The 57671-nt window shown below is 63.8% G+C and carries 46 protein-coding genes (1 of these 46 running past the window's edge); 21 read left to right on the forward strand and 25 right to left on the reverse strand.

What is annotated here, in order from left to right:
* Nucleotides 1–230 precede the first annotated feature (230 nt).
* From O7B34_RS08550 to O7B34_RS08605, 12 genes are all read right to left on the reverse strand, one after another.
* Nucleotides 231–1118 (reverse strand): amidohydrolase family protein, encoded by an 888-nt coding sequence (locus O7B34_RS08550; RefSeq protein ID WP_337146118.1) that lies wholly within the window; start codon nucleotides 1116–1118, stop codon nucleotides 231–233.
* On the reverse strand, nucleotides 1118–2254 hold the full coding sequence (locus O7B34_RS08555; protein ID WP_337145649.1) for a vWA domain-containing protein: 1137 nt from the start codon (nucleotides 2252–2254) through the stop codon (nucleotides 1118–1120). The genes O7B34_RS08550 and O7B34_RS08555 overlap by 1 nt, the downstream gene beginning before the upstream one ends.
* A gap of 202 nt (nucleotides 2255–2456) precedes the next feature.
* On the reverse strand, nucleotides 2457–3338 hold the full coding sequence (locus tag O7B34_RS08560; RefSeq protein ID WP_337145650.1) for an AAA family ATPase: 882 nt from the start codon (nucleotides 3336–3338) through the stop codon (nucleotides 2457–2459).
* A gap of 9 nt (nucleotides 3339–3347) precedes the next feature.
* On the reverse strand, nucleotides 3348–4352 hold the full coding sequence (locus O7B34_RS08565; protein ID WP_337145651.1) for a xanthine dehydrogenase family protein molybdopterin-binding subunit: 1005 nt from the start codon (nucleotides 4350–4352) through the stop codon (nucleotides 3348–3350).
* Between the two features lies 1 nt (nucleotide 4353).
* On the reverse strand, nucleotides 4354–5721 hold the full coding sequence (locus O7B34_RS08570; RefSeq protein ID WP_337145652.1) for a xanthine dehydrogenase family protein molybdopterin-binding subunit: 1368 nt from the start codon (nucleotides 5719–5721) through the stop codon (nucleotides 4354–4356).
* 11 nt (nucleotides 5722–5732) lie between these two features.
* Complete coding sequence (locus O7B34_RS08575) at nucleotides 5733–6215, reverse strand: (2Fe-2S)-binding protein (RefSeq protein WP_337145653.1); 483 nt, start codon at nucleotides 6213–6215, stop codon at nucleotides 5733–5735.
* Nucleotides 6216–6273: 58 nt separating this feature from the next.
* Nucleotides 6274–7062, reverse strand: coding sequence for an FAD binding domain-containing protein (locus tag O7B34_RS08580; protein ID WP_337145654.1), 789 nt, complete (start codon nucleotides 7060–7062; stop codon nucleotides 6274–6276).
* Between the two features lie 11 nt (nucleotides 7063–7073).
* Complete coding sequence (locus tag O7B34_RS08585; protein WP_337145655.1) at nucleotides 7074–7517, reverse strand: SRPBCC family protein; 444 nt, start codon at nucleotides 7515–7517, stop codon at nucleotides 7074–7076.
* Nucleotides 7518–7632: 115 nt separating this feature from the next.
* A complete protein-coding gene (locus O7B34_RS08590; RefSeq protein WP_337145656.1) occupies nucleotides 7633–8460 on the reverse strand; it encodes an AraC family transcriptional regulator in 828 nt (275 codons plus the stop codon).
* Nucleotides 8461–8732: 272 nt separating this feature from the next.
* On the reverse strand, nucleotides 8733–9731 hold the full coding sequence (locus O7B34_RS08595; RefSeq protein WP_140502312.1) for an ABC transporter permease: 999 nt from the start codon (nucleotides 9729–9731) through the stop codon (nucleotides 8733–8735).
* A 52-nt stretch (nucleotides 9732–9783) separates the two neighbouring features.
* On the reverse strand, nucleotides 9784–10527 hold the full coding sequence (locus O7B34_RS08600) for an ATP-binding cassette domain-containing protein (RefSeq protein ID WP_027141547.1): 744 nt from the start codon (nucleotides 10525–10527) through the stop codon (nucleotides 9784–9786).
* A 120-nt stretch (nucleotides 10528–10647) separates the two neighbouring features.
* Nucleotides 10648–10908 (reverse strand): hypothetical protein, encoded by a 261-nt coding sequence (locus O7B34_RS08605; protein WP_337145657.1) that lies wholly within the window; start codon nucleotides 10906–10908, stop codon nucleotides 10648–10650.
* A gap of 65 nt (nucleotides 10909–10973) precedes the next feature.
* Between O7B34_RS08605 and O7B34_RS08610 the strand changes: the two genes are divergently transcribed.
* Nucleotides 10974–11963 carry a sugar-binding protein gene (locus O7B34_RS08610; protein ID WP_337129282.1) on the forward strand — a complete coding sequence of 330 codons (990 nt, stop codon included), beginning with the start codon at nucleotides 10974–10976 and terminating at the stop codon, nucleotides 11961–11963.
* Nucleotides 11964–12147: 184 nt separating this feature from the next.
* Nucleotides 12148–12930 (forward strand): FadR/GntR family transcriptional regulator, encoded by a 783-nt coding sequence (locus O7B34_RS08615; protein WP_337145658.1) that lies wholly within the window; start codon nucleotides 12148–12150, stop codon nucleotides 12928–12930.
* A gap of 21 nt (nucleotides 12931–12951) precedes the next feature.
* Here the strand turns inward: O7B34_RS08615 and O7B34_RS08620 are convergent, their stop codons facing one another.
* The gene (locus O7B34_RS08620) at nucleotides 12952–13941 is read right to left on the reverse strand and encodes an NAD(P)-dependent oxidoreductase (protein WP_337145659.1); all 990 of its coding nucleotides are present in this window, start codon (nucleotides 13939–13941) and stop codon (nucleotides 12952–12954) included.
* A 68-nt stretch (nucleotides 13942–14009) separates the two neighbouring features.
* On the opposite strand from O7B34_RS08620, the gene O7B34_RS08625 reads away from it, so the two are divergent.
* The 3 genes from O7B34_RS08625 (at nucleotide 14010) to O7B34_RS08635 (ending at nucleotide 16390) form a co-directional block, all read left to right on the forward strand.
* The gene (locus O7B34_RS08625) at nucleotides 14010–14906 is read left to right on the forward strand and encodes an NAD-dependent epimerase/dehydratase family protein (protein ID WP_337145660.1); all 897 of its coding nucleotides are present in this window, start codon (nucleotides 14010–14012) and stop codon (nucleotides 14904–14906) included.
* A gap of 101 nt (nucleotides 14907–15007) precedes the next feature.
* Nucleotides 15008–15784 carry a FadR/GntR family transcriptional regulator gene (locus tag O7B34_RS08630; protein ID WP_337145661.1) on the forward strand — a complete coding sequence of 259 codons (777 nt, stop codon included), beginning with the start codon at nucleotides 15008–15010 and terminating at the stop codon, nucleotides 15782–15784.
* Nucleotides 15785–15946: 162 nt separating this feature from the next.
* Complete coding sequence (locus O7B34_RS08635) at nucleotides 15947–16390, forward strand: SRPBCC family protein (protein ID WP_337145662.1); 444 nt, start codon at nucleotides 15947–15949, stop codon at nucleotides 16388–16390.
* A gap of 41 nt (nucleotides 16391–16431) precedes the next feature.
* Here the strand turns inward: O7B34_RS08635 and O7B34_RS08640 are convergent, their stop codons facing one another.
* A complete protein-coding gene (locus O7B34_RS08640; RefSeq protein WP_337145663.1) occupies nucleotides 16432–16722 on the reverse strand; it encodes a DUF3175 domain-containing protein in 291 nt (96 codons plus the stop codon).
* A 173-nt stretch (nucleotides 16723–16895) separates the two neighbouring features.
* Between O7B34_RS08640 and O7B34_RS08645 the strand changes: the two genes are divergently transcribed.
* The 7 genes from O7B34_RS08645 to O7B34_RS08675 all read left to right on the forward strand — a co-directional run bounded on the left by O7B34_RS08645 (nucleotide 16896) and on the right by O7B34_RS08675 (nucleotide 24862).
* The gene (locus O7B34_RS08645) at nucleotides 16896–18125 is read left to right on the forward strand and encodes an MFS transporter (protein ID WP_337142735.1); all 1230 of its coding nucleotides are present in this window, start codon (nucleotides 16896–16898) and stop codon (nucleotides 18123–18125) included.
* A 154-nt stretch (nucleotides 18126–18279) separates the two neighbouring features.
* On the forward strand, nucleotides 18280–19308 hold the full coding sequence (locus tag O7B34_RS08650; protein ID WP_337146120.1) for a LacI family DNA-binding transcriptional regulator: 1029 nt from the start codon (nucleotides 18280–18282) through the stop codon (nucleotides 19306–19308).
* Nucleotides 19309–19598: 290 nt separating this feature from the next.
* Nucleotides 19599–20726 carry a sugar ABC transporter substrate-binding protein gene (locus tag O7B34_RS08655; RefSeq protein ID WP_337105046.1) on the forward strand — a complete coding sequence of 376 codons (1128 nt, stop codon included), beginning with the start codon at nucleotides 19599–19601 and terminating at the stop codon, nucleotides 20724–20726.
* 77 nt (nucleotides 20727–20803) lie between these two features.
* A complete protein-coding gene (locus tag O7B34_RS08660) occupies nucleotides 20804–22351 on the forward strand; it encodes a sugar ABC transporter ATP-binding protein (protein WP_337145664.1) in 1548 nt (515 codons plus the stop codon).
* Nucleotides 22348–23328, forward strand: a complete 981-nt coding sequence (locus O7B34_RS08665; protein ID WP_337145665.1) for an ABC transporter permease — start codon at nucleotides 22348–22350, stop codon at nucleotides 23326–23328. The genes O7B34_RS08660 and O7B34_RS08665 overlap by 4 nt, the downstream gene beginning before the upstream one ends.
* Entirely contained in the window at nucleotides 23325–24311 is a 987-nt protein-coding gene (locus tag O7B34_RS08670; protein WP_337145666.1) for an ABC transporter permease, read from the forward strand. The genes O7B34_RS08665 and O7B34_RS08670 overlap by 4 nt, the downstream gene beginning before the upstream one ends.
* A gap of 2 nt (nucleotides 24312–24313) precedes the next feature.
* Nucleotides 24314–24862: a gluconokinase gene (locus tag O7B34_RS08675; protein ID WP_337145667.1), complete on the forward strand. Its 549-nt coding sequence runs from the start codon at nucleotides 24314–24316 to the stop codon at nucleotides 24860–24862.
* On the opposite strand, the gene O7B34_RS08680 is transcribed toward O7B34_RS08675, so the two are convergent.
* The 3 genes from O7B34_RS08680 to O7B34_RS08690 all read right to left on the reverse strand — a co-directional run bounded on the left by O7B34_RS08680 (nucleotide 24857) and on the right by O7B34_RS08690 (nucleotide 27706).
* Nucleotides 24857–26008, reverse strand: a complete 1152-nt coding sequence (locus O7B34_RS08680; RefSeq protein ID WP_337145668.1) for a hypothetical protein — start codon at nucleotides 26006–26008, stop codon at nucleotides 24857–24859. The genes O7B34_RS08675 and O7B34_RS08680 overlap by 6 nt on opposite strands.
* A 9-nt stretch (nucleotides 26009–26017) precedes the next feature.
* Nucleotides 26018–26467, reverse strand: coding sequence for an RrF2 family transcriptional regulator (locus tag O7B34_RS08685; protein ID WP_023769580.1), 450 nt, complete (start codon nucleotides 26465–26467; stop codon nucleotides 26018–26020).
* A 252-nt stretch (nucleotides 26468–26719) separates the two neighbouring features.
* A complete protein-coding gene (locus tag O7B34_RS08690) occupies nucleotides 26720–27706 on the reverse strand; it encodes a sulfate ABC transporter substrate-binding protein (protein ID WP_337145669.1) in 987 nt (328 codons plus the stop codon).
* Nucleotides 27707–27952: 246 nt separating this feature from the next.
* Here O7B34_RS08690 and O7B34_RS08695 point away from each other — a divergent pair, with 246 nt between their 5' ends.
* Together O7B34_RS08695 and O7B34_RS08700 are read left to right on the forward strand one after the other, a co-directional pair.
* Nucleotides 27953–28234, forward strand: a complete 282-nt coding sequence (locus O7B34_RS08695; protein ID WP_337145670.1) for a type II toxin-antitoxin system TacA family antitoxin — start codon at nucleotides 27953–27955, stop codon at nucleotides 28232–28234.
* Nucleotides 28234–28710: a GNAT family N-acetyltransferase gene (locus tag O7B34_RS08700; RefSeq protein ID WP_337145671.1), complete on the forward strand. Its 477-nt coding sequence runs from the start codon at nucleotides 28234–28236 to the stop codon at nucleotides 28708–28710. Before O7B34_RS08695 ends, O7B34_RS08700 begins: the two co-directional genes overlap by 1 nt.
* Before the next feature lie 63 nt (nucleotides 28711–28773).
* On the opposite strand, the gene O7B34_RS08705 is transcribed toward O7B34_RS08700, so the two are convergent.
* The 7 genes from O7B34_RS08705 to O7B34_RS08735 form a co-directional block, all read right to left on the reverse strand.
* Entirely contained in the window at nucleotides 28774–29814 is a 1041-nt protein-coding gene (locus tag O7B34_RS08705; protein ID WP_337145672.1) for a sulfate/molybdate ABC transporter ATP-binding protein, read from the reverse strand.
* Between the two features lie 12 nt (nucleotides 29815–29826).
* Nucleotides 29827–30711, reverse strand: a complete 885-nt coding sequence (gene cysW / locus O7B34_RS08710) for a sulfate ABC transporter permease subunit CysW (protein ID WP_337129272.1) — start codon at nucleotides 30709–30711, stop codon at nucleotides 29827–29829.
* Nucleotides 30704–31555: a sulfate ABC transporter permease subunit CysT gene (gene cysT, locus O7B34_RS08715; protein ID WP_027141568.1), complete on the reverse strand. Its 852-nt coding sequence runs from the start codon at nucleotides 31553–31555 to the stop codon at nucleotides 30704–30706. The genes cysW and cysT overlap by 8 nt, the downstream gene beginning before the upstream one ends.
* Before the next feature lie 22 nt (nucleotides 31556–31577).
* On the reverse strand, nucleotides 31578–32606 hold the full coding sequence (locus O7B34_RS08720) for a sulfate ABC transporter substrate-binding protein (protein WP_337145673.1): 1029 nt from the start codon (nucleotides 32604–32606) through the stop codon (nucleotides 31578–31580).
* 214 nt (nucleotides 32607–32820) lie between these two features.
* Nucleotides 32821–33498 (reverse strand): M15 family metallopeptidase, encoded by a 678-nt coding sequence (locus O7B34_RS08725; RefSeq protein ID WP_337145674.1) that lies wholly within the window; start codon nucleotides 33496–33498, stop codon nucleotides 32821–32823.
* Nucleotides 33499–33785: 287 nt separating this feature from the next.
* Nucleotides 33786–35876: a penicillin-binding protein 1C gene (gene pbpC / locus O7B34_RS08730; RefSeq protein WP_337145675.1), complete on the reverse strand. Its 2091-nt coding sequence runs from the start codon at nucleotides 35874–35876 to the stop codon at nucleotides 33786–33788.
* 108 nt (nucleotides 35877–35984) lie between these two features.
* Nucleotides 35985–41465, reverse strand: a complete 5481-nt coding sequence (locus O7B34_RS08735; protein WP_337145676.1) for an alpha-2-macroglobulin family protein — start codon at nucleotides 41463–41465, stop codon at nucleotides 35985–35987.
* A gap of 280 nt (nucleotides 41466–41745) precedes the next feature.
* Between O7B34_RS08735 and O7B34_RS08740 the strand changes: the two genes are divergently transcribed.
* The 6 genes from O7B34_RS08740 (at nucleotide 41746) to O7B34_RS08765 (ending at nucleotide 56826) form a co-directional block, all read left to right on the forward strand.
* Nucleotides 41746–43674, forward strand: a complete 1929-nt coding sequence (locus O7B34_RS08740; protein ID WP_337145677.1) for an autotransporter assembly complex protein TamA — start codon at nucleotides 41746–41748, stop codon at nucleotides 43672–43674.
* Nucleotides 43675–43676: 2 nt separating this feature from the next.
* A complete protein-coding gene (locus O7B34_RS08745; protein WP_337145678.1) occupies nucleotides 43677–49733 on the forward strand; it encodes a translocation/assembly module TamB domain-containing protein in 6057 nt (2018 codons plus the stop codon).
* A gap of 252 nt (nucleotides 49734–49985) precedes the next feature.
* Nucleotides 49986–51644 carry an ABC transporter substrate-binding protein gene (locus O7B34_RS08750; protein ID WP_140502334.1) on the forward strand — a complete coding sequence of 553 codons (1659 nt, stop codon included), beginning with the start codon at nucleotides 49986–49988 and terminating at the stop codon, nucleotides 51642–51644.
* Nucleotides 51645–51793: 149 nt separating this feature from the next.
* The gene (locus tag O7B34_RS08755; RefSeq protein WP_027141576.1) at nucleotides 51794–52828 is read left to right on the forward strand and encodes an ABC transporter permease; all 1035 of its coding nucleotides are present in this window, start codon (nucleotides 51794–51796) and stop codon (nucleotides 52826–52828) included.
* A gap of 11 nt (nucleotides 52829–52839) precedes the next feature.
* Complete coding sequence (locus O7B34_RS08760) at nucleotides 52840–53997, forward strand: ABC transporter permease (RefSeq protein WP_337145679.1); 1158 nt, start codon at nucleotides 52840–52842, stop codon at nucleotides 53995–53997.
* A 48-nt stretch (nucleotides 53998–54045) separates the two neighbouring features.
* Complete coding sequence (locus O7B34_RS08765) at nucleotides 54046–56826, forward strand: dipeptide ABC transporter ATP-binding protein (protein WP_442920956.1); 2781 nt, start codon at nucleotides 54046–54048, stop codon at nucleotides 56824–56826.
* A 25-nt stretch (nucleotides 56827–56851) separates the two neighbouring features.
* On the opposite strand, the gene O7B34_RS08770 is transcribed toward O7B34_RS08765, so the two are convergent.
* Nucleotides 56852–57442 carry a transglycosylase SLT domain-containing protein gene (locus O7B34_RS08770; protein ID WP_337145680.1) on the reverse strand — a complete coding sequence of 197 codons (591 nt, stop codon included), beginning with the start codon at nucleotides 57440–57442 and terminating at the stop codon, nucleotides 56852–56854.
* A gap of 216 nt (nucleotides 57443–57658) precedes the next feature.
* Here O7B34_RS08770 and O7B34_RS08775 point away from each other — a divergent pair, with 216 nt between their 5' ends.
* Nucleotides 57659–57671 carry the 5' end (the start) of a trimethylamine methyltransferase family protein gene (locus O7B34_RS08775; protein WP_337145681.1) on the forward strand. It continues 1526 nt past the right edge of the window, so only the first 13 of its 1539 coding nucleotides appear in the window; its start codon is at nucleotides 57659–57661; its stop codon lies off the right edge, out of view.

Here is a 57671-nt window from a genome sequence, read left to right on the forward strand (position 1 = left end):
CTGGCGGTCTTACTCTCAATCTTGGTCATGGTGGCGTTCCTTCGCGGGAATCAGGTGACGTTGAACATCACCAGCCTGCCATGACCGCCCTCTCTCAGCGAATTTGCAGAACTCTCAGCACACTACCCAGGGAACACCAAAGTCTCACTCCACTGGAACACCCCTCAACCGTCTCGGCGCTGCGCGCCGATCCACCTTCTCCCACAAGGGGGGAAGGGAAGTGCGCGCACCTAGGCCGGCCGATAGATCCGCTCCGCCGTATTCCAGAAAATGTCCGCCTCGGCGGCCGCACCATGCTTTGCTACAGCCTTCCGGTGCGCCTTGATTAGTTCGGCGTGGCTGGTCCACAATTTCTCGATGGGGAAGTTCGAGCCGAACATCAGGCGATCCGCGCCTAATATCTCGATCGCGTTGTCGATGATATAGGCGATCAGCGCCGGGTCGTTGCGGTGGACGAAGGTGCCCAGGCCGGACAGCTTGGCGTAGAAGTTCGGCGCCGCCGACAACGTGCGCAGACCTGCCTTCCAGGCCACGGTGGCTTCCGCGTCCATGCCGGTCAGCATGCCGGCATGGGTGAGAATGAAATTGGTTTGCGGGTTCTCGCCGACCAGCGTCAGTCCATCCTTCATCTGGCCAGGAAAGAGCTGCAAGTCGAAGGACAGGCCGTAGTCTTTCAGCCGGGCGACATTGGCGCGTACTTTTGGATCGATGACCTGATCGGGGCCAGTGGCAAAGCGGAAGGCCGGCGTTTCGTGCCAGTGCAGTTGCATGCGCACGCCGCGCAGCAGCGGATATTTTTTCAGCCGGTCGATCTGGGGCCTGACATCGTCGACCGTCATGTCGGTGTAGCCGACGATGGCGTGCGGCCAGCCGGTCTCGTCAGCCGTTTTCTGCAGGAAGGCGACTTCCTTCTCGAAATCCTCCTTGGCCCAGTTGGTCTGGACATAGACCGCCTTCTCGACGCCGGCGCCTTTCTGGTCTTCGAGAAATTCCGTGATCGGGTAGTCGCGGCGGATTGGCTCGTAGGGGCCGAAGATGCGCGGCACCATCGGCCCGACCAGCCAGGGCTGGTCCTGCTGGCGCCAGATGTGGAAATGCGCGTCGATGGCTTTCTGCATCACGATACCCTTTTCCAGAGTGTCGCCGCCCGTGGGGCGGGGCGGGCAAGCGACAGGATGAAATCGGTGAGACTGTTCACGGACGAGCCGTCCACCAGATCGTCGAGCACTGGCAGGATGGCGCGGAGCGCCGCCGTTGCCGGCTGGAAGCGCGGGTCGCCGGCCAGAGGTGTCGCCAGCGACAGCCGGAAGGCGCGGGCGCTCAGCCGGCGGATAGCCGTCTCCAGTTCGGCATGGTCGCCGCGCTCCAGCGCGTCGGACAGAATGACGATGGCCGCGCCACGCGCAAAAGACGAGAAGCGCGGCACCGATAGAAAAGCCAGCAGCGTCGGTCCCATGCGGGTTCCGCCGTCCCAGTCGTCGACCTGGGCGGCCGCGCGCGCCAGCGCCTGCTCGCGATCGCGGATGCGCAACGCCGTGGTGATGCGGGTCAGACGGGTGCCGAAAGTGAAGATTTCCGCCCGGTCAGCACCCTGCACGGCGGCATGCGCGAGCTTGAGGTAGTCAGCCGTGTGGAGCTTCATCGAGCCAGAGACGTCGATGAGGAGCAGCAGCTTGCGCGGCACTGTCTGGCGGCGGCGCAACAAGGGCGAGGGGACATCGCCATCGGCGCTGACGATTTCCCTGAGCGAGCGGCGCAGGTCGAGCTTGCCGCGCGAATGGGTGCGCACCGTGCGGAAGGAGCGGCGGGCGGGCAAGGCGCTCGACAGTCGGCGGCGAAAGACGGTCAGGCTGTCGCCGTCGCGCTGGAAGTCGCGGCTGCTCAACTGCTCCAGCGCCGAGGAAAGCTCACCGCCTTCCTGTCGCTGCTCGGCCTCGATCCGCTCGTCGTCGGCGCCGCCATCATCCTTGATGCGGGTTTCCTCGTCGGCGTCGCCTGCCACCACGGCTGATGTGCCGCCGTAAAAATGGCTCCGGAAATGCGCCTCGAATTCGTCGCGGCGGTCAGGTGGCGGCGCCAGGGTGGCCAGCGCTGCTTCGCGGATATCCGCCATCGAGCGTGGCCCAAGCAATGTCACCGCCTGCATGAAGCCGGAGACTTGTTCGGGGGCGATGGCGAAACCGTAGCGACGCAGCAGCCGGGCGAAGCCGAGGAAGGGTGCGGCGGCGCGGGGCAAGCTTGTTTCCCGCATCATTGCGTGGCGCCCCCCTCTGTCCTGCCGGACATCTCCCCCTCTAGGGGGGAGATTGGCAGCTTCGATGCTTCGCCTGGTTCTGCGATCTCGGGGATTAGCGAAAGCCGGGATGACAGCCGATCTCCCCCCTTGAGGGGGAGATGTCCGGCAGGACAGAGGGGGGCACTGTCCCGCCAGCGTTGCGGATTGCGCCGGTGGGATCTCACGCCAGCGCCTCCTCGACGATGCTGCCAAGCTCGGGCGCGATGTAGGAGAGGTCTTCCTCGTCCTTGATCAGCACGCCGATGGCGCGGCGGAAGGCTTCCGGCCACGGGCTGCCGCCTTTTTCAAGAATGGTCGCCGCGTTCGCCCATTCGACCGCCTCGGCGATGCCGGGCGGCTTGGCCAGCGGGCGCGCTCGGATGGTCTGCACCGCTGTCGCCACGGCGCGTGCGGTGGCCTGGGCGACATTGCCGGCGCGCAGCATGATGATGGCGGCCTCCCGTTCGGCGTCGGGATAGCCGATCCAGTGATAGACGCAGCGGCGACGCAGCGCCTCGGCAAGTTCGCGGGTGCGGTTCGAGGTCAGGATGACGATTGGCTGTGCCTCGGCGCGGATGGTGCCGCGCTCGGGAATGCTGATCTGGAAGTCGGACAGGAATTCCAGCAGCAGCGCCTCGAATTCATGGTCCGAGCGGTCGATCTCATCGACCAAAAGCACGCGCTGCCGCGGCGCCTTCAACACCTGCAGCAGCGGCCGGGCAATGAGGAAACGGTCGTCATAGATGTCGATCTCGTGCTCGCCGGCATGACGGATGGCGAGCAGTTGGCGCTGATAATTCCACTCGTAGAGCGCGTGCGCGGCGTCGATCCCTTCGTAACATTGCAGACGCACCAGATCGCGGCCGAGCAGCTCGGCGATCGCCTTGGCCGCTTCCGTCTTGCCGACGCCCGGCGCGCCTTCGAGCAGCAGCGGCTTGCCGAGCCGGATGGCAAGAAAGATGGCGGTTGAAAGGCTGTCGTCGGCCAGATAGCGCGAGGCGGCGAGATGCTGTGCCACCGCCTCCGGCGAGGTCGCGACAGTCTCGGTGTTCACATCGGGCATTCTCAGCACTCAGTTGGAAGCCTGCGCCTTCAGCGCGCGTAGAATGCGCTCGGGCGTGATCGGCAGCGTGTCGATGCGCACGCCGACGGCGTCGAAAACGGCATTGGCAACCGCCGGTATTTGCGGGTTGGCGCACATTTCGCCTGGGCCCTTGGCGCCATATGGTCCGTCGGCCGAAGGCCGCTCCAGCACGATGATCTCGGTCTCGGCGAGGTCGCCGGGGCCAGGCATCAGATACTGGTTGAAGTCGGTGCCGCCATGGTCGCGGTTGGGATAATAGGGCTCGGTCGTTTCGTAGAGCGCGTGGCTGATGCCCATCCAGGAGCCGCCGACCAGCTGCTGTTCGACCATTTTCGGGTTCAGCGCGCGGCCGATCTCGAAGACGTTCTTCACTGTCAGCACCGTGACTTCGCCGGTCTCGTCGTCGACCTCGACTTCCGCCACCGTGCAGGCGTGCGCATAACAGGTCGACGGCTTCATCGCGCCGGTTTCCTTCTCCGGATAGGAGCGCGGGATCAAAAACATGCCGCGGCCGGAGATCGAGCGGCCGCGCTTGAAATGCGCCGACAGCGCGACATCGAAGATCGAGATGGATTTCTGCGGCGCGCCCTTGACCAGTATGTTGCCCTGGCCGTCGGTTTCGAGGTCCGAGGCGTTCACCTCCAGCTCTTCGGCCGCCACTTCAAGCATCACCTGGCGCGCTTCCCTGGCGGCCTGGATCACGGCGTTGCCGGCGCGGTGGGTGCCGCGCGAAGCGAAGGTGCCCATGCAATGCGGGCCGGTATCGGTGTCGGCGGTGTCGACAACGACGCGGTCGGTCGGCACGCCGATCGTCTCTGCGCAGATCTGCGCCATGATCTGCTTCATGCCTTGGCCGAGATCGACCGACGACAGCGTCACCATGAAATTGCCGGTCGGGGTCGAATGCACCAGCGCCTGGGTCGGGTCGCCGCCGAGGTTCATGCCCGTGGGATAGTTGATCGCGGCGACGCCGCGTCCGCGCCTGATCGCCATCTCAAGCTCCGTTCTTGTAGGAGGACATCGCCATGAATTTCTCCGCCACTGGCCAATTGGCGGCGCGCGAGGCTTCCTGCATGCACTCGATCAGTGCTGAGCCCTCCGTCGGCTGGCGATGCGCCTTCATGTCGCCGTCGCGATAGGCGTTGATGAAACGGAATTCGAGCGGGTCCATGCCGATCAGCCGGGCCAGCTTGTCCATCTGCACCTCCAGCGCGAAGTCGCCGATGGTGACGCCGAAGCCGCGCATGGCGGAGGAGGGAGTGCGGTTGGTATAGACGCAGTAGGTGTCGATCCAGACATTCGGGATGGTGTAGGGACCGGGATAATGGCCCGCCCCCTTCTGCGCGCCATAGGGCGAGTGGCGGGAGTAGGCGCCGGCATCGGTGTAGCCTGTGACTTTTCTGGCGACGATGCGGCCGTCCTTCATGACGCCGTCCTTGATGACGACTTTTTCGGCCGCGCGGGGCGACGAGATCTGCATCTCCTCCTCGCGGCTGTAGATAAAACAGACCGGTCGCCCGGTTAATTTTGCGCCGAGGATGGCGATCGGCTCGACGATGACATCGACCTTGCCGCCGAAGCCGCCGCCGACCGTGCCGCCGACGAAATGCAGCTTGCTGCCAGGCATCTGCAGGATGATCGACGTGTTGTCGAGAGTGAAGAACATCGCCTGCGTGTTGGTGTAGCAGGTGAAGCGGTCATTGCCTTCGGGCACCACCACGCAGCCGGTGGTCTCGGTCGGCGCGTGCTCGATGGGCGAGGACTGGTAGCTCTGTTCCAGCACGTGATCGGCTTGAGCAAAGCCCGTCTCGACATCGCCGAAGCGCACCTTGCGGCACGCGCCGCTGTCATAGAGGTAATAGTTCTGGCCGTGATATTCGTTGACGATGGGCGCGCCGGGCTTCAGCGCTTCCTCCATGTCGAAGACGGCCGGCAGCACCTCATAGTCGACCTTGACCTTGGCGGCCGCTTCCTGGGCCGCACGCTCGTTTTCGGCCAGCACCGCCACCACGGCCTCGCCCTTCCAGCGCACCTTGCCGTCGGCCAGCACCGTCTCGTCCTCAGGGCCGACCTGGATGAGGATCAGGATGGTGTAGACATTGTGCGGTACGTCCTTGGCCGTCAGCACCCTGATAACGCCCGGGTGTTTTTCGGCCTCGGAGGTGTCGATCGAGCGGATGCGGGCATGGTGGTGCGGGCTGCGCACCATCTTGAGGTGCAGCATGCCGGGGAAATTACGGTCGGCGAAATAGGCGGTTCTGCCGGTGACGTGGCCGGGCGAATCCGAGCGTGGCCGGGGCTGGCCGATCTCGTGCAGATCGTCCTTGCGGACATCGGCGAAGTAGCTCTTGCGCAGTTCCATTCCTTGGTCCCTCAGGCCGCGTTCTGCGAATTGGCGCGGGCGGCGGCGAGCACCGCCTGGATGATCGGCTCGTAACCGGTGCAACGGCAGATGTTCCCAGACAGCGCCTCGACGACGTCCTCGCGGCTGGGATTGGGAGTGTGGTCGAGCAGCACCTTGGCCGCCATGATCATGCCCGGCGTGCAGAAGCCGCATTGGGTGGCGAATGTGTCGAGAAAAGCCCGTTGCAGCGGGTGCAGCACGCCGCCTACGGCAATGCCCGACGTGGTGGTGATCGTTGCGCCGTTGCAGGTCTCGGCCAGCGTCAGGCAGGAGAGCCTCAACTCGCCGTCGATGATGACGGAGCAGGCGCCGCACGTGCCCTGATGGCAGCCGCCCTTCGGCGAGGTGTCGCCGATCTTGTCGCGCAAGGCATTGAGCAACGTCGTGCCGCTGTCGATGAATTCGGCCTTTTCAGACCCATTGAGCGTGAATTGAACCGGGACTTTTGCCATTCTTCCTCCTTGCGCGCTTGCCCCGCAGGGCAAGGGCGCGCCCCCGACGTGTTTCAGGCTAACTCAACAGCAGCCGGCCGAGGTGGACCGGCAGGACTTCAGCGCGATACCAGGCGCTGGCGATGGGATCGGTGATGGGCACGGTGCCTTTGGTGGCGGCGGCCAGCGCTGCCGCGATGCCGTCCCGATCGAGCGTCCTGCCGAGCAGCGCCTTTTCCGCTGCCCTGGCACGCATCGGCCGATCGGCCATGCAGCCGAGCGCGATCCGCGCCGAGGACACGGTCCCGTCTCCAGCCTGTTCCAGAACGACCGCGATGCTCAGTACCGAGACCCCCTTGGGCTTGACCCGCGACACTTTGAGGAAGCGGAAGCTGTCGGCCTTGGTGAAACTGACCGACGTGACGATGGCGCGACTATCGTCCCGTCCGGCCAGGAAGGTCTCGATGGGTGTTTCGCTCTCATCGGTGCCGACCGTTGCATCGAGCGCCAGCAGGGCGACGGCGAAATCACCATAGGGCGCCGGCGCGAAGAGATTGCCGCCGACGGTCGCCATGTTACGGATCGCCGGGCCGCCGACAGCGCGGGCGGCCTTGGCAAGCGTACCGAGTTCCGGACGGCGGGCGATCTCCGCCATGGTTACCGAGGCGCCGATGCGGACCTTACCGCCGCTGACCGCGATGGCCGACAGCGCCGGGTCGGTCGACCTGACAAGGCCGGAGACCGAGACGTCGCCTTCATTGGCCGCGCGGACCACGAGTGTACCCCCGCCGAGATAGCGCGTTCCGGCGGACTTCAGGGCGGCATCCGCGTCCTTCACCGTCGAGAATGTCTGCAGCGCCAGCGCCATGGCCCGCTCCTTCAGCTCTGGCCGGCGAAATGGCTCTTCAATGCATTGAAGCCGCCTTGAAAAACATTGGTTCCCATGCCCTCGGCCAGCTTGTCGGCTTCCTCCGGGGCGGCGTCGAAGCTGGCGGTCCATTCGGCATAGGTGCGGTTGCCGTCGGTGACGCGCCTGAGCTGCAGCGTCGCCTTGTGGTTGGTGAGCGGCTGCGGCGTTTCCAGGATGGAATAGCTGACCAGGAAATCGTCATCGGAAAAATCGACCAGTTTTTCGCGCAGGCGGGCGCCGCTGGCGAGCTGGAAATTGCGCACGCAACCGATCGTGCTGGCATCCTTGCCGTCTTCGATATGGCTTTCGACCATGCGCGGATGCCAGCCCGGCAGGCCGTTGAAGTCGCGTATGCGCGCCCAGACCTTTTCGACCGGCGCGTCGATGACGCTGGAGATGGTGACTTTCGCCATAAAATGTTCCCTTCCGAATGATCGTTGCGGCAAGGGTAGGACGCCAGAGCGGTTAGCGCTTATCAATGCGTCTTGAGCGTGTATCAACCAGTCTGAAAAACAGATGGCTGCCGGTTCAGGCCGTCGCCCGCGCAGCCTCGCGGTAGAGCGTCGGCGGCACGCCGACATGATCGCGGAAGAAGCGCGAGAAATTGCCTTGCGTGGTGAAGCCGAGATTGCAGGCGACAGAGATCAGCGGCTCCCGCGACCATTGCAACTGCCGCACCGCTTCCTCCATGCGCAGCGTGTTCCAGTAGACGTTGGGCGTCAGATTGGTCTGTTCCTTGAACAAGGCGAAGAAATGCGGCCTGGACAGGCCAACGGCGCGGGCGACGTCATCGAAGGAGATGCGCTCGCAGACATTGGCCTTCATCAGCTGGATCGCCTTGCGGACGCGGAAATCCTGCATCGTGTTTATGCGGCCGCGCGCCTCCTGCGGTGCCGAAGCGTCGGCGGCATCGAGCACCGAGTCGATGAAGCGCTCGATCTCGTAATTGGCGACATCGTCGACGCTTTCATTGTCGGTGAGATGATCGAGCAGGCTGGCGGCGGCCTGGTGCAGCCATGGTTCGAGCGCGATCGCCGCCCGCGAGAACAGCGGCGCGCTGGACGGCAGGTCGCGGCGCCGGCGCGCCCAGTCCGGGTCGATGTAGAAGGCCAGGAACAGGCCCGGCCTGCCATCCTGGGACAGGACGTGGCTATGCGGCTGGAGCGAGTTGATGCCGGCGGCGGTGCCCGGGCCGAGGCGGACCGTCTCGCGGCCGATTGTCATCTCGCCGGCGGTGCCTTCGAGCCAGATGATCAGATGTGCCTCGACATGGGCATGGGTGACGAAGTCGCTCGCGACATTCAGGACAGAAACATGTCCGAACCGGCCCCAGTAGAGCCTGATCGCTTCCGTCATGGGTATATCCTCCCGCAAGCGACTGGCCTCCCTTCGCCTGCAGGGGGATTGTGCGGCTGAGTGCTGGCTCGCGTCAAGCTACGGGGCCGGGGCGTGCGCTCGCAAGGGTTCTTGTCGACGGATTTTCAGACTGAGCGATAGGAGGCGAAAGGAATAGCGCTCCAGCGCGGTGTTCCAGCGGAGTGAGGCGTTGGTATCCCCTGGAACATCCCTCATCCGACCTCGCTTCGCGAGGCCACCTTCCCCCACAAAGGGGGAAGGAGGATGCAGCGCTAGTCGCTGCGCCTGAAATTGCGGATGCGGTCGAACAGAACCGCCAGCAGGATGGCGCCGCCGATGAAGGTGCCTTGCCAGAAGGCATTGATGCCAAGCAGGCCAAGGCTGTTTCGGATCACCTCGATGAGGGCAGCACCGACGATGGCGCCAAAGGCGGTGCCGACGCCGCCGGCCAGATTGGCGCCGCCGATGACGGTGGCGGCGATCACTTGCAGTTCCATGCCGTTGCCGAGATTGGTGGTGACGGCGCCGAGCCAGCCGGTCTCGATGATGCCGGCAATACCGGCCGACAGCGCCGAGATCATGTAGACGGCGACCTTGATCTGGCGCACCGGCACGCCGGTCAGCGTCGCGGCGTGCTCGTTGCCGCCAATGGCGAAGATATGGCGGCCGAACTTCGTCCAGCGCAGGATGAAACCGGTGATCAGCGCCAGCAGGATCATGTAGAGCACCGGATTGGCGATGCCGAACACCCAGGCGCCGCCGCCGAGTGCCAGAAGCTTGTCGTGGTCCGGCCCGAACTGGAAGACGACGGTGTTGTTGGAGGCGACCATGGCAAGGCTGCGGGCGATCGACAGCATGCCGAGCGTCACCACGAAGGGCGGAAAGCCCAGGTAGGCGATAAAAATGCCGTTGAAGGCACCGATGACGAGCGCGGTGGCGATCGAGGCCAGAATGCCGATCTCGATCGAATAGCCGGCATGCATGGTGACGGCCAGCACCATCGAGCACAGGCACAGCACCGAGCCGACCGACAGGTCGATGCCGCCGGTGATGATGACGAACGTCATGCCGAGCGCGACGATGGCGACGAAGGTGATGTTGCGGGTGATGTTGTAGAGGTTCTTCGAGGTGGCGAAGGCGTCGGTGGCGAAGGACAGGAAAATACAGGCCAGGATGACGGCGATCACCACCCAGAAAGTCTGGCTGGAGAACAGGCGCGACAGGAAGCTGTGCTGCTTCTGCGCGATCGTCTGATCAAGGGTGACTGCCATTATAGACCTTTCCTGCGCTGCCGATGCGCGGTGAAATCCGGGTTCGCCATTGTCATGCCACCTGCTCGATGGCGCCGGTGATCAGCCCGGTAACTTCCTCGGGCGAACTCAATGCGATCGCCTTGTCGGCGACCTTCCTGCCGCGCCGCATGACGATGACGCGGTCGGCGACGTCGAAGACGTCGGGCATGCGGTGGCTGATCAGCACCACCGCGATGCCCTGGTCGCGCAGATGACGGATGAGGTTCAGCACTTCGGCGACCTGCCGCACCGAGATTGCCGCCGTCGGCTCGTCCATCAGAACAATCTTGGCCTGCGACAGCATGGTGCGGGCGATCGCCACCGCCTGGCGCTGGCCGCCCGACATCTGCTTGACCAGGTCGCGCGGGCGGGTCTCGGATTTCAACTCGGCGAAAATCTGACCGGCGCGCTTGTACATCGCGGCATAGTCGAGGATGCGGAACGGGCCGACGCCACGGCGCAATTCGCGCCCGAGATAGACATTGGCCGCCGCTGTCAGGTTATTGCAGAGCGCCAGGTCCTGGTGGACGATCTCGATGCCGTGCTGGCGCGCCTCGACCGGCTTGTGCAGGATCAGTTCCTTGTCGTCCATCCGCATCGTGCCGTGGCTCGGCCGGAAGTTGCCGGCTATCATCTTGACCAGCGTCGACTTGCCGGCGCCATTGTCGCCCATCAGGCCGACAACCTGGCCCGGTTCGATCGACAGCGACACGTCGTTGACAGCCTGGATGGCGCCAAAATGCTTCGAGATGTTGGTGAGTTCGAGAACTGCCACCAGTCTTTGCCTCCCATGTCTGGCCCATCCGCCCACGGACAGGCGACGGCTTCCAATGGCTTTCCCCAGCTCCTCCCGGGGACAGCGATGCGGTCATTTACGCGAATGGCGTCGCGGGCGTCAATTGTCGAACAGGCAATTGTCAGACGAATAGTGCCGTGCTGTTTTTGAAAAATCTGTTTTGTAGGACAAATAGCATTGACGTTGGCGGCAAGCCGTTATTAGTTGAGCGTCGGAGGAAGACATGCCGGCTTGACGACGCCATCGGCGCGCTACCGGCAGAAGGGTTTTGGTGATCTGCCGGCGTAATCGCTGAGCTGGTCGCATCTGAAAATGCATATCGGCCCAGCCGGATTGAATGAGCGCACGCGTCTCAGTCATCTCGCATCCGGGCTGGTTTGTGTGGCGGGCACGCCGTGTCCGTCTGTTTCCAAGGGAGGACTGACATGAGGAAAACAGTATTGCTCGCCGCCGTCGCCGCCATGGCGTTGGGCGCCGGGCCGGCTTTGGCCAAGAAGCAGCTCGTCATCGTGGTGAAAGGTCTCGACAATCCATTCTTCGAAGCCATCCACCAGGGTTGCGAGAAGTGGAACAAGGAAAACGCCAGCTCGGAATATGCATGCTTCTACACCGGCCCGGCATCGACTTCCGACGAGGCCGGCGAGGCGCAGATCGTGCAGGATATGCTGAGCAAGGCCGACACGGTGGCGATGGCGATCTCGCCGTCCAACGCGCCGCTGATCGCGCAAACGATCAAGAGCGCCAATCCGTCGATCCCGATCATGACCGTCGACGCCGACCTCGCCAAGGAAGACGCGGCACTGCGCAAGACCTATCTCGGCACCGACAACTATCTGATGGGCAAGAAGATCGGCGAGTACATCAAGAAGGCCAAGCCGAATGGTGGCACGATCTGCACCATCGAGGGCAATCCCGCGGCGGACAACATCCTGCGCCGCGCGCAAGGCATGCGCGACGCGCTGACAGGCAAGGAAGGCCTCACGGCACTTGCCGGCGAAGGCGGCTGGACGGAAGTCGCCGGCTGCCCGGTGTTCACCAATGACGACGGCGCCAAGGGCGTTCAGGCGATGACCGACATCCTCGCCGCCAACCCCAAGCTCGATGCGTTTGGCATTATGGGTGGCTGGCCGCTGTTCGGCGCGCCGCAGCCCTATCGCGACCTGGTCGGACCGCTGAAGGACCGGCTGGCCAAGAACGACTTCGTCATCGGCGCCGCCGACACGATCGGCGACGAGGTGGCGATCGCCAGGGACGGCCTTGTCACCGCGCTGGTCGGCCAGCGGCCCTTCGAAATGGGCTACAAGGCGCCATCGGTGATGATCGACCTGGTCGAAGGCAAGAAGGTCGACGATCCGGTGTTCACCGGTCTCGACGAATGCACCAAGGACACGGTCGACACCTGCATCCAGAAATAGGCCGAGATTCGGGGCGCTCGCCAACGAGCGCCCCGTTTCCTCCAATTCTTCAACAGGACGCCTTGGTTGGGGCAACAGGCTCCGGCTTTGACGCGTCCGTGGTTTGGATTTTCGGCAACGGATCGGTGCGCCGCGCGGGTTCAGATCAATCCGGGTGACGGGCGGCCGACCTATTGGAACGTGGATGCCGGACGAGAAGGCAAAGAGAAAAGCCGGCCGGGCCAGGGCGCAAGCCAGTCGCGACCCGGCAGCCTTGCGCAGGGCGGATGCGGCGCACTTTCCCGGGTCCAGCGTCCATGCCTCGCTCGCCAGCGAGATTGGCCTCAGGATCGTGCGCGGCGACTACCCGCCTGGCAGCATTCTGCCCAATGAGGCCAAATGGGCCGAAACCTTCAATGTCAGCCGTTCGGCGGTGCGCGAGGCGATCAAAATGCTGATGGCCAAGAGCCTTTTGGCGTCGCGTCCCAAGATCGGCAGCTGGGTCGAGCCGAAGGAGCGCTGGAACCTGCTCGACCGCGACGTGTTGGCCTGGTATGCGACCGCGCCGGATCGCGAGGCGTTCCTGCGCACCGTTCAGGAGTTCCGCCATATCATCGAACCGGAGGCGTCCGCCTTTGCCGCCATGCGGCGCAGCGACGAGCAGATGGCCGAGATCAGCCTGGCTTGCCGCGAGATGGGCGAGGCGGCCAACCTGCCCGAGCGCATTCGTGCCGACACGCGCTTTCATCTCGCCATCCTGCGGGCCTCGGGCAACGACCTTCTGGTGCCGCTCGGCGTGCTGATCGAATCGGCGCTCGACCATCTCTTCGTCTTCACCACGCGCCAGGTCGGCGATCAGCGGCGGGCGCAGAAACTGCACGAGGCTATCGAGAAGAGCATCCGCCTGCAGCGGCCCGCGGCGGCGCGCAACGCCGTGCACAAGCTGCTTGCCGACACCGATGAGGGGATCGGAAGGGGCCGGCGGTAAGGCCCGCCGGCGGTCCGGGTCTCAGATCGTCTGCTTCTTTCCATCCTTCATCGGCATCAGGTCGACGCCATTCACTCTGGCGATGTGCGTGGCCAGCATCGGCACGAACTGCTCGGCCGGACCGGTTGCGTGGGCGCCGGCGAAGGAGTTCTTGGTGGCGTTGCCGAGCGGGTTGGCGATGCCGGCCGCACCCGCCATCGATTCCAGATAGGTCAGGTCCTTGAAAGCGTTGGCGATGGTGAATTTGTGGGCGTCGCGGTCGCCTTCCAGCGTCCAGCGCATGAACGTCTGGTAGAAGCCGCAATCCATGCGGCCGTTGCGGATGACGCTGTCGAAACGCGGCGGCGAGATGCCGACCTTCTCCGCCAGGGCCAAAGCCTCGGAATAGATCGCGGCATAGCCCAGCGAGATGAAATTGTTGAGCAGCTTCATGCGGTGGCCGTCGCCGGTGTCGCCGATATGGACGATGCGGCCGGCCCAGGTGTCGATCACCGGCTTGACCCTGGCGAAGACGGCGTCGGGCGCGCCGACCATGGCGTCGAGCGTGCCTTCCCAGGCTTCCTTCGGGGTGCGGCTGAGCGGCGCGTCGACATAGTCGACGCCAAGCGCGTTGAGTTCTGCGGCAAGTGCAACCGTCGAGACCGGATCGGAGGTGGAGCAGTCGACGACGACCGCCCCCTTCTTCAACCCCTCCTTGAGGCCGCCGGGACCGCGAATAATGGCCTCCACCTCGCGCGAGCCGGTGACGCAGATGAAGACGATATCGGATGCCGCCGCCACGTCGCGGGAGGTCGATGCCTCGTGGGCGCCTCGGCCGAGGAGATCCTCCGCCGGCTTGCGGTTTTTCCGGCCGAGGAAGGTCAGGGAATACCCCTTGTCGACGATGTTCTTGGCGATGCCGTGACCCATCAGGCCAAGGCCGACAAAGCCGATCTTCTCGCTGGTGGCGGTGGTGTTCATGCTGTCTGTCCTGTTTGCGATTATCGATAATGTTGCCGCAGTTTTAGCCATGGATGGTTGCAGAATGCAATATTGTCTGACAATACACGTCAATCCCAGGACTTTCGTGGAGACCAGAAATGACGAAGCGGATCATGTTCACCGGCGGCAGCGGCAAGGCTGGGCGCCATGTCGTGCAATATCTGGTGGAGCAGGGCTGCCGGGTGCTCAACATCGACACCAGGCCGCTCGACAATCCCAAGGTGCGCACGCTGATCACCGACATCACCGACAGCGGCCAGGTGTTCAACGCGCTGTCGAGCTATATGGGGCTGCACGAATTCGATCCGTCGCTACGTCCGCAGCCGGTCGACGCCGTGGTGCATTTCGCCGCTATCCCACGCATCATGATCACGCCCGACAACGAGGTGTTCCGCATCAACGCGATGGGCACCTACAATGTCATCGAGGCCGCGGTGAAGCTCGGCATCCGCAAGGTGATCATCGCTTCCAGCGAGACGACCTACGGCCTGGTGTTCGCCAACGAGCCGCGCGACCCCACGCATTTCCCGCTCGACGAGGAGTATGACGTCGATCCGATGGACAGCTATGCGCTGTCCAAGATCGTCAACGAGAAGACGGCGCGCGCCTTCGCGCAGCGCAATGGCACGGACATCTATGCCTTGCGCATCGGCAACGTCATCGAGCCGCATGAGTATTCGCTGTTTCCGAAATGGTTCGCCGATCCGGGCTTTCGCAAACGTATTGCCTGGAGCTACATCGACGCGCGCGACCTGGGCCAGATCACGCTGCGCGCCATCGAGAAGGACGGGCTGGGCTACCAGGTGTTCAATGCCGCCAATGACGACACCTCGTCCGATCTGCCGACCGCCGAACTCCTGAAGCGGTTCTATCCCGGCGTGCCGGTCAAGAGTGAACTCGGTGAATATGAGACGCTGCTGTCGAACCGCAAGGCGCGTGACATGCTCGGCTTCCGGCCCGAGCATAGCTGGCGCAAATACGTCAAGACAGCCTGAGCGAGGTCGAATCGCGGCTGGGTTGTGCATAGAAGCCGGCTTTGCCGCCCCACGGCCGCACCGCGCTTGACAGCTTCCCTAAACCGGCCTTTCTGGAACCCATGCGGGACGCGAGGCCGAACAAGGAAAAATCGCCCAAAAAGGCTGTAGCCGCCGAGCGCCCGACCGGTGCTCGCCGGCCTGACGCGGCGCGTATCCCGGGCTCCAGCGTGCATGCGTCGCTGGCGAGCGAGATTGGGCTGCGGATCGTGCGCGGCGACTATCCGCCCGGCACCATCCTGCCCAATGAAGCCAAATGGTCGGAGACCTTCAGCGTCAGCCGGTCGGCGGTGCGCGAGGCGATCAAGATGCTGATGGCCAAGAGCCTGTTGGCATCGCGCCCCAAGATCGGCAGTTGGGTCGAACCGAAGGAACGCTGGAACCTGCTCGACCGCGATGTACTTGCCTGGTACGCGACGTCGCCGGACCGCGAGGTGTTCTTGAGGACGGTGCAGGAATTCCGCCACATCATCGAGCCGGAAGCGACCGCCTTTGCCGCCATGCGGCGGACCGACGAGCAGATGGCCGAGATCAGCCAGGCCTGCCAGGAGATGGGCGAGGCGAAAAGTTTGCAGGAACGGACCCGCGCCGACACCCGCTTCCACCTCGCCATCCTGCGCGCCTCGGGCAATGATCTGCTGGTGCCGCTCGGCGTGCTCATCGAATCCGCCTTCGATCACCTGTTCACCTACACGACCCGGGAACTTGACGATTTGCAGCTCGCCCAGAAGATGCACGAGGCAATCGAAAAGAATATCCGCCTGCAGCGGCCCGATGCGGCGCGCAATGCCGTGCGCAAGCTGCTGGCCAATACCGACAACGTCATCCGTTCGCGGTAGAATTCACCGGCACAGCCATTCGGCACCCAGGCGTTTCGGCCTTGCAGGCCGTCGAAGCAATTCGGGCCGGCACCGCCAAAAAATTCGAGAGCCTGTGTCGGATGGGCTGTGTGGTCCCCGTCCTTGGGGTATCGAACAGGAAACCAGGAAGGAGAATTTGACATGCCCAGCACCGTTCGTCTGCATCGCGTTCTGACCACCAGCCCGGAGAAGGTCTACCGCGCGTTCCTCGAGGCGGATGCGCTTGCCAAATGGCTTCCGCCGAACGGCTTCACCTGCACGGTCCATCACTTCGAGGGCAAGATCGGAGGCACGTTCAAGATGTCGTTCCGCAACTTCACCACTGGCGACAGCCACTCGTTTGGCGGTGAGTATGTCGAACTCGTCGCGGGCGAACTCCTGCGCTACACCGACAGGTTCGACGATCCCAATCTGGCCGGCGAGATGGAAGTGACCGTGACGTTGAAGAATGTGTCCGTGGGCACCGAACTGAACATCACCCAGGCCGGCATCCCTGATGTCATTCCCGCGGAAGCCTGCTATCTCGGTTGGCAGGAGTCGCTACGGAACCTGGCCAAGCTCGTCGAACCCGAGATCAAACAGTAGAGCGCCCCTTTCAGTCAGGTGCCGTTGGCGGGCGAGGGCGGCTAATCCTCCTTTGGACGCCCGAATGCGGCGCGCAGTTCGTCCTTGGCGTCCTCAAGGATCTTCTTGCGCGCCGCGGGCAGGTTTTTGCCGGCCCTGTTGATGTAGAAATTCAGCATCGACATGGCGGACTGGAAGGGCTCGGCCTTGAGGCGGTGGCTGTGTTCGGCCGACCGCTTGAGCGAGGCGGCGATCTTCTTGGCGTCGTCGGATTCGAAGACATGCTCCTCGAGATCCATCGCATTGCTGTGCTCGGTCACCTCGGCCGACCATTTCTGCTTGGTGGCGGTCATGGCTGGGACTCCTTTGCAAGGTTGCTGATCGGAAACTCCAGATGTTGGCGTCGGTTCCCGCATTCGTGTCGGCCTGGAGCCACGGATTTGCCCGCTGTGGCGCTGCTGTGCGCCGAGAATGCGTCGATAGTGGCCAAAACAGCAACGGTTGAGACCGCCGACAGGAAACGCCTTTGACGCGAACCGACGTGAGCCGGCCCAGCCCCGGCATCGACAGTTCCTACGCCTGGATGCGGCTGGCCATCTCGATGCTGCTGGCCACGATCGGTGCGGTCGGCATGTGGGCCGTTGTCGTCGTGCTGCCAGCGGTACAGGCCGAGTTCGGCGTCGACCGCGCCGCGGCATCCATGCCCTACACCGCGACCATGGTGGGCTTCGCCGCCGGCAATGTGCTGGTCGGCCGCGCCATTGACCGCATGGGCTACTGGATCCCGGCGCTGTTTTCCTCGATCGCGCTCTCCGCCGGTCTCCTGCTCGCGGCGCTGTCGACCTCGATCCTGCAATTCACCCTTGCTCAAGGGGTGCTGATCGGTGTCGGCACATCGGTGATCTTCGGGCCGCTGATTGCCGATATCTCGCACTGGTTCAACCGCCGGCGCGGCGTGGCTGTCACGGCGGCGGCGGCGGGCAATTACCTCGCTGGAGCGATATGGCCCACCGTCATGCCGACGTTGATCAAGGCGGAAGGCTGGCGCTTCACCTATGCCGCCATCGGCATCTTCTGCCTGGTCACCATGGTGCCTCTTGTGTTGTTGCTGCGGCGCGGCGCTCCGGAAGCGACGGCCGCCGGCTCGCCCGGAAGCCGGCCTGTGCAGCCGATTTCATTGTCGCCGGCGATGCTGCAGATATTGCTGGTCGTCGCGGGACTGGGCTGCTGCGTGGCGATGTCGATGCCGCAAGTGCATATCGTCGCCTATTGCATGGACCTTGGCTACGGCATGGCGCATGGCGCCGACATGCTGTCGATCATGATGGCCGCGGGCGTCGTCAGCCGGCTTGCCTCGGGCTTTGTCGCCGACCGCATAGGCGGTGTCAAAACGTTGCTTATCGGGTCTGTGCTGCAATGCCTGTCATTGCTGTTCTATATCCCATTCGACGGGCTCGCCTCGCTCTATGTCGTGTCGCTGGTCTTCGGCCTGTCGCAGGGCGGCATCGTGCCTTGCTACGCGATCATCGTGCGCGAATACCTGCCGGCCAAGGAGGCCGGCCAGCGCATCGGCATCGTCATGATGGCGACGATTTTCGGCATGGCGATCGGCGGTTGGATGTCGGGCTGGATCTACGACCTGACGGGCTCCTACGCCGCCGCGTTCCTGAACGGCATCGCCTGGAACCTGCTGAACATACTGGCGATCGGCCTGTTCATGTGGAAGGCAAGGCACAGGGCGGCCGTAGCCGCCTGAGGAAGGCACAGCCACTCGGTAGCTCAGCTTGACAACAGGCAGTCACTGCGCGACGCCAGGGCCGAGTGGTGCTGAAACAGGCCGGTGAGATGGCGATAGCTGGAAAGACCGCATTGCGGGCGTGCTTGAATGGCCAGGCGCATGGGCCAAGGCCTTGATCAAGCCGCGCTCGCGCCGGGGCGGTGGCCGCCCGACCCTATCTGACGTGGCACGCAAGGCCGGCGTCGGCGCCATCACCGTTTCACGCGCGCTGCGCGAGCCGGAGCGCGTTTCCGAGGACCTGCGCCGCCAGATCCTGGCCGCCATCGAAGAGCTTGGCTATGTGCCGGATCCCAACGCGCGGGCATTGGCCTCGGCGCGGGCCGAGGTGTTCGGCGTGCTGGTGCCTTCGCTGACCAACAACGTCTTTGCGGAGGTGGTGCGCGGCATCTATGACAGTTTGTCGGATAGCCCGTTCCGCATCCAGCTCGGCAACACGCACTATTCCGGACTGGAGGAAGAGCGGCTGCTGCAGGTGTTCGGCTCCCAGCGGCCGGCAGCGCTGATCGTTGCCGGCATCGACCAGACACCTACCTCGCGAAAGCTGTTGGAAAATGCCGGTTGCCCGGTGGTTCAGGTGATGGAGACCGGACCCGATCCCGTGGACATGATGGTCGGTTTCTCGCATCTCGAAGGCGGCAGGACGGCGACCCAGCACCTGATCGAGGCGGGGTATCGCCGGATCGGTTTCATCGGTGCGCGCATGGACCCGCGCTCGCAGCGGCGCCTGGCTGGTTACCGGCTGGCGATGGAGAAGGCCGGCCTGCTGGACCCGCGCCTGATCACCACCACGCCGGTGCCTTCCAGCGTGCCGCTTGGCCGCGAGCTGTTCCGCGATGCGCTTGCCAAAATGCCGACACTCGACGGCGTGTTTTGCAACAATGACGACATCGCGCTCGGCATACTGTTCGAATGCCATCGCGCCTCGATCGACGTGCCGAAGACCATCGGCATCGTCGGCTTCAACGATCTCGACATGATGCAGGTGGCCTTTCCGTCGATCACCAGCATCCGCACCCATCGCTACGAAATCGGCAGGCGGGCGGTCGCCATGGCGCTGGCGGCGATATCGGGTGACAGGCCGGAGCAGCGGGTCGTCGACCTTGGTTTCGAGCTCAAGCGCCGCGAGAGCACGGCACGTTGAAGCAGTTTAGAACCTGCTGAAATCAGCCTTTACAGGCATTCTTGGTAGCGCTACCATTCCAGCCAGTGTGAAGTCCGGCTGTTGTTTATTATACATAAGCGACAGAATGTTCCTTGTTTATTATTGATAATATGATACTTTCGTTGCAGCTTAAGGAAGCAACGAGGAGGAACAGGTTGGCCGGGGCCACCTGACGTGCGTGGCGGGCCAAGGCGGGAGGTGCTGGGGCGAACACGTCATTGTACTGCAGCTAAACAAACAAGTCAGAACTGCAACTGGGAGGAATATCGATGATCAAGTCACTCGTTGGTGGCATCGTTGCCGCCACTGCATTCGTCATGTTGAGCTCAGCGGCGATGGCCGCAGGCCCAGAAGTCGTCAAGGGACCAGCAGCCGAGCCGGACTGCTTTGCCCCCTGGGCAGCCGATACGCAATTCTTCAAGTTCCCCAAGAAGGCCGGCCCATATCGCATTGCGCTCGCCAACGGCTATATCGCCAACACCTGGCGTATCCAGATGGTGCAGACCGCCAAGGCGTATGCGGCACAGCCGGATGTCGCCAAAAAGCTGAAGGAATTCAAGGTCGTGTCGACCGGCGAGGACGTCCCGGCGCAAATCTCCGCGATCAACAATTTCATCGATTCCGGCTTTGACGCCATCGTCGTCAACGCGCAGAACCCGACCGCCTTCGGGCCAGTCATCAAGCGCGCCAGGGAGGCGGGGGTCGTGCTGGTCGCCTTCGACAACATTCTCGACACCAAGGATGCCATCAACGTCAATGTCGACCAGAAGGGCCTTGGCGCATTGTGGGGCAAGTGGTTGGTCTCACATGTCCCGAACGGCGGAAAGGTGCTCGAAGTGCGCGGCGTCGCCGGCACTTCCGTTGACACGGACCGTCATGCCGGCATCCACGAGGTGCTCGACGGCTCGGGCAAGAAATGGGAAGTCACCGAAGTGGTCGGCAAGTGGGACGACGGCGTTGCCCAGAAAGCTACGGCGGACGCGATTGCCACCAACGGACCCTTCGACGGCATCACCGGGCAAGGCGGCGACACCGGCATCGTCCAGGCGATGATGGATGCCAAGCATCCATTCGTTCCGTTCGGCGGCGAGACGGAGAACGGTTTTCGCAAGTTCTGCGCCGCGCATGCCGCCGACGGCTTGAAGTGCTCTTCCGCCGGCACCGGCCCCGCCCAGGTGGCCGTGGCAATCAAGACGGCAATCGCGGCCCTCGAAGGCAATGTCGTGCCGCAATCGGTGAAGCTGCCGCTGGCAATTGTCGAGGATCCGAACTTCAAGGCAGGCCAGGATTTCTTCCCCGACCAGTCCGACAATTTCTTCGTCGGCAACTCCTTCCCGACCTGCGGCATCAATTTCAGTGCCCAGGAAATCATGGGGCAGAGCAAGGAAAACCAGTAGTCACTGGCTATTATCTGGCGCCGCGGATGATCCCGCGGCGCCAGCCTGCAATCCCACAATCGCCCCGGGGAGGGTTGATGGACGGTGCGGCTCCACTCTTTCGCATGGAAGGCATTTCCAAGCGCTATGGCGGCGTGCGGGCGCTGGAAAAGGCCGAGCTGACGGTTTCCACCGGCAGCATCCACGCCATCCTCGGTGAAAACGGCGCCGGCAAGTCGACATTGATCAAGGTCATGGCCGGTGTCGTGGCGCCCGACGAAGGCCGCATGATGCTGGATGGCCGCGAAGTGACCTTCGCCTCGCCCGGTGCGGCGAACAAGGCCGGCATCGTCTGCATCTTCCAGGAATTGTCGCTGATCCCCGAACTCAGCGTCGCCGACAACATCGTCATTTCGGATCCGCCCAAACGCTTCGGCATGATCGACCGCAAGGCGCAACGCCGCGTCGCCGAGGACGCGCTGGCGCGCGCGGGCGCCGCCGACATCCATCCGCTGGCGCTGGTCAAGGACCTGCCGCTGTCGCGCCGGCAGATGGTGGAGATCGCCAAGGCGCTGGCGCGCAAACCACGCATCCTCATCCTCGACGAGGCGACGTCGGCGCTGACGGCAGCGGATGTCGCGAAGATCTTCGGCGTGCTGAAGCGGCTGCGCTTGGAAGGGCTGGCGCTGCTCTACATCTCGCACCGCATGAACGAGATCGCCGAACTGGCCGACCACTGCACGGTGTTCCGCAACGGCCGCAATGTCGCCAGCTACAAGGCCGGCTCGAAGAGCGACAACGAGGTGGTCGAGCTGATGATCGGCCGCGAATACAGCCATATTTTTCCGCCCAAGCCGGCGGCGGCACCGGCCGGCGCCGCCCCCCGGCTCGAGGCGCGCAAATTGTCCTGGGCCGACCGGCTGGATAACATCTCGCTCACCGTCAGGGCAGGCGAGGTGGTCGGCCTCGGCGGGCTCGACGGCCAGGGCCAGCGCGAATTGCTGCTTGCTTTCTTCGGTGTGCTGCGCGGCCTCTCGGGCGAGGTGCTGATCGACGGCAAGCCGGTGACGATCACCAGCCCGGCGGTGGCCCGCGAGGATGGCATCGGCATGGCGCTCATCCCGGAAGACCGCAAGACCGAAGGACTGATGCTGCCGATGACAGTTCGGGAAAACCTGTCCTTCGCCGCGCTCGACCGGCTGTCGAAAGGCGGCATCATCGACCGCGCCGCCGAGCAGCGGCTGATCGACGACATGGTCGGCCTTCTGGCGATCAAGACGGCGGGGCTCGATATTCCGGTCGGCGCGCTGTCGGGCGGTAACCAGCAGAAGGTGGTCATCGCCAAATGGCTGATGCGCCAGCCGCGCATCATCCTGCTCAACGATCCGACGCGCGGCATCGATGTCGGCACCAAGCAGGAAATCTATCAACTGATGCGCAAGCTGGCGGACGCGGGCGCGGCGATCCTGTTCTATTCGACCGACTATGACGAGCTGATCGGCTGCTGCGACCGGGTGCTGGTGCTCTATGACGGGGCGATCAAGCGCGAACTGGTCGGCGCCGAGATCACCGAACGGGCGCTGATATCGAGCGCGCTCAACATCCATGGCGAGGAGAGCCCCGTGGGCCTGGGAGCAAGCGTGTGAAAGATTGGCGCTATTGGCTGGCCGAGCAGCGCGGAACGCTGCTGGCGCTCGGCATCTTCATCGTCATGTTCGTCATCTACACCTCGAACCATCCGGCGGGCTTCACCGCCAATGTCGTGCAGACGGCGGCGAACAAGGGCGTGCTGCTTGCCTTCGTCGCCATGGCGCAGACACTGGTCGTCATCACCTCCGGCATCGACCTGTCCGTCGGCATGATCTTCCTGCTCACCAACTGCCTGGCCTCCTGGCTGGTGGTCGGCACGCCGATGCAGACCACACTCGGCGTCATCGCCGTGCTGGTGGCGGGACTTCTGTGCGGCGCCATCAACGGCGCCATCGTGATCTATGGCAGGCTGCAGCCGATCGTCGCGACCATCGCCACCGGGGCGGTCTATTACGGTATCGGCCTTTTGCTGCGGCCCTTTCCGGGCGGCTCGGTCAACGAGAACCTGGCCGATGCTATGACAGGACGTCTGTTCGATCTGGTGCCGGCAAGCCTGGTCGTGCTGCTGGCGGTCGTGCTGTTGATCTGGGTGCCATTCAGCCGCTCGGTACTCGGCCGTGCCGCCTACGCGGCCGGCTCTTCGGAAACGGCTGCCTATATGTCGGGCGTGCCGATAAGGCGCGGCAAGTTCGCCGCTTACACGCTTGCGGGGCTGCTGGCCGCGATCGGCGGGCTGTTCCTGACCTTTTTCACCTATACGGGCGAGGCCGCCTATGCCAGCGGCAACGCCTATACGCTGTTCTCGATCGCGGCCGTGGTGCTGGGCGGCGTGTCGCTGTTCGGCGGCAAGGGCAGCGCCATCGGCGCCATCTTCGGCGCTCTGGCCTTCCGCACCATCGGCGACCTGTTGTTCGTGTTCGATTTCGATCCGCTCTGGCAGCCGCTGTTCCAGGGCGTTATCCTGCTGGTCGCCGTCAGCCTCGGCGCCTTCGCCCTGTTTCGGGTCCGCAACCGGCTGGAGTGGTTCCTGTGAGCGATACGACCTTGGGCGGCATTGCCGGCCGCATGCCGAAATTCATCCGCCGCGCCGATCCGGCGGTGCTGACCGCCTTTGCCTGCATCGTGGTGCTGCTGTTGGTCGGCAGCCTCTATTCGCGCAGCTTCCTGTCGCCTGAATATCTCTTGCAGCAGCTCAAGGTCGCCTCGTTCCTCGGCGTCATCGCCACCGGCATGATGCTGGTCATCCTGCTCGGCCAGATCGACCTGTCGGTGCCGTGGTCGGTGGCGGCAGGCGCGATGATGGCCTGCGCGGCGGCCGCCTACGGTACGGCCGGGGTGGCATTGGCGATCCCGTTCGGCATCTTCTGCGGCGTGCTGATCGGCATCGTCAACGGCATCGGCGTCGCCTATCTGCGCATCCCCTCGATGATCATCACGCTCGCCACCAACGCCGTCGCGCAAGGGCTGATGGTGGTCTACACCGGCGGTTTCTCGCCGCAGGATTCGGCGACCGGCGCCATGCGCTACCTGGCCACCGGCTTCACCATTCCGGGCGTCCCCAACGCGGTCATCATCTGGGCGCTGATCGGGGCCGCAATGGTGTTCGTGCTGAGCCGTAGCGGCTTTGGCCGCGCGGTCTATGGCATCGGCAACCGCGAGCGCGCCGCCTATCTCTCCGGCATCGACACGAGACGCGTGGTGATGATCGCCTTCGCCGTCTCCGGCGGACTCTCCGCCTTTGGCGGCGTGCTGCTGGCCGGCTACGCCTCCAAGGCGGCGCAATCGATGGGTGACGCCTATCTGCTGCCGTCGATCGCGGCCGTGGTGCTCGGCGGCACCTCGATCCTCGGCGGGCGCGGCTCCTATCTCGGCACGGTCGCCGGCGTGATCCTGATCACGCTGCTGCAATCCATCCTGTCGGTCATGCAGATGCCGGAGGCGGGACGGCAGATCATCTATGGCGTCGTCATCGTCGCCATGCTCCTGCTCTATGGCCGCGCGCCGGCGAGCCGCTGACGGTGGACGAAAACGCAGCGCAGGCGCCGACGGGCGCTTCCGGTTTGGCGCCTCCGGCCGTCGTGGTGATGGGCGTCGCCGGCTGCGGCAAGTCAGCCGTCGGCATCGCGCTGGCCGACGCGCTGGGTGCCGTCTTCATCGAGGGCGACAGGCTGCATCCGCCCGAAAACGTTGCCCGCATGGCGCGGGGCGAACCGCTCACCGACCAGCTGCGCGAAGGCTGGCTCGACGCGATCGGCGAGCGCATCGCGGCGTCGATCGCCAAGGGACAGGGCGTGGTTGCAGCCTGCTCGGCGCTGAAGCGCGGCTATCGCGAGCGTCTGCGCGGCTTCTGCCCTGACATCGTCTTCCTCTATCTGGAGATCGATCCCGCCACCGCGCGGCAGCGGGTCGCCGGCCGCAAGGGCCATTTCATGCCGGCAAGCCTTGTTGACAGCCAGTTCGCCATCCTCGAGCCGCCAGGTGCCGATGAGCGGGCATTGACGCTCGACGCGACGCGGCCGGTCGACGAACTCGTCGCCCAGGCAATGCGCTCGATGCGCCGGTCATGAGCCTTCTTCTTCGCTGAAGCCGATCCTGTCCTGAGCCTCTGTCAACCGTTCATGGCGCGACCAGGACATCATCTGCTCGGGGCACTGCTTCAGCGCCTGCAGCAGGCGGTCGCGTTTCAGCAGGATATAGTGTGCCTGCAGGGCCATGTTCTTGGCTCCGTCCCTGGTTGTGTCCACTGCCGGGAGCGCCGGTGCCGCCGGCATCAGTTCCGGGCTCAAGACGGCCCGGTATTCCCGGAAGGGCACCACCTCGAAAGTCGACATGGCAAACAGGGCCGTCTTGCCTCGCGCGGCGAAATTCGCCGGTGCCGAGGCAAGGTGTGTCCAGCCGCTTTCGCCCAGGGCGGTTTCGGTGAAGGTCGAGCCGGCATGGATGGTGTTGGTCATCAGCACGACGCCGTTCCGCTTCAGCATCTTTTGAATGCGGATGGTGACCTGATAGGCATCGTCGCGGTCGAAGACGATCCGGCTTTTCAGGAACCGGTTCTCGACATGAACCATTGGCGGGTTGAGGAAGCGCTGGCCGAATGCCGTCTCGGAAACGCCATGCGTGTTGACGCTGACCTGATGCGCTTCGATGCCGGCCTCATGTATGGCGCGCTTGCCGATTATCGTTTGGGCGGTGAATTGATCGCACCAGAGGATCGCGCCGTGGCCGCGTTGCAAGGCTGCCTGCAAGCCCTCGATCCCTTCCAGCCGGATCGTCGGCGTCCAGCGACCGGCGACCAGATGCGCGGCGAGTTGCATGCGGCGGCGATGGCGCGCCGCGAGCAATGCCTCGAACAGCTTGCGTGCATCGATGCCGTCGCCGAGCACCGCGCGCGTTGCGGCGGCATAGAAGCGGAAATCCTTGCGCATATGGCGCTTCAGGCGAAATCTCGACGCCCAATCGCAGATCGGCGACCACCAGCGAACCGGCAGTGCCGCCGCGACCGCGAGATAGCAGAGAGCAATCAGGCTCTCGCGAAGATCCCTGGTGGAGAAGCGGCGGAGCCTGCCGGGACTAACCACCTTGCGGCTGAAAAAGCGCACGTCCTCGGCATATTCGGGGACAAAGACGTCGGCGATGATCTCGGTGCGAAAGCTGGCTGCCGATGGCTGCTTGCGGGCGGCTTTTCGGGATCTCGTAAACCTCGACAGCCTCATCCACCGGCTCTAGATCTGCGATGTCAACTCGACCGGGAAATCGTCGTTGTCGGCATCGCGCATGGCGGCGAGGCTACGGTTGTCCAGCACCTCGGCAATCGCCTGGCGCACTTCCAGCATCATGTGCCGGACCTGGCAGGTCGCTTCATCACAATCCTCGCAGCGCTGGTACTGCGTGCGGCTGGCGCAAGGTATCGGCGCCAGCGGCCCGTCGAGCACGCGCACGACGTGGCCGATCTTGATCTCGGAAGCGGGGCGGGCGAGACGGTAACCGCCTTCCTTGCCCTTGCGGCTCTGGACGAAGCCGGCGTTGCGCAATTCGCCCAAGATGGCATCGAGGAATTTCTTCGGGATGTTGTTGGCGACGGCGATGTCGTTGACGAAGGCCAGTTGGCCAACCGGAAGATTGGAAAGATGCACGAGGGCCTTGAGGCCGTATTTGCCTTTTTTCGTCAGCATGCCCGAGTCAACCCGTTGAAGCCCCAACCACCCCGCATCTGGCGGCTGTTTGTGTGCAAATGATGACGGCGTTGCTTCCGCACGCCGCCGTTTCGCGAAACAGGGCCATTGGAAGGCATGTTAGGCACAAACGCGTTGATTCTTTGTAACGTTTTGCACGAAGGGCGCCGGCTTTACCCTATCGGCTGAATAAACGAGGAAAGCCGGCCCGGGGCCGGCTTTCCTCGATCTTTCTATCGGGCCGCGGAGACCTTACCGACTGCCATAAGCCTGATCGAGCAGACCGCCGGCGGCGAAATGCTCTTTTTGGACCTTGTCCCAGCCGCCGAAGACGTCTTCCACCGTCAGCAGGCGCACATCTGGAAAATCGGCCTTGTATTTGGCCGCGACAGCCGCGTCGCGTGCGCGCAAGCCATTGTCGGCGGCGATGCCCTGGCCCTCGGGTGTATAGAGGAAGTCGAGGTAGCTCTTGGCCAGATCACGCGTGCCGTGCTCGTCGGCGACCTTGTCGACGATCGCCACCGGGAATTCCGCCAGAAGGCTGACCGAAGGCGTGACCTGCTCGAATTTGTCGTCGCCGTATTCCTTGCGGATGCCGCGTGTCTCGGATTCGAAGGTGATCAGCACGTCGCCGATCTCGCGCTGCACGAAGGTGGTGGTCGCTGCGCGCCCGCCAGTGTCGAAGATCGGCACGTTGTTGAACAGCTTGGTGATGAATTCCTTCACCTTCGCGTCGTCGCCCTTGAAGGCTTCCTTGGCGTAGGCGGTGGCCGCCAGATAGGTGTAGCGGGCATTGCCAGACGTCTTCGGGTTGGGGAAGATCACCTGCACGTCGTCGCGCACGAGATCGTTCCAGTCCTTGATGTGCTTGGGGTTGCCCGCGCGGACGAGAAACGAAGGCAGTGAATAGAAGGGCGAAGCGTTGTCGGGAAAATCCTTCTGCCAATCGGCCGAGACGAGCCCCTTCTTGACCAGGAAGTCGACGTCGGTGACCTGGTTGAAGGTGACGACGTCGGCACCGAGGCCTTCGGCGATGGCCCGCGCCTGCGCGGAAGTGCCGGCATGCGACTGGTCGATGCTCACACCCGGGTGCTTGGCGATAAAGGCCTTGTTGACCTGCACGAAGAGTTCGCGGCCGACGTCATAGGAGGCGTTCAGCAGCTTGTCGGCCGACCAGGCTTGGGAGGATGTGAGGAGGAGGCCAGCGGCGGCGGCGACGCCGATGAAAAATCGCTTCATGAAAAGGCTCCGGATGTCATGCTCTATTACTGGACCATAGCCGGGGCGCAGAGGAGCGGCGAGGCATAGATTCAGGGCTTGGCGGTTGTTGCTAGAAAACCGTTTCCCCCACACGCGCATCGTAGTTTTTTCTTTCACGTGGAGTCATCTTTTTGAGGCCGGTCCTCTTCAGTCTCTTCCGAGAGAGGCGACAAATGGATACACATTGTGTATGCCCCATGTTATGATGTTCGAAAGGAGTCTTCCATGGCGAAAGCCGCACCCGAAACCCACGCCAAGCCCGTCAATCTGCGCATCCGAGAGGACATGCGTATACTAATTGACCGTGCCGCAAAGATACGCGGGAAGACCCGTTCCGACTTCATGATCGATGCCGCTTATCGTGCGGCCGAGGATACGCTGCTCGACCAAACATTGATCAAGGTGGATCCCGAGAGTTACCGGCATTATCTCGACATCCTCGATGAACCGCCAAGCGGGGAAGGTTTTGCACGCCTTATGGACGTGCCCAGGCCTTGGCGGGACTGATGCCATCGGCGCCCACGCCGCTGGCGGAACACCACGATCTCGAATTTTTCCAAAGCGGAACAGAAAGCCTCGACCAATGGCTTCGCCGTCGGGCCCGGGCCAACCAGGTCAGTGGCGCATCGCGGACCTATGTGGTGGCGGAAGGCACACGCGTTGTCGGCTACTATTGTTTGTCTTCGGGCGGGCTTGATCTGGCGGAAGCGCCCGGCATCATTCGCCGCAACATGCCGGATCCCATTCCAATGGTCGTGCTCGGACGTCTCGCGGTGGATGCAAGCTGGCAAGGGAAGGGGCTGGGTGCGGCGCTTCTGCAAGACGCCGTCCTGCGCTCCGGTCAAGCTGCGACGATCCTGGGGATTCGCGGAGTTTTTGTTCATGCCATATCGGATGAAGCGAAAGCCTTTTACGAGCACTACGGCTTTGCGGCTTCCCCGAAAAATCCCATGACCTTGGTGTTGTCGTTGAAGGCCAGATGAAAGGGTAAGCGACCGCCACCGGACCAGGATACCCTGGTGACGAGATTCACAGTGGTGCGATCGCTAAGCAGCCGGAAACAGCTTCCAGCGCCCCGGCCGGAATGCCACCCGGCTCTTTTGTGCCGCCGGATGATCGACCGGCAGTTCGATCTCGACCCGCTGGCGTTCGCCACCGATTTCGAGCTCGACGCGCCGTGTGCCGGCAACGCGGCGGCTGGCGGCCACGGTGCCGGCGATGCAGCCGCTGCAGCCGTCCAGCAGTTCGACATCATGCGGGCGAAAATACAGCATCGCATCGCCCTGGGGCGCGTGCGGCGCCGACAATCCGATTGGACGGTCGGCGAGCCAGATCTCGCCATTCTCGATCTTGACCGGAAGCGAGCTCGATTCACCAATGAAGCCGTAGACGAAGGGCGAGTTCGGCGTGTCGTAGATGTCGTCGGCGGTGCCGACCTGCTCGACGCGGCCCTGGCTCATCACCACGACGCGGTCGGCAAGCTCCAGCGCCTCTTCCTGATCGTGGGTGACGAAGACGGTGGTGTGGCCGGTAGCGTCATGGATTTCGCGCAGCCAGCGGCGCAGTTCCCGGCGCACCTGCGCATCGAGCGCGCCGAACGGCTCATCGAGCAGCAGCACCTTGGGTTCGATGGCCATGGCACGGGCGAGCGCCACGCGCTGGCGCTGGCCGCCCGAAAGTTGCGCCGGATAGCGTTTTTCCAGACCCGACAGCTGGACGAGATCGAGAAGCTCGGAGGCGCGGCGGCGGATTTCGGCCGCCGGCGGCCGCGTCGGCCCGTGCCGCACCTTGAGGCCGAAGCCGATATTGTCGGCCACCGTCATGTGCCGGAACAGCGCGTAGTGCTGGAAGACGAAGCCGACATTGCGTTCCTGGATCGACTTTTGCGAAGCGTCCTCGTCGCCAAAGAAGATGTTTCCGCGCGTCGGCCGCTCCAGCCCGGCGATCAACCTGAGCAAGGTCGTCTTGCCGGAGCCGGACGGTCCGAGCAACGCAATCAGTTCGCCCGACTTGATGTCGAGCGACACGTCGTGGAGCGCCGGAAACCGTTCGAATTCCTTGCGCACGTTGGCAACGCGAACTTCCATGCAATGAACCTTCTAATGTCCGCGCGTCGCGGCGAGTTCGGCGCCGTAGCGCATCTCGAGCAGAGTTTTCAAGATCAGCGTGACGAGCGCCAGCCCGGCAAGCAATGAGGCGACGGCGAAGGCGCCGACGGCATTGTACTCGTTGTAGAGGATTTCGACATGCAGCGGCATGGTGTTGGTCAGGCCGCGTATGTGGCCCGACACGACCGAAACCGCGCCGAACTCGCCCATGGCGCGCGCGTTGCACAGAAGCACGCCGTAGAGCAGGCCCCATTTGACATTGGGCAAGGTCACATACCAGAACGTCTGCCAGCCATTGGCCCCGAGCGAAAGGGCGGCTTCCTCGTCGCCATTGCCCTGCTCCTGCATCAGCGGGATCAGTTCGCGGGCGACGAAGGGGAAGGTGACGAAGACGGTGGCCAGCACAATGCCCGGCACGGCGAACAAGATCTGGATGCCATGTGCCTTCAACCACTCGCCGAGCAGCCCCTGGGCGCCGAACAGAAGCACGTAGACCAGACCCGAAATGACGGGGGAGACCGAGAAGGGCAGATCGATCAACGTGGTCAGGAAGGCTTTGCCCTTGAACTCGAATTTGGCGATTGCCCAGGCGGCCGAGATACCGAAGACGATGTTGAGCGGTACCGAGATCGCCGCCACCAGCAAGGTCAGGCGGATCGCCGAACGGGTGTCCGCATCGCTCAGCGATTCCAGGTAGGTGCCAACGCCCTTGGCGAAGGCTTCCTTGAAAACGATGATCAGCGGCAGCAACAGGAAGACGGCGAGAAAGACGAAGACGACGGTCATCAGCACGGCCCGTGCCGGCCGGCTTTCGGTCACTGCCGCCGAGCGGCTTTCATGGAACGGTTCGTAGGATTTGATCTCGGGTTCAGCCATAGCGCTTGCGGCTCCATGTCTGCACCAGATTGACGATCAACAGCATGATGAACGACAACGCCAGCATGATTGCCGCGATCGCGGTCGCCGCCGGGTAATTGTATTCCTCGAGCCGGATGACGATCAAAAGCGGCGCGATCTCGGATTTGTAGGGCAAATTGCCGGCGATGAAGATGACCGAGCCGTATTCGCCGACGCCGCGCGCGAAGGCCAGCGAGAAGCCGGTGATGATGGCCGGCGCCAGGCCTGGAAAGAGCACGCGGGTGATGATCTGAAAGCGGCTGGCGCCAAGCGTGGCGGCGGCTTCCTCCACTTCCTTGTCGATCTCTTCCATGATCGGCTGCACGGTGCGCACGACGAAGGGCAGGCCGATGAAGATCAACGCGATGACGATGCCGAGCGGCGTGTAGGCGACCTTGATGCCGAGCGGCATCAGTAATTTGCCGATCCAGCCATTCGGCGCGTAGAGCGTGGTCAGCGCGATGCCAGCCACCGCCGTCGGCAGTGCGAATGGCAGGTCGACCATGGCATCGACGATGCGGCGGCCCGGAAAACGGTAGCGCACCAGCACCCAGGCGACGAGCGTACCGAAAACGACATTGACGACAGCCGCGATGAAGGCGGTGCCGAAGCTGATTTCAAGTGCGTTGAGCGTGCGGCGATCGGTGGCGATGGCCCAGAAATCGGCCCAGCCGAGAGCGGCCGACCGCCAGATCAGCCCGGATAGCGGGATGAGGATGATAAGGGTGAGGTAGGCAAGCGAGAAGCCGAGCGTCAATCCGAAACCCGGAATGACGCTCGGCTGTCTGAACCGCCACCCCGCCTGCGCGGGTGCTGTGGTCATGTCGTCCCGATCTAGGTTTAGCTCACTGGGCCGGTTTGTAGATCTGGTCGAATATACCACCGTCGCCGAAATGATAAGGCTGTGCCTTCTTCCAGCCACCGAAAAGCGGGTCGTCGATGGTGATCAGCTTGATAGGCGGCAGCTTGGCGAGATCCTCGGGCGGAACCAGATCGGGCTTGGACGGCCGGTAGTGGTTCCTGGCGATGATGGTCTGGCCTTCCTTGGAATAGAGGTAGCTCAGATAGGCCTCGGCCACCTTGCGCGTGCCCTTGGCGTCGACATTGGCGTCGACCACTGCCACCGGTGGCTCGGCCAGGATCGAGGTCGGCGGATAGACGATGTCGAAATTGTCGGCGCCAAACTCGTCGAGCGCCAGATAGGCATCGTTTTCCCAGGCGATCAGCACGTCGCCCAGGCCTTTTTGCGCGAAGGTCACGGTCGAGCCGCGCGCGCCGGTGTCGAGCACGGGAGCATTGGCGTAGAGCTTGCCGACGAATTCCTTGGTCTTGGCTTCGTCGCCGCCATCATTGGCGTTGGCATAGGCCCAGGCCGCGAGATAGTTCCAGCGCGCGCCGCCCGAGGTCTTGGGGTTAGGTGTGATCACCTGCGTGCCGTCCTTGATCAGGTCGTTCCAGTCGTGGATGGCCTTGGGATTGCCCTTGCGGACAAGGAAGATGATCGTCGAGGTGTAAGGCGCTGAATTGTTTTCGAATTTGGTGCGCCAGTCGGGATTGATCTTGTTTGATTTGGAGACGATGGCGTTGATGTCGCCTTCGAGCGCCAGCGTCACCACATCGGCGTCCAGGCCGTCGATCACGGCGCGGGCCTGGGCGCCCGATCCGCCATGTGACTGCTGGATTGTCACCGTCTCGCCGGTCTCGGTCTTCCAATGGGCGGCGAAGGCCTCGTCATAGGCCTTATAGAGCTCGCGCGTCGGATCGTAGGACACGTTGAGAATGGTGGTGTCGGCAAACGCGAAACCGAGCGTGCCGAACTGGACAGATGTGGCGACCAGTGCGCCGAGCAGTTTCCGGAAATGAGGTTTGGTCATTTCTGCCTCCGTTGAACTCGCGCCAAATCTACCGAATTGATAGAAATAAGATGCATTGAATGTTTGCCTTTTTTGCCTTCCTGAAGAAAATCTTCGGCGATCTGTCGCGGCAATGGGAAAATATTTTCCTTGCAGCTGCTCCGCACCGGAGCCGGTCCCGCCATCCGGCCTATCTAGGGATGCACGGCTGCCGGGCAAGTCTGCTTTGGGCAGCTTACTCGGCGGTCACGGGGAAATCGAAGCGCTGCTTGGGAAATGGCTCGTGGGCGAGCGCAAAATGCCACCATTCGCGGGCATAGTTCTTGAACCCGCCAGCACGCATGGCATCGACGAGCAGCTTGCGGTTTGCCGCCGCTTCGGTGCCGAGCGGGCGATGCGCGGTCTCGCTCATCGTGTCGAAACAATCGAAGCCGGTGCCGAAATCGAGGGTGTTGGCATCGACAGCGCCGCAGGCCGGTTTCGGCACGGACGGACTGTCGGCAGGCGCGATAGCAACATCGACGGTTGCGCCGCGAGAATGTGCCGACTGCAGGGCGAGGTAGCCCTTGGCGATGAGGTCGCTGCGCTTGACCTTCGGATACCACCGCGGATCCGGCGGTCCACCCGCGGTCGTCCAATCGCCCATGTCGGCCACGGCGCGGGCAGGGCGGTAACAGTCGAACACGACCAGCGTCATGCCCCTGGCGATCATCGCCTTCTGAACGCTGGAGAGTGCCTTCGCTGCCTCCTCGGTGAGAATGCAGACAGGTGCGTTATAGCCGTTCACCTTGCGGTGCAGGAAATTGTTGGAGCTGGCGTAGCGAATGTCCTGGCGGATGGATGGGGCGATATCGGAGAGGCGGACGAAGCCGGCAGGGAGGGGATCGGCGAAGGCAGAGAAAGGGATTGTCACAACGAACGCTGCCGCAGATAACGCTATCGACAATCGAGGATTGCGCGAGGCACCCCCCTCTGCCCTGCCGGGCATCTCCCCCGCAAGGGGGGAGATTGAGCGCTCAGCCGCTTTCGCCAACCTCCGCCATTGCAGAAATGGGCCAGACGCCGGAACTGCCGATCTCCCCCCTTGCGGGGGAGATGGCCGGCAGGCCAGAGGGGGGTGCCTGGGAACAGGCATGGGGCGAGTATCCTGATTATCCGCTGACCTTCTCGAAGCTAGTTCTATGAATCCCTTGATTCACTCTACTCAACGAACACTTTCACACTCGCCGCTCGTCCAGCCGCATCGATGACGGTCAGCGTCGAGTAACCCGCGCCGTCGGGCTGCCATGTCGCGGTGCGGCGGCGGTCGAGGCCGATGAGGGGCTTGCCGTTGGCCAGCCAGCGGAACGGCGCGCGGCCGCCCTGCAATTTCAGCACCAGTGGCGAGGCGTCGGCCGAATTGGTGGCGAGATCGACGCGGGCGCCGTCCGGCGGGAAAATGATGGTCGGCGCGGGTTCGGTCGGCGTCGCCTGCACCAGGCCATCCGCGCCGGCGCCGAAGCGGGCAAGCGTCACCGGAAGGTCCTCGCGCTTGGGGGTAAAGGCGCCAGGCGGCTTGCCCGGCAGCGGCACGGTCGCCAGCCCCGAGCGGACAAAGCCCTCGAACAGAATCGGAGCGGCCGAGACATAGCCGGAAAGACCCGGCACCGCGCCGGCATCGGGCCGGCCGACCCAGACACCCAGCACATAGCGGCCGTCGAAGCCCACCGACCAGGCGTCACGGTAGCCGTAAGAAGTGCCGGTCTTGTAGGCGATGCCACGCTGGAAAGCGCCTTCGGGTGGCTTCACACCCGAGAGGATGTCGATGACCTGCCAGTTGGCCTGGTCGTTGAGGATGGTGGTGGTCGAACTCAGGGCGTTGGCCGGTTCGGTGCCGTCGCGCAGCGAGTGCGTCTTGCCGCCATTGGCGAGCCCTGTGTAGAGCTGGACCAGGTCGCGCAGCGTGACGCCGACGCCGCCGAGGCCGATGGCCAGGCCCGGCGCTTCGTTGACCGGCAAGATCGGGTTGACGCCCGCCTGGCGGAAGCGCGCTGTCAGCCGCGCCGGGCCGACCGCGTCGAGCACGCGGATCGCCGGCACGTTGAGCGACAGTTGCAAAGCCTGGCGGATGCTGACATCGCCCTGGTAGCCCATGTCGAAATTCTTCGGCCTGTAGCCGCTGAAATCGACCGGGCTATCCTCGATCAGCGTTTCCTGCGCCACCAGTCCCTGCTCGAAGGCGAGGCCATAGATGAACGGCTTCAGCGTCGAGCCGGGCGAACGCACGACCTTGGTCATGTCGATCCAGCCGGAACGGCTGGCATCGAAGAAATTGGCCGAGCCGACTTCGCCCAAAATCTCGCCGGTGCGGGCGTCGGCCAGCACCATGGCGACGGAGAGACGCGGCCCGAGCTTGGTGGCGGCGTCGCGCGCCACCTGTTCCAGTCCTTGCTGGACGCTTTTGCGGATCGTCAGCTTGAGCGGCTGACCGGGGAGGGCCTTGGGAAGCATCGCATAGGAGGCATGCGCGGCAAGCGCCGGCAAGGTGCGCCGCAAGCCGGACACATCGTCGAGTGCCGCGCGTGCCGCCTCGCGTTCGCCGATCAGGCCTGATGAGACCATGCGGGTGAGCACACGGTCGCGCGCTGCATGGGCGATCTGGAGATTGCGGTCGGGCCGGCGCTTTTCCGGCAGTTGGGGGAGGGCGACGAGAAGGGCGGCCTCGGAAACGGTCAGCCGCTTCGGTTCTTTGCCGAAATAAGCGAGCGAAGCGGCGCGCACGCCCTCCAGATTGCCGCCATAGGGCGCCAGTGTCAGGTAACGCTCGAGGATCTCGCGTTTCGACAGCCGCCGTTCGATCTGGATGGCGCGCAACATCTGCTTGATCTTGGAGCCGAGGCTGCGGCTCTCGCGCGGCTCGATCAGGCGGGCGAGCTGCATAGACAGGGTCGAGCCGCCGGAGACGATGTGGCCGCTGGTGGCGAACTGGCCGGCGGCGCGGGCCAGCGCCAGCACATCGACGCCCTCATGGTCCCAGAAGCGCTTGTCCTCATAGGTGACCAGCATGTCGACGAACTGCTTGTCGACCTGGTCGAGCCGGGTTTCGAGGCGCCAGTAGCCGTCCGGGGTGGCGAAGGCGCGCAACAGCTGGCTATCGCGGTCCTGAACTTCGGTGGAAACGGTGAGCTTTTCAGGAAGCGGGGGCGGGAAGGCGCGGTCGAGCTCCCAGAGGGTGGCGACGGCGATTGCGATGAACCCGGTCAGGGAGGCTGCCACGATGGCAGTGCGGCGGAGGAACCTTTTGGTGAGCATGGCGCTGCCCCTCATCCGCCTGCCGGCACCTTCTCCCCGTATAGGGACGGGGAGAAGGTAGCTGTGATGAACGCAACCGCCATGTGCATGATCGTTTCCACCGGCACCTTACGGTGCCTTGATCTCCATCATGCCGGTGGCGGTGCGGGCCGAATATTGCGGCCGGTACATGTCCTCCACCGTTGCCGCCGGATGGGCGTAGGTGCCCGGCGTCACGGCGCGCACGACATAGGCAAGCGTCAGATTGTGGTCGTGGTCGCCGTCGGCCGGGTTGAATGCCGCGACGAAGCGGTCGTCGCGGAATTCCAGATGCGCGGCGTCGGTCTGTGCCAGCCAGGAGAAGTTCGACAGCTGGGCGCTGGAAACCAGGCCTGGATTGTCGATCTCGAAGCCGGCCGGCAACAGGTCGGTGACCAGCAGGCGCGACGGCCAGCTGTTCTGTTCCGTCACCTTGAGCACGACGACATAGCGTTCGTTCTGGGTCGCCTCGGTCACATTGGCTTCGGTGCCGTCGAGCTTGTAGTAGGTGCGGTTGATGGTGAAGCCGTCGCCGCCGGCCGGCAAGGGCTGGATCGGCGACGCCACGGTGGTGACGACGGCCTGCAGCGGGGGCTTGCCGGTGTTGGCGATTTCGAGCGGGCTGTCGACCAGGTCGGAGCCGTTGACCTGGTTGGAATAGCCGCCGGAATGCGGCGCGCCATTGACGGTCAGCGTGATCGAATCATTGCCCTCCTTCAGCGCACGGGCCGCCAGCAGCATCCAGGAATCGTCCTGCGTGCTGGTCCAGCGGGCTTCGGCGCGTTTCCTGGTCACCAGCTTGATCAGTTCGGGCACGATCGTCGATACGGGCTTCGATTCCGCCGCCAGCGACAGCATCGCCGCGCCGTCACGCAACGCCGAGCCGTAGTCGGAGCGGTACCAGTCGTAGTCGGTGCTCGACTTGGCGAGCTGCAGCGCGGTCTTGAACGTCGCCTCCGAACGCTGCGTGTCGCCATAGAGCGCCAGACTCGCCGCCAGCTGGGCAACGGCCATAGGACTCGAGAACGCTTCGAGCTGGGTGTCGGCGTAGTAGCGCAGGTCGCCGATCGAGGCCTTCTTGTTGCGAGCCAGCACATAGAGGGCGTAGGCGATCTCGCTGCCACGGTCCTGTACGCTCTGGTCGTAGCCGAGCGAGTTCTGCAGGTTGTTCAGGGCCTGGTTCATCGCAAGAGCCGGCACGTCGTATTTCTGCTCCCGCGCCCTGGTCAGGAATTCGCTGACATAGGCGTCGAGCCACAAATCGCCGGAGCCCGGACCCCACAGGCCGAAGCTGCCGCTCGAGGACTGGTAGCTCAGGACCTTGTAGATCGCATCCTGGATGCGGCCGTGCAGGTCGGGGTCGCTTTCCATGCCGATGCCCGATGCCATCTCGTTGACGTAGAGAAGCGGCATGGCGCGGCTGGTGGTCTGCTCGGCGCAACCATAGGGGTAGCGGTCGAGCGTCATCAGCAGCGACGGCACGTCGAAGGCCGCCGCCTGCGAAACGCCGACGCTGACCGAAGCGCCCTCAAGCAGGCTTGCCGCCAGCAGTTCCTTGTCGACGCGCAACGCGCCGCCGTTGCCCTTGAGATCGACCACAAGGCGCGTGGTGACCGGCAATTGGGGCGGGCGCACCGGCACATGGAGCGTCTGCTCGACCTTGGTGCCGTCGGCGTGTGCCAGCTTGATGGTGAGCGAGGCATTGCCCGCCGTCTTTGCGATCAGCGGCACCGTCAAGGTCTGGCGCTTGCCCTGGGCGAGCGTCAGCTTCTGGGGCAGGGGCTTGTCGCCTGTCGACAGGTCGCCCGTCGTGTCGATCGACAGCGCATAGTCGCCGGCGGGGCCGTCCGTGTCGGCCACGTCGAGCCGCATGACGGCGTTGTCGCCAGGCGCCAGGAAGCGCGGCAGGCCGGCGGTGATCACCACGGGATCACGTACGATCACGTCCGACTGGGCATGACCGACCGCCTCCTTGGTCCAGGCGACGGCCATGACGCGCACGGTGCCGTTGAACTGCGGAATGTCGAAGTCGATCCGTGCCTTGCCATCGGCATCGAGCTGCACAGGGCCGGAGAAGAAGGCGACCAGCTTTTCGGTGGGCGGGCTGCCTTGCGCCTGCATGTTGGCGCCGTCGCCACCGGTCCTGAGCTTGCCGGCGGTGCCCAGCGAGCCATCGATCAGGCGGCCGTAGATGTCGCGGATCTCCATGCCCAGCATGCGCTGGCCGAAGAACCAGTTCTCCGGATCCGGCGCCTTGTAGTTGGTCAAATTGAGGATGCCGACATCGACGGCGGCAACCATGACATAGGCGTTGGTGCCCGGCTGCACGCCGGCCACGGAAACCGGGATCGACAGCTGCCGGCGCGGCACGGTCTTGTCCGGCGGCGTGAGCGTGATGGCGAGCTTCTTGGCGCCCGGATCGACCGTCAGCCATTTCACGCCGATGGCGCGGGCGGGCATGCGCGTCTCCTGCGCATCGCCCGGCCGGAACAGGGTTGCCGTGACATAGGCGCCGGCGCCCCAGTCGTCACCGACCGGGATGTCGACGGTGCTGCCGCCGGCCGGCACGGTCGCCGTGATGGTCTTCAGCAGCTTGTCGGAGCCGATGTTGATCAGAAGTTCGCCGGCAAAATGCGGCGAGATTTTCAACTTGGCCACTTCGCCGGCGGCATAATTGTCCTTGTCCAGGGCAATCTCCAGGCCGTCGGGCGTTTCTGTGGTGGTCGAGGCGACATACCAGCCGGCGTCGAACTCATAGCTGGTGGCGGGCCCCTCCGGGTCCGATGTCTCGACCTCGAGCCTGTACTGGCCCCAATCGACCGGTACGGAGACGGTTGCGTCGCCGTCGGCGCCGAGGTCGACCTGACCGTTGGCGATCGACTTGGTCAAGCTCACCGGCTCGTAGTTCCAGGAGTTGTTGGAGCGATACCACTGATAATTGCGTTCGACCTTGACCAGCGTCCACTGCGCGCCTTTCAGCGCCTCGCGCTTGCCGTCGGGATCAACGGCGATCAGGCTGAACTTGGCGGTGCCGCCTTGCGGCACTTCACCGTCGGCGAAGTCCGGACGGATGCCGATCATATGGCCTTGCGGGCGGATGCCGATGTTGAGCGAGCGCTCGATGGCGCGGCCGCCGGTTTCGCGCATGCGCACCGTCACCTTGCCGTTGACCAGCTTGGTGGTCGAGGGCAACTGGTCGACGGTAACAGGGAAGGTCGCCTTGCCGTCATCGCCAACCGCCGGCAGATCGGTGAGAGGCGTGACCGTGGGCTCCGCCGACTGCTCGTCGGCGAGGCCGAAGGAAAAGTTGGGGAAGCGGTCCCAGTCGCGCGAGGTCGACAGCGTGAGTTCGCCTTCCAGCGCCAGGCCCGCCGCCGGCGCGCCATAGAGGAAGCGGCCGTCAATGTTGATGTTGGCGGTTTCGCCCCGCGCGATCTCCTGCTTGTCGGCCTTCATGTCGAATTCGATGCGATCCGGCACGAAATCCTCGACCAGGAACATCTGGCTGGCAACCGCCGGCTGCTTTGGATCGGTGTAGATCGACACCGACCATGTGCCGCGCATGGCGTTGGGTTCGAGCGGCAGGTCGACGGCGTGGCCGCCCGCCGATGCGCCGTCGCTGACGATGCGGCGGTCCTCGACGCCATCGGGACGCGAGAAGATGAAGGTCAGCGGCAGGTTCTCGACCGCCTTGGCCGCACCGTCGCGGGCAAGGGCGGCGACGTGGACGTCCTCGCCGGCGCGGTAGATGCCGCGTTCGGTCCAGGCATAGACGTCGAGCGCGCCCGGTGCGGCGCGTCCGGTGACGCCACGGTCGGACAGGTCGAAGCCGGCCTTGGCCATGTCGAGGAAGACGAAATCATTGTCGCCCTGTTTGGCCATCAGCACGGCCGGCACCATGCCGCCGTCACCGCGCGTCAGGCCGGGGTTGAAGACGGCGTGGCCGTTCGCATCGGACGTCGCGGTGCCCAGAACCTCGTTGTTACGGGCAACCAGCGTCAGTTCGGCGCCCGCTATTGGCTTGGCGCTGCCCAGCGAACGGGCAAAGACATTGAGCCCGTCCTGGCCGGTATAGGTCGACAGGCCGATGTCGGAGACGACGAACCACTGCGTGGCCAGCGAACCGTAGTCGTCGCTCTTGTCGTTGACGGGTTGCGCGGTCAGCACATAGACGCCGGGCTTGCGCTGCGGCAGCGCTTCGTCGACCGGGAAGGAGGTGGTGACCTCCTTGTTGAGATCGTTGACGATGTCGAGCTGGCCCTGCCAGACCGGCGCGCCCATCTGCTCGGAGATGTTGGAGATGTCATAGCCGTCGAGCTGGTGCAGGAACTGGTAGCCCGACAGAAGCTGCGCCAGCGAACGATCGCCGATGCGGTAGAGCTTCATCTCGGCGGCGTTCATGTTGACGGTGACGATCGGGATGCCGCGGCGCGCGCCGGCCGGCAGCACGAAGCTGTCGCCGGTGAAGCGGGCGGACGGCGCGCGGTCCTGCACATAGATCGACAGCACCACGGGGGCGGCGGTCACTTCGCCGATCGCGGCCGGCAGGCCGGCGCGGAAGGTGACGTCATAATGCTGGCCGTGTTCGAGCCCTTCGACGCAGATCTGCTTGTCCTTGGCCTCTACGCCCTTGGGCGGCGCGTTGTCGACGGTGACGAACTGCGCGTAGTCGACGCCGGTCTTGACCAGATCCTCGGAGAATTGCGCGCAGATGCGCGGCGCGCTGGTGTCGGCATCGACAGAGTGATCGATGACGCGGAACCCCTTGCGGGCCTTCAAATCGGCATAGTCGGCCTGCACCGCGGGCGCGCTTTCCAGCGCAAGGCTGGCCTCATAGGCCTGGAGCGCCGGCCGGTAGAGATCGCGCTTGTCGAGACCATTGCCGAGCAGCGCCAGCACTTCGGCGCGCGTCTTGGTGGTGCGCAGCAGCTTATAGGCGTTGAAGGCGGCCGATGTGCCGTTTGCCGGCAAAGTCGAGGCTTCGGAGGTGTTCGCGGCAGGCTGCACGGCCAGCGTTTCGCGGGCCAGCCTGAGCCAGAGCTGGCCATCGTCAGGCATGACCGAGACCGCGGCCTCGTATTTCTGCATGGCGGCGCGATGATCGCCGGTCAATACTGCCTGTTCGGCGGCATTGGTCAGCGCCGCCATGCCCTCCGTCGGCTTGTCGAAGGCCGGGCCAAGCAGCTTGTTGCGATATTGCTGGGCCTGGTCGGCCATCCAGTTGGGAAAGAAGGCGAGTTCCGGCGGCGCGCCGATATCGGGATCGCCGTCGATGTTGACGACCTTGCCGGCGATCGCGCCGGTGAAGGATTTCAACTGGTTATAGTCGGATTTGAGAAAGCACCATTTGGCCTTGGTGTTGTAGGTGAAGGCGCGGCAGGCCGGATCGCCCAGACATGTCGTCTTGCACTGGTCGAGCGTGACGTTCTGGTCCGACCTGAGGTCGAAACCGAAATAGTCGGAATTGTCGGTCGTTGCGATTCGCCGGGCCTCGGCCGCTTGCGCGACGCTGCCCCAGGCAAAGAAGAGAAGGACGAGAATCGACAGACCACGAGCCGCGCGCATTGCCATTACACCCTCCAGACAATTGCAGACGTCCGGGCATGATCAAGCTTCAGTCAGGCTTGTCAACGCGCGAACGCGGCAGGTGCCGCCTGCCAACGGTTTATTTTCCGGCCAAGGACCGGTATGCGGACAGTAACCTCCATAGGACAGGGGATCACGCATTCTTGCGGAAACGCAGAAGGTGTGAATTCCAAGCCCGTCCTATTTCAGACAATTGGATTGTGGCCCCTTTACGAGCGCTTCAGAACTTCATTCCAATTTTAGGTTTACGAACTAGGTTGTCTTAATGCCGGCGCATGAAGAGCAGATGTCAGGAGGGACCGCGCCAAGGCGCGTGCTTCCGCGCGCCCTGCTTTTAGTGATGCTGTGTTCGTCGGCGCTGCTTTGCGAATCGAGGCACGCGGCCGCGTTCGAGCTTTTCGGCATCAAGCTGTGGGGATCCTCCAGCGACGAGGATGCCGATATTGCCGATCCCCTGCGTTACGCGGTGACCATCTCCGCACCCGATGCCGACAAGGACCTCGTCAAGAAGCTCGAAAACGCCTCGGCGCTGAAAGGCGATGAGGACCGGCCGGTTTCGGGCTCGCTCGGGCTGATGGCCAAGGCGCGCAGCGACCGTGAACAGCTGGTCGCCGCACTTTATGCCGATGCACGTTATGAAGGCGTCGTCACCATCACCATCGACGGCAAGCCACTCGACGAACTGCCGCCGGACGCCGAATTCAAGGGTCCGCAGCCCATTCCGGTGGCGATCACCATTTCGGCCGGCCCCAAATTCACTCTTGGCAATATCAGGCTGGAGGGCGACGCGGCGGGGCTGATGAGCGCCGACTATGGGCTGATATCTGGTGGCGACGCCGGATCGGGCGCGGTGCTGAAGGCCGAGGCGCTGATCGTGCGGACGCTGAAGGAGCAGGGCAGGCCGCTGGCCAGGGTGACCGACCGGCAGATCGTCGCCGACCACGCCACCTCGACACTCGGCGTGACGCTGACGGTCGCAGCCGGGCCGGTCGCCGGCTATGGCGCGACCACCGTGGAAGGCACCGAGAAGGTCGACCGCGACTTCACCGAATATATGACCGGGCTGAAGCGCGGCAAGCAGTACTCGCCGCAGGAGATCAGCGACGCGCGCGACAGGCTGCTGGCGCTCGAGGTCTTCAACAGCGTGACGTTCAAGGAAGCCGACAAGCTCGACGCCGAAGGCAACATCCCGATCGACGTCCAGGTCAGCGAGCGCAAGCCGCGCTTCTTCGGGCTCGGCGGCACCTTCTCGAACACCGAGGGGCTTGGCCTGGAGGGGTACTGGGGCCATCGCAACCTGTTTGGCCGTGCCGAAAAGCTGCGCATCGACGGCGCCATCAGCGGGATCGGCAGCAACAATCTGTCCGAACTGAACTATAATGCCGGCATCATGTTCGAGAAACCCGGCGTCATCGGGCCGGCGTCAAAATTCTTCGCCAGCGTGAAGACCGTGCTCGAGCATCCGGACGCATACGACCATTTCTCGGTCAAGGGCAGCACCGGCCTGTCCTATGAACTCGACAAGAGGCAGACCGTATCGGCCGAGGTCGCGCTCGATTATTCGCGCATCCACGACGCTTTCGGCAAGCACACCTACCTGATCGCCAGCATTCCGCTGCAATATGTCTACGACAACAGGGACAGCAGGCTGAACCCGACCAGGGGCTTCAGGGTGCTCGCCTATGCCGAGCCGAGCTACGACATATTGAGTGGTGCCGCCTTTCTCAAGCTGAAGGGCGAGGGATCGGCCTATCAGTCGCTGGACACCGCCTCGAAATTCGTGCTTGCCGAGCGTGTCGCCATCGGCTCGATCGTCGGTACCGGGCTGCAGAGCGTCCCGGCCGACCGACGCTTTTATTCCGGCGGCGGCGGCTCTGTGCGCGGCTATGCCTATCAGGGTATCGGTCCCAAGGATTTCACCGGCCAGCCGATCGGCGGCCTGTCGTTCTTCGAGACCTCGGTGGAGATGCGCATCGCCGTCACCGACACGATCGGCATCGTGCCCTTCGTCGATGCCGGTACGGTGTCGACCAAGTCGGTTCCCAATTTCTCCGACGTCAAGGTCGGTGCCGGTGTCGGCCTGCGCTATGTCACGCCGTTCGGACCATTGCGCATTGACGCGGCCGTGCCGCTCAACCGTGATCCCGGCGACCCGCATTTCGGCATCTATGCCGGCATTGGCCAGGCATTCTGACGATGAAAATGGTCTGGCGCATCCTTCGCATTGTCCTCTACACGCTGCTGATCGTGCTCGCGGGTGCGATCGGCGCGCTCGTCGTGCTGACCAAGACCGAGCGCGGGCGCGACAACCTCGCCGGCATCATTTCGCGGCTGGCATCGAGCGACGATCGCAAGGTTACCGTCAGCGGCATCGACGGCATCTGGTCGGGTAATCTCAGCCTCGATCATGTCGTGCTGGAGGATCGCGAGGGCGCTTGGCTGGTGGCGCGCAAAGTGGCCGTCGACTGGTCGCCGACGGCACTTTTGTCGAAAAGCTTCAGCGCCGATCGCATCGCGGCCGAGCGCATCGAACTGGCGCGCCTGCCGGTGGCCGGTACGCGGCCGCCGGCGCAGAGCGGCACGACGACCCTGCCGGTCTCCATCGACATCAAGCAGATCGACCTGCCGGAAATCGCGCTTGGCGAGCAGCTGGCCGGCAGTGGCATCGCCGAGCTCGCAGCCAAGGGAATGCTCAAGGCCGATGCCGCGCCACTTGCGGTCCAGACGGTGCTCAACGTCACCCGCCACGACGGTAAACAAGGCAATGTCGATGCCAAGATCCATTTCGCACCCACCGACAACAAGCTGGACCTCGACCTCAAGGCGTCGGAGCCGGCCGGCGGCATCATTGCCAACCTGCTCAAGCTGCCGGATGCGCCACCGGTCGATATCGCGGTTTTGGGCAGCGGCCCGCTTGCCAACTGGAGTGGTGTCGGTACCTTCCTCGTCGACCATCGGATCGTCACCCAGCTCACCGGCCGCCACCAGCTTACCGACAAGGGCAATCATGTCGAGGCAAAGGGCGACGGCGATTTTGCGCGCTTCCTGCCGGAAAACCTGAAGTCGCTGTTTGCCGGCAAGACCAGCTTCGATATCGCGGGCACCGCCACATCGGCTGGCGGCATCAGCATCGACCGGGCCAGCATCGAGAGCGATGCGGTGCACGGCACCGCCTCCGGTATTGCCGATCCTGCCGGCGCCAGCGACCTGTCGGTCGAACTTGCCGCCAAGGGCCCGCCCGTGGTGATCAGCGTCGGCAGCAAGGCGCAGCCGATCACGCTGGCGATCAAGAACGCTACCGCGCGCGCCTTCGGCGACGGCAAGGCGCCGATCGTCGACATTGGCGCGTCCTTCGTTTCGATCGTCGTCGGCGGCACGCGGCTGGACGATCTGGCGGCGCAAATCCATTCCGATGGTTTCGATATCCAGAATCGCGCCGGCCCGGTTGCCGTCAAGCTGGAGGCTGGCGGCCTGGAAACCGACGTCGCGACCTTGGCGCCGCTGGTCACCGGCAAGGTCAATGTCGATCTGGCCGGTTCAATCAGCAAGGACGCCATTGTTGCCATCGATCAGGGTACGCTGCGCTCCGATGCGCTCAATGCGTCGCTGACGGCGACGGTAGCGCTTGCCGACATGTCGATGCAGCTGAAAATGAACGCCGATGCCGTGGCGACCGCGTTCCCGCAGCAGATCGCCTCGGTGCTCGGCGGGCGGGTGAAATTCTCGGCCACGGCATCGCGCGATCCGCAGGGCGCTTTCGCCGCGAACTCGATCGAACTCACTTCGGGATCGCTCAGCGCCAGCGGTACGGCCAGCATGCAAGGCACGGACATCCAGGCCGACATCAAGGGCAAATTGGGTGACGTTTCAGTGTTGTCGCCGACGGTCGGCGTGCCGGTTGCCGGCGGGGTCGATTTCGCACTGTCGGCGACCGGCGCGATCACCGCGCCGGATTTCACTGTTAGCGCCGACAGCGACAGCCTGACCGCTTCGGGCCGCACGGTGAGGGCCATCAAGCTGACCGCGAGCGGCAAGGCCGACATAACGAGCCCTTCCGCCAACGTCTCGCTGACCGGTGCCGTCAACGACCAGCCGCTCGATATCAAGGCCGCCCTGGTGACCAGCGAGGGCAAGCGTTCGATCAACGGCTTCCTGGTCTCGCTGGGCGACAACAAGGTCTCGGGCGACCTGGCGCTCGACGACAAGTTCATGCCCTTGGGAACGCTGACGCTCGCCGCGCCGGCAATCGACCAATTGGCCGCGCTCGCCGGCCAGGCGGTGACCGGCGACATCAACGGCACCATCCTCTTCGCCAAGGACGGCGACGCACCCTCCATTGCCATCGATGCCAAGAGCACGTCGGTCGCGCGTGGCGAGGTGACGGCCAAAGCGATCGCCATCAATGCGCTGATCGCCAATTATCTCAAGGCGCCTGCGATCTCGGGCACCATCAAGGCCGATGCGGTCACTTCGGGAAGCACAGAAATCAGCGGCATCGGCGTCGATCTCAAGCGCGACGGCGACTGGACCGATTTCACCGGCGGCGCCACAATAGCGGGCATTCCGGCGACCGCTGCCGGCCGGGTGAAGATCGCCGAGGGCACCACCAGCGTCGAGATTGCCTCGGGCGACGCCACTATTCGCGGGATCAAGGCGGCGATTGCCGAACCTTCGGCTCTGACCATCGCCGACGGCACAGCCAATATCGACAAGCTGGCGCTCGATATCGGCGGCGGCAAAGTGGCGCTCTCGGGCAGCGCGGGCGAGACGCTCGATCTGGCGGCACAGGTCTCCGCTTTGCCTGCCACGCTTGCCAATGCGTTTTTGCCAGGCCTGGATGCCACGGGAACGCTTGACGGTATCGCTGAAGTGAGCGGCGCCCCGGCAGCTCCCGACATCCGGTTCAACGCGAAACTGGCCGGCGCCGAGACCAGCCAGACCCGGCAAGCAGGGCTCGGCCCACTCGCCTTCGATGCGGTCGGCAGCTACACCATTGCCGGCGGCGTCGCCCTCGACCGTGCCACACTCTCCGGCGAGAAGGTCTCCGGCCAGGCCGCCGGCACCATCAACCCGAACGGGGCCAGCGATTTCGCGATCGATCTGACCTCGTCCGGCCCCAGCCTGCCGCTGTCGGTCGGAAGTATCGAGAGCCCGGTCAAGCTCGAGATCCGATCAGTGTCGGCCAAAATCGCGGGCGAAAGCACGCATGCCCGGCTGGACTTTTCCGCGATCGTGCCCTCGGTCGTCACCAGCCCGGCGAAGGTGGACGGACTTACCCTGACGCTGCACTCGGACGCATTCGATCTCAAGAACCGCGCCGGGCCTGTTTCCGGAACGGTGTCGGTGGACAAGGTTGGGCTCGACAATGCAACGATCGCGCCGCTCATCGCAGGCAAGGTCACGGCGGCGCTCAACGCCCGGCTGAGCGCCGACGCCGTCGCCATCGACAGCGGCACGCTGAAAAGCGATGCGCTCAGCAGCCAGGTCGCCGGCCAGGTATCCCTGCGTGACGGTGCCATCGATCTCAACCTGAAGGCGGATGCGCCATCGTCGGCCCTGCCGGCGGCGGCACGCGGCATGCTTGGCGACCGCGCCCAGATAAGCGCCACGCTGAAGCGCGAGCCCAACGGCAATCTCAACATAGGCGGATTGAAGCTCATTTCGGGCGCGCTGAGTGCCGACGGCCAGGCAAGCCTCGCCGACAACAAGGTGACCGCCGATATCAGGGGGACGCTGAGCGACATCTCGCCATTGTCGAAGGATGCCAAGGGCGCCATCGCTTTTGCGCTGAGTGCGCAAGGGCCGGCCATGGCGCCGGACCTGTCGCTTACCGTCAACAGCGACAAGCTCTCGGTGGCATCGCGCGAGATCACCGGATTGAAGCTCACGGCGACCGGCAAGGCCGATGCCGCCAACCCTGCAGCCAATGTGCAGCTCACCGGCATTGTCGCCGGCCAGGCGCTGCAGGGGACTGCCGTGCTGGCAACGGCGGACGGCAAGAGCGCCATCAATGGCCTGCTCCTCTCGCTTGGCAAGAACAGGATTTCAGGCGATCTGGCGCTGGACGACAAGTTCGTACCTGAAGGCACCATCTCGCTCGACCTGCCCGATATCGGCCCGCTCGCAGCGCTGGCCCTTGAAAAGGCAGAGGGCGATGTGCGCGGCACGATCGCCTTCTCCAGGAATGGCGCGGCGCCCCAGGTCGCCATCAAGGCGACTACCGCCTCAATCACGCGTGGCGACCTCCAGGCGAAGGCCGTTTCCATCGATGCGCTGATCGCCAACTATCTCGCCGCGCCAGTCATCTCCGGCAAGATCCACGCCGACACCGTCACATCGGGCGGCACCGTGATCAGCGGCATCGATGTCGATTTGAAGCGCGATGGCGACTGGACCGGCTTCTCCGGTGGCGCCACGGTCAAGGGCATTCCGGCGAGGGCCGCCGGCCGCGTGAAGGTGGCCGGCGGCACCACCACGATCGAGCTCGCTTCGGGGCAGGCGACGGTCCAGGGCATCAAGGCGGCCATCGCCCAGGCCTCGACCGTCAGCATCGTCAATGGCACGACGACGCTTGACAGGCTGGTGCTCAACCTTGGCGGCGGCACCGCGACGGTGACCGGCAAGGTCGGACAGGCGCTCGACATCAATGCAGTACTGGCGCGCGTGCCGATGTCGCTCGCCAACGGTTTTTCGCCCGGTCTCGATGCCGCGGGTTCCATCTCCGGCACGGTGAAGGTGACGGGCGCACCGGCGAGCCCCGCCGTTGCCTTCAAGATAGACGCGGCCGGCGTGCAGGCGTCGCAGACCCGTGGCGCGGGCGTCGGCGCGGTCAGTGTTTCCTCGTCGGGTACCTTTGCCGGCAATAAACTGACGTTCGACGCCAATATCAGCGATGGAGCCGGCCTTGGCCTCAAGGGCGGCGGCACGGTGACGACGGCGGGCACGCCCGCGCTGGCGCTCGATTTCAACGGCGCCGTGCCATTCGGCCTCCTCGGCGAGAAGCTTGCCGCGCAGGGCCTGGCGCTGACCGGCAACGCCAACGTCAATGTCCAGGTGCGCGGTCCGGCGACATCGCCCGTGATCGGCGGCAGCGTCAAAACCTCGGGCGCGCGGCTGGTCGACGCACGCTCGGGCCTTGCGGTCAACGATATCGCGGCGGACGTCTCGATAGGCAACGGCGTTGCCAGGATCAACCGGTTGACCGGAACGCTGTCGACGCGCGGCAGCCTGTCGGCCAGCGGTACGGTCGGCATCAATCCGGCGCAAGGGTTCCCGGCCGACCTGTCGATCAAGCTCACCGATGGCCGCTACACGGATGGACGCGTGGTGACCGCCAACCTTGGCGGCGACCTGACGATCAAGGGGCCGCTGACTTCTGCACCGGCCATTGCCGGCACCGTCAACCTGGCCAAGACCGTCATCACGGTTCCGGACAGATTGCCGGGCTCGCTCTCGGCACTCGACGTCAAGCACAAGAACGCGCCGGGTGCGGTCAGGGCACAGGACAAGGCGCTGCGCCCGGCGACGACCAGCGGCAAGAGCAGCGGTAGTGGCCTTGCGCTCGACGTCACGGTCAATGCGCCGAACCAGATTTTCATCCAGGGCAGGGGTGTCGACGCCGAACTCGGCGGCTCGCTCAAACTGACCGGCCCGGCATCGTCGCCGCAAGCCGTCGGCACCTTCACCTTGCAGCGTGGCCGGCTGTCGATCCTTGGCAAGCGGCTGACCTTCACCGAAGGCACGGTCGGATTCTCCGGCTCGCTGGTGCCTTACCTCAACCTGACGGCGACGACGACCACGACCGGCGCAACCGTCACCATCGTGGTGTCGGGCGAGGCGACCAATCCAAAATTCATCTTCAGTTCGGTGCCGGCGCTGCCGGAGGATGAAGTGCTGGCGCAACTGATCTTCGGGCGGTCGATGTCGAACCTGTCGCCGCTGCAGATCGCGCAACTGGCAGAAGCGGCCGGCCAACTGGCTGGTGTCGGCGGCTCGACGTCGCTGCTGGAGAATCTGCGCAGCGCCATCGGCGTCGACGATCTCGACGTCATCACCGACGAACAGGGGGGCACGGCGGTCTCGGCCGGCAAGTATCTCAACGACCGCACCTATGTGACCATCCAGAAGGGCGACAAGCCGGGTTCCGGCAAGGCAACCATCGACCTCAATGTCGGGCGCGGCGTCAAATTGCGCGGCGAGGCGACGGACGCCGGCGAAGCCAAGGGCGGCATATTCTACGAGAAGGAATATTGACGGCCTGGCCCTCGTCCTGGCCGCAACTGGCGCTGTCGTAACCAGTGCGAATGTCTCAGTTTAATCGCCCGAAGAGATTTTGGCGAAATCTGAGCGCACTAGCAATTTTGCGCCAAGACTGTCGCTATCACGCGAACTGCCCCCCTTTCAAAGTTGCACATTCGCTAACATGTTCCCAATCCATGTCGTCTTTGACATCATGGCCTGGATGCGGAATGTTAATCGGCGGAAAGCCAACAATGGGAGTTAGTCATGACAATCTATAAGAGCAATGGCGACAGCGTTCCGGATCACATCCTGGCGATGGCCGAAGAAGCCAAGTCGGGCAAGGTCGACCGCCGCGAATTCCTCGCGCTCGCCAGCGTCTTCGGCGCCTCGACGGCCATGGCCTACGGGCTGCTCGGGCTTGCCGCTCCGACCCCGGCCAAGGCCGAGGACGTCCAGGGCAAGAAGGGCGGCGTGCTGAAGGTCGCCATGTCCGTCAAGGATCCCAAGGATCCGCGTACAGCAGACTGGTCCGAGATTTCCAACGCCGAGCGCCAGGCGCTCGAGCCGCTGGTGAAATACACCAAAGAGTACACCTTCGCGCCATATCTGCTGGCAAGCTGGGACATCAACGACGACGCCACCGAATACACGCTGCATGTGCGGCCTGGCGTCGAATGGAACAATGGCGACAAGTTCACCGCCGATGACGTGATCTACAATTTCACCCGCTGGGCCGACAAATCAGCGGAAGGCAACTCGATGCCGGGACGCCTTGGCAGTCTCGTCGATGAGACGACCAAGAAGTTGCGCGAAGGGGCGATCGCCAAGGTCGACGACATGACCGTCAAGTTGAAGCTGTCGAAGCCCGACATCGCCATCATCCCGAACCTGTGCGACTATCCCGGCCTCGTCGTCCACAAGACCTTCGACGAGAAGGGCGCCAACTTCAAGAACTGCCCGATCGGCACCGGTCCGTTCGAGCTCGTCTCCTATGATGTCGGCCAGAAGGTGGTCTACAAGCGCCGCACGACCGGCAAGTGGTGGCAGGGCGAAGCCTTCCTCGATGGCGTCGAGTTCATCGACTACGGCACCGATCCGGCCGCGACGGTCTCGGCCTTCGAATCGGGCGAAGTGCAGACCAACCACGAAACCACGGCCGATTACGTCAAGATCATCGAAGGTGTCGGTGCGCCGGCTTCGGAAGTCGTGACCGCGGCCACCGTGGTCTCTCGCTTCAACATCAATGCCAAGCCCTATGGCGACCAGAAGGTGCGCCAGGCGATGTGCCTCGCCGTCGATAATTCGGTCGTGCTGCAGCTCGGCTATGGCAATGCCGGCACGCCGGCCGAAAACCACCACGTCGCGCCGATCCATCCGGAATATGTCGAACTGCCGAAGATCAAGCGCGACATGGCCAAGGCCAAGCAGATGCTGACGGAAGCCGGCGTGATCGATTTCGAGCACGAGCTGATCAGCAATGACGAGGACTACCACAAGAACACCACCGACGCGATCGCGGCCCAGCTGCGCGAGGCCGGCATCAAGGTGAAGCGCACCGTGCTGCCGAGCTCGACCTTCTGGAACGACTGGACGAAATACCCGTTCTCGGAAACCAACTGGAACATGCGTCCGCTTGGCATCCAGGTCATCGCCATCGCCTACCGCTCCGGCGAAGCCTGGAACGAGACGGCTTATGCCAATCCGGACTTCGACAAGAAGGTCAACGAGGCCCTCGGCATCGCGGATGCGGAGAAGCGCAAGGTCGTGATGAAGGACATTGAGACGATGCTGCAGGAGTCCGGCATCATCATCCAGCCTTACTGGCGCAAGCTCTACATCAACATCAAGCCCGAGGTGAAGAACCACTCGATGCACCCCACCTACGAGCACGACTTCGGCAAGGTTTGGCTCGATCAGGCGTGACCCACAGCTTGACGAATACGAGGGGCGACTGGCCCCTCGAATTCGCGGGATCGTCGCCGTTGCACTGGATGCAGCGGCGGCGTGACGTCGCAAGGTTTTCGAAACAGGGTTGACCATATCTGACCCCAACCCGGCCGGCAGGGGGTACAATGTTCTCATTCATCATCAGACGCATCGGCACTATACTGCTCACGATGCTGTGCCTGACGCTGGTCGTTTTCTTCCTCGTCAATCTCGAACCCAATCTGAAGAAGCTGGCGATCAGCCAGACCGAAATGCACACATCGGCCGAGCAACTCGAAAGCTGGCTGGTCAATCACGGCTACCGCCAGAACTTCTTCGCTCGCTATGGCCAGTGGCTCGGCGTCGTGCCCAAGCAGCCGATCACGGATCCGGCGACGGGGAAGACGACACAGCGCTTCTCTTTCTGCAACGACCCGACGGTGCCGACATTCTCCGGTGTCATCGAGGGCGATTTCGGCTGCTCGACCAAGTTCAAGACCACGGTTGGGGCCAAGCTGTTCCCTGCGCTCGGCGCCACCGGCATCCTGATGTTCTGGGTGCTGGCGGTGATGGTGCCGGTCTCGCTGCTGATCGGCATCCTTGCGGGCATGCGCGAGGGCTCACGCACCGACCGCGTGCTGTCGGTCGCCTCGATCGCCTCGACGGCGACACCTGAATATGTGTCGGGCGTCATCTTCACCGTCGTCTTCGCCTCATGGCTCGGCTGGCTGAACGGTTCTGCCGCCTCGGCGAGCCAGGGTATCACCTTCTACAATTTCACGCTGCCGGTCATCACGCTGGCGATCTACGGCATCGGCTACATCGCGCGCATGACGCGCGCCTCGATGGTCGAGGTGATGACGCAGCAATATATCCGTACGGCACGCCTGAAGGGGCTTTCCTTCAAGAGTGTCGTGGTCAAGCACGCGCTGCGCAACGCGTTGATCGCGCCGTTCACCGTCATCATGCTGCAGTTTCCATGGCTGCTCACCGGCGTCGTCATCGTCGAGGTGATGTTCCGCTACCAGGGCTTCGGCTACACGCTGGTCGAGGCCGCCGGCAACAACGACATCGATCTTCTGCTCGGCTGTTCGCTGGTCTCGGTGTTCATCGTCTTGATCACGCAGCTCATTTCCGACGTCGGCTACGCGTTCCTCAATCCGCGCATCCGCGTTCAGTAGGGAGAAGGCGCATGCAAGCTCAATATATCGGCGCCTCCACCATCATCCTCGAAGTGTTCTGGCGCTTCTGGCCGGTCTGGGTCGCGCTTTTCATCGTCATGGGCGCGAGCTTTCTCTACAAGAAGAAGCTGGCGCTCTATGGCCAGCTGTTCGACAGCGGCGTCGGCATGGCGGGCGTCTTCATCTGCCTGTTCTGGCTGTTCACGGCGATCTTCGCCTCGACCATCTCGCCTTTCGATCCGCTCGGCCAGGTCCCGATCATGAAGGACACGCTGCCCGGCGCCATCGAACCGCAATCGGGGCTCGTCTACCTGTTCGGCGGCGACAAGCTGGCGCGCGATGTGTTCTCGCGCATGGTCTATGGCAGCCAGATCGTGCTGATCATCGCACCCGCAGCGACCGGTTTCGCGCTCATGGTCGGCATCACGCTCGGCCTGCCGGCCGGCTATTACGGCGGCAAGATCGATTCCATCCTGTCGTTCCTGGCCAACCTCGTGCTGGCTTTCCCGGTGATCCTGCTGTTCTACCTGCTGGTGACGCCGGGCATCATGGACACGCCGATCCCCTATGCGCTGGCCGGTGTCTTCTTCCTGTTCCCGATCATCTTCTTCAGCGTGCTGTTCTGGACCCGCTACAAGAACCGGCCCGACCGGATCTATATCCTGCTTGGCCTGACGCTGATCATAGGCGGCTGGATCTACCTCGGCCTGGTCTTCGACAGGGATCCGCTGCACATCGTCCACATCGATCCCAACCAGCTCAACATTTTCGTGGCTGTGGTGTTCGCCTCCAGCCCCGGCGTGTTCCGCATCGTGCGCGGCCTTGTGATGGACATCAAGACGCGCGACTATGTGGCGGCGGCGCAGACGCGCGGTGAATCGCCGTGGTATATCATGCTGTGGGAAATCCTGCCCAATGCGCGCGGACCGCTGATCGTCGATGCCTGCCTGCGCATCGGCTACACCACGATCCTGCTCGGCACGCTGGGCTATTTCGGCCTGGGGCTTGCGCCCGAGAGCCCGGACTGGGGCACCGCGATCAAGGACGCCAGCCGATTGCTGCGCTCCTTCATCCATCCGGCGCTGCCGCCGACGATCGCGCTGATGTCGTTCGTGCTGGGGCTCAACCTGTTGGCCGATTCGCTGCGCGAGCAATCGATGAAAGACTGATTGACGGGCCTTGACCCGCGTCTGGTAAAATTTGGATTGGAGCGACCCATGAACGAGGCAGTTCGAAATCCCGCCAAGCCGACCAATGGGCCGACCACTGGGCCGATCATCGAAATCGAGAACCTGTCGATCTCCTTCTTCACCCGCAAGGGCGAGATACCGGCCGTGATGGATTTTTCCTGCACGGTCATGCCGGGCGAGGCGATGGGCATCGTCGGTGAATCCGGCTGCGGCAAGTCGACCGTATCGCTCGGCATCATGCGCGACCTGTCCAACATCGGGAAGATCGTCGGCGGCAAGATCAAGTTCCAGGGCAAGGACATGGGCGAGCTCTCCGACGAGGAACTGCGCGCCATCCGCGGCAACAAGATCGCCATGATCTACCAGGAGCCGATGGCCAGCCTCAATCCGGCGATGAAGATCGGCCAGCAGCTGATGGAAGTGCCGTTGATCCACGACAAGGTGTCGAAGGAAGAGGCCTATTCCAGGGCGCTCGAAATGGTGCGCTCGGTCAAGCTTCCCGATCCCGAGCGCATGATGCGCTCCTATCCGCACCAGCTTTCCGGCGGCCAGCAGCAGCGAATCGTCATTGCCATGGCGCTGCTGTCGAAGCCGGCGCTGCTTCTGCTCGACGAGCCGACCACCGCGCTCGACGTGACCGTGGAAGCGGGCATCGTCGACCTGGTGAAGGGGTTGGGCGAGAAGTTCGGCACCTCGATGATCTTCGTCTCGCACAATCTCGGCCTGATCCTTGAAACCTGCGACCGCATCACGGTGATGTATTCGGGCGAGGCGGTGGAGACGGGCAAGATCAAGGACGTCTTCGACCGGATGCGCCACCCCTACACGCAAGGGCTGTTCCGTTCGATCCCGCTGCCGGGCGCCGACAAGAACTCGCGGCCGCTGATTGCGATTCCCGGCCAATTGCCGCTGCCGCACGAGCGGCCTAAAGGCTGCAATTTCGGGCCGCGCTGCCATCATTTCGTCGAGGGCGTCTGCAACGCCGCCGAGATCCCGATGATCGAGGTCGCGGGTCACGAAGGCCATTTCTCGCGTTGCGTGCGCTTCAACGAGATCGACTGGGACGCGCTGCCGCCCGGCGCCAAGAAGGTCAATGAACGTGTCGTGCCCGGCGCGCCGGTGCTCAAGATCGAGGACCTCCGGAAATATTATAAGGTCGGCGGCAGCGAGGTGTTCGGCTCGAGCGAAGGCCGCGTCGTCAAGGCCAACGAGACGATCTCGTTCATGGCGCGCGAATCCGAGACGGTCGCCATCGTCGGCGAATCCGGCTGCGGGAAGTCGACGCTGGCCAAGGTGCTGCTCGGGCTGGAGACGGCCAGTTCCGGCAGCGTGACGCTGGGCAACAAGGAAATCCAGTCGACCGGCATCGAGAAGCGCAGCGTCGACACTGTGTCGTCGATCCAGATGGTGTTCCAGAATCCGTTCGACACGCTCAACCCCAGCCATTCGGTCGGGTCGCAGATCATCCGCACGCTGGAAAAATTCAATGTCGGCAAGACCGTCGCCGACCGGCGCAAGCGCATGCTGGAACTGCTCGACCTGGTGAAACTGCCCAGGGCGTTCGAGACGCGCAAGCCGCGCCAGCTTTCCGGCGGCCAGAAGCAGCGCATCGGCGTGGCACGCGCCTTTGCCGGCGACGCCAAGGTAGTTGTGGCCGACGAGCCGGTTTCGGCGCTCGACGTTTCGGTGCAGGCGGCGGTGACCGAACTGCTGATGGACATCCAGCGCAAGAACAAGACGACAATGCTGTTCATCAGCCACGATCTGTCCGTCGTGCGCTACATCGCCGACCGCGTCGTCGTCATGTATCTCGGCTATATCGTCGAGCAGGGCACGACCGACCAGATCTTCGCACCGCCCTATCATCCCTATACCGAGGCGCTGCTGTCGGCGATCCCGATCGCCGATACCAGCGTGGTCAAGAAGCACATCGTGCTGGAGGGTGACATACCCTCGGCGATGAACCCGCCGTCCGGCTGTCCGTTCCAGACACGCTGCGGCTACAAGAAGTTGGTTCCCGACAATTTGTGCGAGACCAAGGTGCCGCCGGTCAAGAATCTCGGCGACGGCCATATGAGCCTGTGCTGGCTCTCCGACGACGTGCTCAAGACCATGGAGCCGGTAATCAAGTTCGACAAGGAACACGCCGCCCATGAGGGCGTGCCGGACGATGCGCCGCATGGCGACGGTCCGGGCTTTGCCGGTACGCCGCCCAACCGACCACATGGCAAGACGACCAGTGCGGAAGCCGACGCTGTGGGGGAGGCCGCCGAGGAGGCCGAAGCCGTTTCCCGGGCTCGCCGCCACGAAGTCCGGGACGAGGTCTCCGAGACCGGCGATGCCTCTCCGAAGCCCGCCAACGCCACCTCCGCGCCGTTCACGCCAAGGACGCTTGGAGACGGCCGCCAAGCGGAGAACGCACGCGTGGCACCAATTGGTGAGCCTGCGGTGAGGCAGACCAAATCAAGCCAAAGTGCGACAAAGGCGAGCGCGACTGCGGAGCCAGCCCGTCTGGCCGGCGCAAATGTCGACAAGAACCGCCCGTCGGGCATCGCCAGGCCTGCCAAACCCGATGACCTCAAGCTGATCTCCGGCGTCGGCTCGAAGACGGAAGGCATCCTCAATGGCCTCGGCATCTTCACCTACGCTCAGGTCGCCGCATGGAAGAAGGCAGAGCGCGAGTGGGTTGACGATCATCTGAGATTCCACGGCCGTATCGAGCGCGAGGACTGGGTCAGGCAGGCAAAGGCGCTAGCCAAGGGCGGCGAGGCTGAATACATCAAGGTGTTCGGCAAGAAGCCGCGCTGAAAGCCACGAACGTTGCGGCAACCCTTTAGTTGCCGCACTGGCTCAGTTGCTGTGCATAGTCGCGGGCCATCTTGTCGGTGGCCCTTGCATAGCCCTGGACGCCGGCATCGCCACGGTTGCCTCGGGCATAGGCGGTCCAGCCGAGATAATAGGCGAGATAGAGGTTGTAGGTGTCGTTGCGCGCGACGCCGTATGCGTCTGATGTCTTGGAATGATACCAGCCGACGAAGTCGACGGCGTCGGCGAATTTCGTGCGCCGCGCCGCCCAGTTGCCGGTCTCGCTCTGATATTGCGACCAGGTTCCGTCCAGCGCCTGCGAGAAGCCGGTGGCCGACGAGACGTGCTTCCACGGAATGAAACCGAGCAGTTTGGTGCGCGGCGGCCGGGCGTTGCTCTTGAAGCCGGATTCCTTGCGCACGGTGGCCATCAGCACCGGCACCGGCACGCCGTATTTCTGGGACGCGCGCTCGGCGGCCGACTGCCAATTGTCGAACCAGCCGTCATTCTGGTCGAAGACGGCGCAGACATTGTTGATGTGGCTGGGCGCGGTGGCGCAAGCCGAAAGTGCCAGCAGCGCACACACCGCTACAATTTTACTAAAACTCGACCTACGCATTGGATGAGCAATAAGCCGAAATCATAAAGGGAATCTTGCTGCTGCCGTTAACGCCTGGTCGGCACGAGCAGGTGAGAAAATGCCATATCGGTATTCCGACGCTAATTGTCGTCATTTCTAAACAGACATTGCAGATATGCCGCCTTGGCTAAAATCACGCCGGCAAACGGCGTATTTCTGACAGACCGGCCGCGCTGCCGAAGCTTTGATGCCGGCATGACCGAACCAA

This window comes from Mesorhizobium sp. Cs1299R1N3 (assembly GCF_037179625.1).
GTDB classification, from domain to species: Bacteria; Pseudomonadota; Alphaproteobacteria; order Rhizobiales; family Rhizobiaceae; genus Mesorhizobium; species Mesorhizobium salmacidum.

Bases quoted from the DNA above. Each gene is read 5' to 3' on its own strand.
- O7B34_RS08550 (WP_337146118.1), bottom strand. From the start codon at position 1,118: ATGCAGAAAGCCATCGACGCGCATTTCCACATCTGGCGCCAGCAGGAC.
- O7B34_RS08555 (WP_337145649.1), bottom strand. From the start codon at position 2,254: ATGATGCGGGAAACAAGCTTGCCCCGCGCCGCCGCACCCTTCCTCGGC.
- O7B34_RS08560 (WP_337145650.1), bottom strand. From the start codon at position 3,338: ATGCCCGATGTGAACACCGAGACTGTCGCGACCTCGCCGGAGGCGGTG.
- O7B34_RS08565 (WP_337145651.1), bottom strand. From the start codon at position 4,352: ATGGCGATCAGGCGCGGACGCGGCGTCGCCGCGATCAACTATCCCACG.
- O7B34_RS08570 (WP_337145652.1), bottom strand. From the start codon at position 5,721: ATGGAACTGCGCAAGAGCTACTTCGCCGATGTCCGCAAGGACGATCTG.
- O7B34_RS08575 (WP_337145653.1), bottom strand. From the start codon at position 6,215: ATGGCAAAAGTCCCGGTTCAATTCACGCTCAATGGGTCTGAAAAGGCC.
- O7B34_RS08580 (WP_337145654.1), bottom strand. From the start codon at position 7,062: ATGGCGCTGGCGCTGCAGACATTCTCGACGGTGAAGGACGCGGATGCC.
- O7B34_RS08585 (WP_337145655.1), bottom strand. From the start codon at position 7,517: ATGGCGAAAGTCACCATCTCCAGCGTCATCGACGCGCCGGTCGAAAAG.
- O7B34_RS08590 (WP_337145656.1), bottom strand. From the start codon at position 8,460: ATGACGGAAGCGATCAGGCTCTACTGGGGCCGGTTCGGACATGTTTCT.
- O7B34_RS08595 (WP_140502312.1), bottom strand. From the start codon at position 9,731: ATGGCAGTCACCCTTGATCAGACGATCGCGCAGAAGCAGCACAGCTTC.
- O7B34_RS08605 (WP_337145657.1), bottom strand. From the start codon at position 10,908: ATGACTGAGACGCGTGCGCTCATTCAATCCGGCTGGGCCGATATGCAT.
- O7B34_RS08610 (WP_337129282.1), top strand. From the start codon at position 10,974: ATGAGGAAAACAGTATTGCTCGCCGCCGTCGCCGCCATGGCGTTGGGC.
- O7B34_RS08615 (WP_337145658.1), top strand. From the start codon at position 12,148: ATGCCGGACGAGAAGGCAAAGAGAAAAGCCGGCCGGGCCAGGGCGCAA.
- O7B34_RS08620 (WP_337145659.1), bottom strand. From the start codon at position 13,941: ATGGCTAAAACTGCGGCAACATTATCGATAATCGCAAACAGGACAGAC.
- O7B34_RS08625 (WP_337145660.1), top strand. From the start codon at position 14,010: ATGACGAAGCGGATCATGTTCACCGGCGGCAGCGGCAAGGCTGGGCGC.
- O7B34_RS08630 (WP_337145661.1), top strand. From the start codon at position 15,008: ATGCGGGACGCGAGGCCGAACAAGGAAAAATCGCCCAAAAAGGCTGTA.
- O7B34_RS08635 (WP_337145662.1), top strand. From the start codon at position 15,947: ATGCCCAGCACCGTTCGTCTGCATCGCGTTCTGACCACCAGCCCGGAG.
- O7B34_RS08640 (WP_337145663.1), bottom strand. From the start codon at position 16,722: ATGACCGCCACCAAGCAGAAATGGTCGGCCGAGGTGACCGAGCACAGC.
- O7B34_RS08655 (WP_337105046.1), top strand. From the start codon at position 19,599: ATGATCAAGTCACTCGTTGGTGGCATCGTTGCCGCCACTGCATTCGTC.
- O7B34_RS08660 (WP_337145664.1), top strand. From the start codon at position 20,804: ATGGACGGTGCGGCTCCACTCTTTCGCATGGAAGGCATTTCCAAGCGC.
- O7B34_RS08680 (WP_337145668.1), bottom strand. From the start codon at position 26,008: ATGAGGCTGTCGAGGTTTACGAGATCCCGAAAAGCCGCCCGCAAGCAG.
- O7B34_RS08685 (WP_023769580.1), bottom strand. From the start codon at position 26,467: ATGCTGACGAAAAAAGGCAAATACGGCCTCAAGGCCCTCGTGCATCTT.
- O7B34_RS08690 (WP_337145669.1), bottom strand. From the start codon at position 27,706: ATGAAGCGATTTTTCATCGGCGTCGCCGCCGCCGCTGGCCTCCTCCTC.
- O7B34_RS08695 (WP_337145670.1), top strand. From the start codon at position 27,953: ATGGCGAAAGCCGCACCCGAAACCCACGCCAAGCCCGTCAATCTGCGC.
- O7B34_RS08700 (WP_337145671.1), top strand. From the start codon at position 28,234: ATGCCATCGGCGCCCACGCCGCTGGCGGAACACCACGATCTCGAATTT.
- O7B34_RS08705 (WP_337145672.1), bottom strand. From the start codon at position 29,814: ATGGAAGTTCGCGTTGCCAACGTGCGCAAGGAATTCGAACGGTTTCCG.
- cysW (WP_337129272.1), bottom strand. From the start codon at position 30,711: ATGGCTGAACCCGAGATCAAATCCTACGAACCGTTCCATGAAAGCCGC.
- cysT (WP_027141568.1), bottom strand. From the start codon at position 31,555: ATGACCACAGCACCCGCGCAGGCGGGGTGGCGGTTCAGACAGCCGAGC.
- O7B34_RS08720 (WP_337145673.1), bottom strand. From the start codon at position 32,606: ATGACCAAACCTCATTTCCGGAAACTGCTCGGCGCACTGGTCGCCACA.
- pbpC (WP_337145675.1), bottom strand. From the start codon at position 35,876: ATGCTCACCAAAAGGTTCCTCCGCCGCACTGCCATCGTGGCAGCCTCC.
- O7B34_RS08735 (WP_337145676.1), bottom strand. From the start codon at position 41,465: ATGGCAATGCGCGCGGCTCGTGGTCTGTCGATTCTCGTCCTTCTCTTC.
- O7B34_RS08740 (WP_337145677.1), top strand. From the start codon at position 41,746: ATGCCGGCGCATGAAGAGCAGATGTCAGGAGGGACCGCGCCAAGGCGC.
- O7B34_RS08745 (WP_337145678.1), top strand. From the start codon at position 43,677: ATGAAAATGGTCTGGCGCATCCTTCGCATTGTCCTCTACACGCTGCTG.
- O7B34_RS08750 (WP_140502334.1), top strand. From the start codon at position 49,986: ATGACAATCTATAAGAGCAATGGCGACAGCGTTCCGGATCACATCCTG.
- O7B34_RS08755 (WP_027141576.1), top strand. From the start codon at position 51,794: ATGTTCTCATTCATCATCAGACGCATCGGCACTATACTGCTCACGATG.
- O7B34_RS08760 (WP_337145679.1), top strand. From the start codon at position 52,840: ATGCAAGCTCAATATATCGGCGCCTCCACCATCATCCTCGAAGTGTTC.
- O7B34_RS08765 (WP_442920956.1), top strand. From the start codon at position 54,046: ATGAACGAGGCAGTTCGAAATCCCGCCAAGCCGACCAATGGGCCGACC.
- O7B34_RS08770 (WP_337145680.1), bottom strand. From the start codon at position 57,442: ATGCGTAGGTCGAGTTTTAGTAAAATTGTAGCGGTGTGTGCGCTGCTG.